The organism is Klenkia brasiliensis, from assembly GCF_900100695.1.
Classification (GTDB): Bacteria; Actinomycetota; Actinomycetes; order Mycobacteriales; family Geodermatophilaceae; genus Klenkia; species Klenkia brasiliensis.
Genome location: NZ_FNCF01000002.1, coordinates 620,323 through 676,027 on the forward strand (window position 1 = coordinate 620,323; position 55,705 = coordinate 676,027).

The 55,705-nt window shown below is 75.4% G+C and carries 57 protein-coding genes (1 of these 57 cut by a window edge); 47 read left to right on the forward strand and 10 right to left on the reverse strand.

Annotation, left to right across the window (positions count from 1 at the left end):
- Positions 1-93 precede the first annotated feature (93 nt).
- Both BLT39_RS07340 and BLT39_RS07345 read left to right on the forward strand, forming a co-directional pair.
- Complete coding sequence (locus tag BLT39_RS07340) at positions 94-1,365, forward strand: sensor histidine kinase (protein WP_091061173.1); 1,272 nt, start codon at positions 94-96, stop codon at positions 1,363-1,365.
- On the forward strand, positions 1,362-2,042 hold the full coding sequence (locus BLT39_RS07345; RefSeq protein ID WP_091061177.1) for a response regulator transcription factor: 681 nt from the start codon (positions 1,362-1,364) through the stop codon (positions 2,040-2,042). The genes BLT39_RS07340 and BLT39_RS07345 overlap by 4 nt, the downstream gene beginning before the upstream one ends.
- Before the next feature lie 25 nt (positions 2,043-2,067).
- Here the strand turns inward: BLT39_RS07345 and BLT39_RS07350 are convergent, their stop codons facing one another.
- Both BLT39_RS07350 and BLT39_RS07355 read right to left on the reverse strand, forming a co-directional pair.
- Positions 2,068-2,295 (reverse strand): DUF3072 domain-containing protein, encoded by a 228-nt coding sequence (locus tag BLT39_RS07350; protein ID WP_091061181.1) that lies wholly within the window; start codon positions 2,293-2,295, stop codon positions 2,068-2,070.
- 10 nt (positions 2,296-2,305) lie between these two features.
- The gene (locus BLT39_RS07355; protein WP_091061186.1) at positions 2,306-2,524 is read right to left on the reverse strand and encodes a hypothetical protein; all 219 of its coding nucleotides are present in this window, start codon (positions 2,522-2,524) and stop codon (positions 2,306-2,308) included.
- Positions 2,525-2,605: 81 nt separating this feature from the next.
- On the opposite strand from BLT39_RS07355, the gene BLT39_RS07360 reads away from it, so the two are divergent.
- Positions 2,606-3,667, forward strand: coding sequence for a helix-turn-helix domain-containing protein (locus BLT39_RS07360; RefSeq protein WP_242658229.1), 1,062 nt, complete (start codon positions 2,606-2,608; stop codon positions 3,665-3,667).
- Here the strand turns inward: BLT39_RS07360 and BLT39_RS07365 are convergent.
- Positions 3,569-4,366 (reverse strand): DUF3109 family protein, encoded by a 798-nt coding sequence (locus BLT39_RS07365; protein ID WP_091061190.1) that lies wholly within the window; start codon positions 4,364-4,366, stop codon positions 3,569-3,571. The genes BLT39_RS07360 and BLT39_RS07365 overlap by 99 nt on opposite strands.
- A gap of 57 nt (positions 4,367-4,423) precedes the next feature.
- Here BLT39_RS07365 and BLT39_RS07370 point away from each other — a divergent pair, with 57 nt between their 5' ends.
- From BLT39_RS07370 to BLT39_RS07400, 7 genes are all read left to right on the forward strand, one after another.
- On the forward strand, positions 4,424-5,368 hold the full coding sequence (locus BLT39_RS07370) for a Ppx/GppA family phosphatase (RefSeq protein WP_091061194.1): 945 nt from the start codon (positions 4,424-4,426) through the stop codon (positions 5,366-5,368).
- Entirely contained in the window at positions 5,365-6,135 is a 771-nt protein-coding gene (locus BLT39_RS07375; protein WP_091061199.1) for a hypothetical protein, read from the forward strand. Before BLT39_RS07370 ends, BLT39_RS07375 begins: the two co-directional genes overlap by 4 nt.
- 36 nt (positions 6,136-6,171) lie before the next feature.
- Positions 6,172-7,002 carry a pyrroline-5-carboxylate reductase gene (gene proC, locus BLT39_RS07380; RefSeq protein WP_091061203.1) on the forward strand — a complete coding sequence of 277 codons (831 nt, stop codon included), beginning with the start codon at positions 6,172-6,174 and terminating at the stop codon, positions 7,000-7,002.
- 295 nt (positions 7,003-7,297) lie between these two features.
- Positions 7,298-7,636 carry a helix-turn-helix domain-containing protein gene (locus BLT39_RS23580; protein WP_229827643.1) on the forward strand — a complete coding sequence of 113 codons (339 nt, stop codon included), beginning with the start codon at positions 7,298-7,300 and terminating at the stop codon, positions 7,634-7,636.
- Between the two features lie 182 nt (positions 7,637-7,818).
- Positions 7,819-7,917, forward strand: a complete 99-nt coding sequence (locus BLT39_RS07390; protein ID WP_012854759.1) for a 30S ribosomal protein bS22 — start codon at positions 7,819-7,821, stop codon at positions 7,915-7,917.
- A gap of 10 nt (positions 7,918-7,927) precedes the next feature.
- Positions 7,928-9,043 carry an NAD-dependent epimerase/dehydratase family protein gene (locus tag BLT39_RS07395; protein ID WP_091061207.1) on the forward strand — a complete coding sequence of 372 codons (1,116 nt, stop codon included), beginning with the start codon at positions 7,928-7,930 and terminating at the stop codon, positions 9,041-9,043.
- Positions 9,036-9,947, forward strand: coding sequence for a lysophospholipid acyltransferase family protein (locus BLT39_RS07400; RefSeq protein ID WP_091061210.1), 912 nt, complete (start codon positions 9,036-9,038; stop codon positions 9,945-9,947). Before BLT39_RS07395 ends, BLT39_RS07400 begins: the two co-directional genes overlap by 8 nt.
- Here BLT39_RS07400 and BLT39_RS07405 read toward each other — a convergent pair.
- The 3 genes from BLT39_RS07405 to BLT39_RS07415 form a co-directional block, all read right to left on the reverse strand.
- Positions 9,944-10,849 (reverse strand): HAD family hydrolase, encoded by a 906-nt coding sequence (locus tag BLT39_RS07405; protein ID WP_242658230.1) that lies wholly within the window; start codon positions 10,847-10,849, stop codon positions 9,944-9,946. The genes BLT39_RS07400 and BLT39_RS07405 overlap by 4 nt on opposite strands.
- Positions 10,850-10,973: 124 nt before the next feature.
- A complete protein-coding gene (locus BLT39_RS07410; protein ID WP_091061218.1) occupies positions 10,974-12,185 on the reverse strand; it encodes a DUF5667 domain-containing protein in 1,212 nt (403 codons plus the stop codon).
- Positions 12,186-12,300: 115 nt separating this feature from the next.
- Entirely contained in the window at positions 12,301-13,173 is an 873-nt protein-coding gene (locus BLT39_RS07415; protein ID WP_242658231.1) for a sigma-70 family RNA polymerase sigma factor, read from the reverse strand.
- A 149-nt stretch (positions 13,174-13,322) separates the two neighbouring features.
- Between BLT39_RS07415 and BLT39_RS07420 the strand changes: the two genes are divergently transcribed.
- The 15 genes from BLT39_RS07420 (at position 13,323) to BLT39_RS07490 (ending at position 27,846) form a co-directional block, all read left to right on the forward strand.
- A complete protein-coding gene (locus tag BLT39_RS07420) occupies positions 13,323-14,906 on the forward strand; it encodes an AMP-binding protein (protein WP_242658232.1) in 1,584 nt (527 codons plus the stop codon).
- Positions 14,899-15,150: a glutaredoxin family protein gene (locus tag BLT39_RS07425; RefSeq protein ID WP_091061225.1), complete on the forward strand. Its 252-nt coding sequence runs from the start codon at positions 14,899-14,901 to the stop codon at positions 15,148-15,150. The genes BLT39_RS07420 and BLT39_RS07425 overlap by 8 nt, the downstream gene beginning before the upstream one ends.
- Positions 15,151-15,325: 175 nt before the next feature.
- The gene (locus tag BLT39_RS07430) at positions 15,326-16,006 is read left to right on the forward strand and encodes a redox-sensing transcriptional repressor Rex (RefSeq protein WP_091061228.1); all 681 of its coding nucleotides are present in this window, start codon (positions 15,326-15,328) and stop codon (positions 16,004-16,006) included.
- Entirely contained in the window at positions 16,003-17,376 is a 1,374-nt protein-coding gene (locus BLT39_RS07435; RefSeq protein WP_091061231.1) for a glutamyl-tRNA reductase, read from the forward strand. Before BLT39_RS07430 ends, BLT39_RS07435 begins: the two co-directional genes overlap by 4 nt.
- Positions 17,373-18,302, forward strand: a complete 930-nt coding sequence (gene hemC / locus BLT39_RS07440) for a hydroxymethylbilane synthase (protein ID WP_091061235.1) — start codon at positions 17,373-17,375, stop codon at positions 18,300-18,302. The genes BLT39_RS07435 and hemC overlap by 4 nt, the downstream gene beginning before the upstream one ends.
- 70 nt (positions 18,303-18,372) lie before the next feature.
- On the forward strand, positions 18,373-19,917 hold the full coding sequence (locus BLT39_RS07445; RefSeq protein WP_091061238.1) for a uroporphyrinogen-III synthase: 1,545 nt from the start codon (positions 18,373-18,375) through the stop codon (positions 19,915-19,917).
- Entirely contained in the window at positions 19,914-20,906 is a 993-nt protein-coding gene (hemB, locus tag BLT39_RS07450; RefSeq protein ID WP_091061242.1) for a porphobilinogen synthase, read from the forward strand. Before BLT39_RS07445 ends, hemB begins: the two co-directional genes overlap by 4 nt.
- Positions 20,903-21,406: a hypothetical protein gene (locus BLT39_RS07455; RefSeq protein ID WP_091061246.1), complete on the forward strand. Its 504-nt coding sequence runs from the start codon at positions 20,903-20,905 to the stop codon at positions 21,404-21,406. The genes hemB and BLT39_RS07455 overlap by 4 nt, the downstream gene beginning before the upstream one ends.
- Positions 21,403-22,758 carry a glutamate-1-semialdehyde 2,1-aminomutase gene (gene hemL, locus BLT39_RS07460; RefSeq protein WP_091061250.1) on the forward strand — a complete coding sequence of 452 codons (1,356 nt, stop codon included), beginning with the start codon at positions 21,403-21,405 and terminating at the stop codon, positions 22,756-22,758. Before BLT39_RS07455 ends, hemL begins: the two co-directional genes overlap by 4 nt.
- Positions 22,755-23,396, forward strand: coding sequence for a histidine phosphatase family protein (locus BLT39_RS07465; RefSeq protein ID WP_242658233.1), 642 nt, complete (start codon positions 22,755-22,757; stop codon positions 23,394-23,396). Before hemL ends, BLT39_RS07465 begins: the two co-directional genes overlap by 4 nt.
- The gene (locus BLT39_RS07470; RefSeq protein WP_091061253.1) at positions 23,393-23,959 is read left to right on the forward strand and encodes a redoxin domain-containing protein; all 567 of its coding nucleotides are present in this window, start codon (positions 23,393-23,395) and stop codon (positions 23,957-23,959) included. Before BLT39_RS07465 ends, BLT39_RS07470 begins: the two co-directional genes overlap by 4 nt.
- Before the next feature lie 3 nt (positions 23,960-23,962).
- Positions 23,963-24,787: a cytochrome c biogenesis CcdA family protein gene (locus BLT39_RS07475; RefSeq protein WP_091061256.1), complete on the forward strand. Its 825-nt coding sequence runs from the start codon at positions 23,963-23,965 to the stop codon at positions 24,785-24,787.
- Positions 24,784-26,385 (forward strand): cytochrome c biogenesis protein ResB, encoded by a 1,602-nt coding sequence (gene resB / locus BLT39_RS07480; protein WP_091061260.1) that lies wholly within the window; start codon positions 24,784-24,786, stop codon positions 26,383-26,385. The genes BLT39_RS07475 and resB overlap by 4 nt, the downstream gene beginning before the upstream one ends.
- Entirely contained in the window at positions 26,382-27,353 is a 972-nt protein-coding gene (ccsB, locus tag BLT39_RS07485) for a c-type cytochrome biogenesis protein CcsB (protein WP_091061263.1), read from the forward strand. The genes resB and ccsB overlap by 4 nt, the downstream gene beginning before the upstream one ends.
- Before the next feature lie 115 nt (positions 27,354-27,468).
- Complete coding sequence (locus tag BLT39_RS07490; protein ID WP_131801432.1) at positions 27,469-27,846, forward strand: hypothetical protein; 378 nt, start codon at positions 27,469-27,471, stop codon at positions 27,844-27,846.
- 2 nt (positions 27,847-27,848) lie between these two features.
- Here the strand turns inward: BLT39_RS07490 and BLT39_RS07495 are convergent, their stop codons facing one another.
- Positions 27,849-28,076: a hypothetical protein gene (locus BLT39_RS07495; protein WP_091061268.1), complete on the reverse strand. Its 228-nt coding sequence runs from the start codon at positions 28,074-28,076 to the stop codon at positions 27,849-27,851.
- Positions 28,077-28,148: 72 nt separating this feature from the next.
- Between BLT39_RS07495 and BLT39_RS07500 the strand changes: the two genes are divergently transcribed.
- Together BLT39_RS07500 and BLT39_RS07505 are read left to right on the forward strand one after the other, a co-directional pair.
- Positions 28,149-28,658, forward strand: coding sequence for an Lrp/AsnC family transcriptional regulator (locus BLT39_RS07500; protein ID WP_242658234.1), 510 nt, complete (start codon positions 28,149-28,151; stop codon positions 28,656-28,658).
- Positions 28,642-28,968, forward strand: a complete 327-nt coding sequence (locus BLT39_RS07505) for a DUF4229 domain-containing protein (protein ID WP_091061271.1) — start codon at positions 28,642-28,644, stop codon at positions 28,966-28,968. The genes BLT39_RS07500 and BLT39_RS07505 overlap by 17 nt, the downstream gene beginning before the upstream one ends.
- On the opposite strand, the gene BLT39_RS07510 is transcribed toward BLT39_RS07505, so the two are convergent.
- Entirely contained in the window at positions 28,961-29,830 is an 870-nt protein-coding gene (locus BLT39_RS07510) for a 1,4-dihydroxy-2-naphthoate polyprenyltransferase (RefSeq protein WP_091061274.1), read from the reverse strand. The genes BLT39_RS07505 and BLT39_RS07510 overlap by 8 nt on opposite strands.
- Positions 29,830-30,963: an o-succinylbenzoate--CoA ligase gene (gene menE, locus BLT39_RS07515; protein ID WP_091061276.1), complete on the reverse strand. Its 1,134-nt coding sequence runs from the start codon at positions 30,961-30,963 to the stop codon at positions 29,830-29,832. The genes BLT39_RS07510 and menE overlap by 1 nt, the downstream gene beginning before the upstream one ends.
- A gap of 36 nt (positions 30,964-30,999) precedes the next feature.
- Between menE and BLT39_RS07520 the strand changes: the two genes are divergently transcribed.
- Together BLT39_RS07520 and menD are read left to right on the forward strand one after the other, a co-directional pair.
- The gene (locus BLT39_RS07520; RefSeq protein WP_091061279.1) at positions 31,000-31,947 is read left to right on the forward strand and encodes an o-succinylbenzoate synthase; all 948 of its coding nucleotides are present in this window, start codon (positions 31,000-31,002) and stop codon (positions 31,945-31,947) included.
- Complete coding sequence (gene menD, locus BLT39_RS07525; protein WP_091061281.1) at positions 31,944-33,734, forward strand: 2-succinyl-5-enolpyruvyl-6-hydroxy-3-cyclohexene-1-carboxylic-acid synthase; 1,791 nt, start codon at positions 31,944-31,946, stop codon at positions 33,732-33,734. Before BLT39_RS07520 ends, menD begins: the two co-directional genes overlap by 4 nt.
- Here menD and BLT39_RS07530 read toward each other — a convergent pair.
- A complete protein-coding gene (locus BLT39_RS07530; protein ID WP_242658235.1) occupies positions 33,731-34,984 on the reverse strand; it encodes an isochorismate synthase in 1,254 nt (417 codons plus the stop codon). The genes menD and BLT39_RS07530 overlap by 4 nt on opposite strands.
- A 40-nt stretch (positions 34,985-35,024) precedes the next feature.
- Between BLT39_RS07530 and BLT39_RS07535 the strand changes: the two genes are divergently transcribed.
- From BLT39_RS07535 to BLT39_RS07620, 18 genes are all read left to right on the forward strand, one after another.
- The gene (locus BLT39_RS07535) at positions 35,025-35,741 is read left to right on the forward strand and encodes a demethylmenaquinone methyltransferase (protein ID WP_242658236.1); all 717 of its coding nucleotides are present in this window, start codon (positions 35,025-35,027) and stop codon (positions 35,739-35,741) included.
- Positions 35,742-35,915: 174 nt separating this feature from the next.
- Positions 35,916-37,160, forward strand: coding sequence for a geranylgeranyl reductase family protein (locus BLT39_RS07540; protein WP_091061285.1), 1,245 nt, complete (start codon positions 35,916-35,918; stop codon positions 37,158-37,160).
- Between the two features lie 199 nt (positions 37,161-37,359).
- Entirely contained in the window at positions 37,360-37,722 is a 363-nt protein-coding gene (locus tag BLT39_RS07545; RefSeq protein ID WP_165640194.1) for an NADH-quinone oxidoreductase subunit A, read from the forward strand.
- Position 37,723: 1 nt separating this feature from the next.
- Positions 37,724-38,392: a NuoB/complex I 20 kDa subunit family protein gene (locus tag BLT39_RS07550; protein WP_091061289.1), complete on the forward strand. Its 669-nt coding sequence runs from the start codon at positions 37,724-37,726 to the stop codon at positions 38,390-38,392.
- Positions 38,389-39,072 carry an NADH-quinone oxidoreductase subunit C gene (locus BLT39_RS07555; RefSeq protein ID WP_091061291.1) on the forward strand — a complete coding sequence of 228 codons (684 nt, stop codon included), beginning with the start codon at positions 38,389-38,391 and terminating at the stop codon, positions 39,070-39,072. The genes BLT39_RS07550 and BLT39_RS07555 overlap by 4 nt, the downstream gene beginning before the upstream one ends.
- Complete coding sequence (locus BLT39_RS07560; protein WP_091061293.1) at positions 39,069-40,388, forward strand: NADH-quinone oxidoreductase subunit D; 1,320 nt, start codon at positions 39,069-39,071, stop codon at positions 40,386-40,388. The genes BLT39_RS07555 and BLT39_RS07560 overlap by 4 nt, the downstream gene beginning before the upstream one ends.
- A complete protein-coding gene (nuoE, locus tag BLT39_RS07565; protein WP_091061295.1) occupies positions 40,385-41,434 on the forward strand; it encodes an NADH-quinone oxidoreductase subunit NuoE in 1,050 nt (349 codons plus the stop codon). Before BLT39_RS07560 ends, nuoE begins: the two co-directional genes overlap by 4 nt.
- 3 nt (positions 41,435-41,437) lie before the next feature.
- The gene (gene nuoF / locus BLT39_RS07570) at positions 41,438-42,766 is read left to right on the forward strand and encodes an NADH-quinone oxidoreductase subunit NuoF (protein WP_091061297.1); all 1,329 of its coding nucleotides are present in this window, start codon (positions 41,438-41,440) and stop codon (positions 42,764-42,766) included.
- Positions 42,763-45,228, forward strand: a complete 2,466-nt coding sequence (locus tag BLT39_RS07575; RefSeq protein ID WP_091061299.1) for an NADH-quinone oxidoreductase subunit G — start codon at positions 42,763-42,765, stop codon at positions 45,226-45,228. Before nuoF ends, BLT39_RS07575 begins: the two co-directional genes overlap by 4 nt.
- Positions 45,225-46,691, forward strand: a complete 1,467-nt coding sequence (gene nuoH, locus BLT39_RS07580) for an NADH-quinone oxidoreductase subunit NuoH (protein WP_091061301.1) — start codon at positions 45,225-45,227, stop codon at positions 46,689-46,691. The genes BLT39_RS07575 and nuoH overlap by 4 nt, the downstream gene beginning before the upstream one ends.
- A complete protein-coding gene (nuoI, locus tag BLT39_RS07585; RefSeq protein WP_091061303.1) occupies positions 46,684-47,268 on the forward strand; it encodes an NADH-quinone oxidoreductase subunit NuoI in 585 nt (194 codons plus the stop codon). Before nuoH ends, nuoI begins: the two co-directional genes overlap by 8 nt.
- Positions 47,268-48,104: an NADH-quinone oxidoreductase subunit J gene (locus tag BLT39_RS07590; protein ID WP_091061305.1), complete on the forward strand. Its 837-nt coding sequence runs from the start codon at positions 47,268-47,270 to the stop codon at positions 48,102-48,104. The genes nuoI and BLT39_RS07590 overlap by 1 nt, the downstream gene beginning before the upstream one ends.
- Entirely contained in the window at positions 48,101-48,400 is a 300-nt protein-coding gene (gene nuoK, locus BLT39_RS07595) for an NADH-quinone oxidoreductase subunit NuoK (protein WP_091061307.1), read from the forward strand. The genes BLT39_RS07590 and nuoK overlap by 4 nt, the downstream gene beginning before the upstream one ends.
- Before the next feature lie 10 nt (positions 48,401-48,410).
- On the forward strand, positions 48,411-50,318 hold the full coding sequence (gene nuoL / locus BLT39_RS07600; RefSeq protein ID WP_091061309.1) for an NADH-quinone oxidoreductase subunit L: 1,908 nt from the start codon (positions 48,411-48,413) through the stop codon (positions 50,316-50,318).
- Positions 50,319-50,349: 31 nt separating this feature from the next.
- On the forward strand, positions 50,350-51,891 hold the full coding sequence (locus BLT39_RS07605) for an NADH-quinone oxidoreductase subunit M (protein WP_091061311.1): 1,542 nt from the start codon (positions 50,350-50,352) through the stop codon (positions 51,889-51,891).
- On the forward strand, positions 51,891-53,426 hold the full coding sequence (gene nuoN / locus BLT39_RS07610) for an NADH-quinone oxidoreductase subunit NuoN (RefSeq protein ID WP_091061313.1): 1,536 nt from the start codon (positions 51,891-51,893) through the stop codon (positions 53,424-53,426). The genes BLT39_RS07605 and nuoN overlap by 1 nt, the downstream gene beginning before the upstream one ends.
- A 45-nt stretch (positions 53,427-53,471) precedes the next feature.
- Positions 53,472-54,536: a polyprenyl synthetase family protein gene (locus BLT39_RS07615; RefSeq protein ID WP_091061315.1), complete on the forward strand. Its 1,065-nt coding sequence runs from the start codon at positions 53,472-53,474 to the stop codon at positions 54,534-54,536.
- Positions 54,537-54,562: 26 nt separating this feature from the next.
- Positions 54,563-55,705: the 5' portion of a PQQ-dependent sugar dehydrogenase gene (locus BLT39_RS07620; RefSeq protein WP_091061317.1), read on the forward strand. The gene runs 45 nt beyond the window's last position; 1,143 of the gene's 1,188 nt are visible here — the first part of the coding sequence; it begins with the start codon at positions 54,563-54,565; its stop codon lies beyond the right edge, outside the window.

Consider the following 55,705-nt stretch of genomic DNA (forward strand, 5'->3'; position numbering starts at 1 on the left):
CGGGGCACCGGGCCGTGAACACTCCCTCACCCGGGGGGTGATCCGGCCGTCGCCGGGCAGGAACGGGGCCCGGATCGGCCTAGCATCGCCATCGTGCACCCGCTGCTGTGGCTGGCGCTCGGTCTCCTCGTGGGCGGGGCGACCGTCGCCCTGATCGCCCGGGCCCGTCGTCGGGCCACCGACCCGGACACCTACGAGGACCCGCCGGACTACCTGCCCGGCAGCCCCCCGCCGGTGGACGACGAGACCGTGCTGGCCCGCCGGCTGCTGGACCTGATGGACCCGGCCGTCGTGCTGCTGGACCTCTACGACTCCGTGCTGCTGGCCAACCCCTCGGCGCGGGCGCTGGGCATCGTGCGGGGCACCCGGCTGCTGGTGCCCGGCCTGGTGGCGGTGGCCCACGAGGTGCGCCGGCACGGCAGCCGCCGCGCCGACGTGCAGCTGCCCGGTGACCTGGTGGGCTCCGGTCCCCGGTTGGTGGGCGTGCACGGCGTGCGGCTGGACAGCGGGCCGGCGCTGGAGCGCGGTCCGGTCGCGCTGGTGCTGCAGGACGTCACCGAGGCCCGCCGGGTGGAGGCGGTGCGGCGGGACTTCGTCGCCAACGTGGGCCACGAGCTGAAGACGCCGGTCGGGGCGCTGGCGCTGCTGGCCGAGGCCACCCAGGGTGCGGCCGACGACCCCGAGACCGTGCAGCGCTTCGCCGCCCGGATGACCCACGAGGCCGACCGGCTGTCCCGGCTGGTGCGCGAGCTGATCGACCTGTCCCGGCTGCAGGGCGCCGAGCCGATGCCCGAGCTGGCCCCGGTCGAGGTCAGCGCCGTGGTGGCCGAGGCGGTCGACCGCACCCGGCTGGCGGCGGTGGCCAAGGGCATCGAGCTGGCCGTGGGGGAGCAGCCCGACCTCGTCGTCCTGGGCGTGGAGGCGCAGTTGAGCACCGCGGTGACCAACCTGCTGGCCAACGCCGTCGCCTACTCCCCGGAGGGCACGCGCATCGCGGTCGGCACCCGCGCGCGGTCGGGCTTCGCCGAGATCGCCGTCACCGACTCCGGCATCGGCATCCCGCGGGCCGACCGCGCGCGGGTGTTCGAGCGCTTCTACCGGGTGGACCAGTCCCGGGCCAGCACCACCGGGGGCACCGGGCTGGGGCTGGCCATCGTCAAGCACGTGGCCACCAACCACGGCGGGTCGGTGAGCGTGTGGAGCGAGGAGGGCCTGGGGTCGACCTTCACCCTGCGCGTCCCGCTGGCCCCCGCCCCGGCCGAGCCCGCCGAGGCACCCACCGACCCCGCGGGGATCACCCGCGACCGCGTCGACGCGCTCCGCGCCGCCGTCACCGAGGTAGACATGCAGAGAGGACGGACATGACCCGAGTGCTGGTGGTGGAGGACGAGGAGTCCTTCTCCGACGCGCTGTCCTACATGCTGCGCCGCGAGGGCTACGAGGCCGTCGTCGCCGGCAACGGGATCGACGCCCTGGCCGAGTTCGACCGGGGCGGCGCGGACATCGTGCTGCTGGACCTGATGCTGCCGGGCCTGTCGGGCACCGAGGTCTGCCGGACGCTGCGCTCCCGCAGCGCGGTGCCGATCATCATGCTCACCGCGAAGGACACCGAGATCGACAAGGTCGTCGGTCTGGAGCTCGGCGCCGACGACTACGTGACCAAGCCCTACTCCGCCCGCGAGCTGCTGGCCCGCATCCGGGCCGTGCTGCGCCGCGGCACCGAGTCCGACCTGCCGCCCGACGCCACCCTGGTCGCCGGCCCCGTGCGGATGGACGTCGAGCGGCACACCGTGTCCGTCGACGGCGAGACCGTCTCGCTGCCGCTCAAGGAGTTCGACCTGCTGGAGCTGCTGCTGCGCAACGCCGGCAGGGTGCTCACCCGCGGCCAGCTGATCGACCGCGTGTGGGGCTCGGACTACGTGGGCGACACCAAGACCCTCGACGTCCACGTCAAGCGCCTGCGCGCCAAGATCGAGCCCGACCCGGCCACCCCCAAGTGGCTGGTGACCGTGCGGGGCCTGGGCTACAAGTTCGAGAGCTGAGCGGGCCGGGGGACCGGCCCCGGGGTCAGGCCCCGCGGCCGGTCTCGTCCTGCAGCTCGTCGATCTTCATCGAGGCCTCGGCCTTGGTGAGCTCGTCGGGGACCTCCTCGCCGGCCTGCTGGGCCAGCGTGGACAGGTAGCTCTTCTGCGCCCCGGTGGCCGGCTCGTCGCCGGTCACCCAGTCGTGCGGGTCCTTCTCGGCCGTGGGGTCGCCGGGCTGGCCGGAGTTGACGATGTCGTCTGCGTCGCTCATGTGTTCGAAGCTACGCGGGGACGCGCCGGTCCGCGCGTCGACCGCAGGCGACCCGGGCGCGGGCCTCCTCGATCCGCCGTCCGGTGAGGTAGACGTGGTCGCCGCCGCAGGGGCAGGCGACGGCGACCGCGACCACGCCGGGCCGGGTGCGGGGGTCGGCGACGGGACGGACGAGCCGGTCGGCGACGAGCTCGTCGGCGCCGGTGGTGGGGCAGGTGATCAGCAGCATGCGGGCAGCCTGGCGCGGGAGCGGAGCACCCACGAGTGGCAGGGATGACCACGAACACCGATTTCCTGCCATGCTGTCCCGGTGAGCGCCCCCGTCGTCGTCAGCGTCCTGGCCGGCAACGGCACCCTCGGCGCGTTCGGGCTCGGCTCGGCCAGCGAGGTGTTCGGCTACGACCACACCCGCTTCGGCCTGCCGCGCTTCGACTACGCGCTGGTCGCCGAGCAGCCGGGCCCGGTGCGCACCGACACCGGGCTGACGGTGCTGGTCGAGCACGGCCTGGACCGGCTGGCGGTCTCCGACGTCGTGGTGGTCACCGCCCAGCACGAGGCCGACCGCCGCTGCCCGCCCGCGGTGCTCGCCGCGCTGCGCGCCGCCGCCGCCCGGGGTGCCCAGCTGATCAGCCACTGCAGCGGGGCGTTCGTGCTCGCCGAGGCCGGGCTGCTGGACGGCCGCCGGGCCACCACGCACTGGCGGATGGCCGACGAGCTCGCCGCGCGCTTCCCCGCGGTGGACGTCGACCCCCGGGTGCTCTACGTCGACGAGGGCCGCATCATCACCGGCGCCGGGACCGCCGCCGGGGTCGACGCCCTGCTGCACTGGGTCCGCCGCGAGTACGGGCCCGGGCCGGCGAACGCGCTGGCCCGGGAGATGGTGGTGCCCGCCCACCGCGACGGCGGGCAGGCGCAGTACGTGGACACCCCGGTGCCGCGGTGCGAGGACGACCTGCTGGGCGTGGTGCTGGCCTGGGCACAGGAGCACCTGGCCGAGGACCTCACCGTCGACCTGCTGGCCCGCCGGGCGCTGATGAGCCCGCGCACCTTCGCCCGGCGGTTCCGCGCCACCACCGGCACCACCCCGCACGCCTGGCTGCTCGCCCGGCGGCTGGCCGCCGCGGAGACGCTGCTGGCCGACACCGACGTCCCCGTCGAGGAGGTCGCCCGGCTGGCCGGGTTCGGCACCGCGGCCGGGCTGCGCGAGCACTTCGCCCGCCGGCGCGGCATCAGCCCGCGGGCCTACCGGCAGGCCTTCGGCACCCGGCTGGGATCAGGTGGGGCGGCGGCGGTGCAGCTCGACGGGCACCGGGCTGGCCGGGTGCGGGGCCACCAGCCCCAGGTCGAGCCGGGCGTGGGCCAGCCGGCGTAGCTCGGCGTAGGCCGTGGCGCCCAGCAGCTCGGTCAGCTCCGGGGCGTAGGTGTCCACCAGCGGTTCGGCGGCCACGTGCGCGACCGGCGACCCGGTGCACCACCAGTGCAGGTCGTGCCCGCCCGGGCCCCACCCGCGCCGGTCGAACTCCCCGATGGTGCTGACCAGCACCCGGGTGTCGTCGGGCCGGTCCACCCACTCCTGCTCCCGGCGCACGGGCAGCTGCCAGCACACGTCGGGCTTGGTCTCCAGCGGGTGCCGGCCGGTGCGCAGCGCGAGCGCGTGCAGGGCGCAGCCGCCGCCCCCGGGGAAGTCCGGCCGGTTGTTGAACACGCAGACCCCGTCGACCACCCGGGTGCGCAGCGCCGCCTCGCCGTCCTCCTCGTCCAGGGCGTCGGGCTCGGTCCAGTCGGTGGCCCACTCCCCGCGGCGCTGCCAGTCGGCGTCGGTGAGCTCCTCGACCGCCGACGCCACCCGGGCCAGGTCGTCGGTGTCGGTGAAGAACGCCCCGTGGTTGCAGCAGCCGTCCTGTGCGCGACCGGCCACCACACCGGCGCACCCGCGGCCGAACACGCAGGTCCAGGCGGAGGTCAGCCAGGTCAGGTCGGCCCGCACCCGGTGCTCGGGGTCGGCCGGGTCGGTGAACTCCAGCCACTCGCGGGCGTGGTCGGGGTCGACTTCCTCCGGCGGTGGCTGCACGGGTGCCAGTCCACCACGTGCCCGCGGTCGGGGGGCGACCCGGCAGACTGTCCGACCATGCGGCTGGGAGTGCTCGACGTCGGCTCGAACACCGTTCACCTGCTCGTCGTCGACGCGCACGTCGGCGCGCACCCGACCCCGGCGCACTCGGACAAGTCGGTGCTCCGGCTGGCCGAGCACGTCGGCCCCGACGGCGAGCTGTCCAAGGCGGGGGAGAAGGCCCTGCTGGCCGCGGTCCGCCGGGCCCGCGAGGTGGCCACCGAGTCCGGTTGCGAGGAGCTGCTGGCCTTCGTCACCTCGGCCATCCGCGAGGCCACCAACGGGGCCAAGGTGCTGGAGCGGGTGGTCGAGGCCACCGGCGTGCAGCTGCAGGTGCTCAGCGGCGAGGACGAGGCCCGGCTGACGTTCCTCGCCGTCCGGCGCTGGTTCGGGTGGAGCGCCGGGCGGCTGCTCGTGCTCGACATCGGCGGCGGGTCGCTCGAGCTGGCCACCGGCGTCGACGAGGACCCCGACGTCGCCCTCTCGGTGCCGCTGGGCGCCGGCCGGATGACCCGCCGGTACCTGCCCGACGCGCAGGCCGGGCGCCGTCCCGACCTCGCCGCGCTGGGCGAGCTGGACGAGCACGCCGCCCGCCTGCTGGCGCCCGCGGCCCGCCGGCTGGCCGCCGCCGGCCAGCCCGACCTGGTCGCGGCGACGTCGAAGACCTTCCGCACGCTGGCCCGGCTCACCGGCGCCGCGCCCTACTCGGCCGGGCTCCGCGTGCCCCGGCAGCTGACCGCCGTCGGTCTGGAGCAGCTGGTCGGCTTCGTGTCGCGGATCGACTCCTCCGCGCTGGCCGAGCTGCAGGGCGTCTCGGTCGACCGGGCGCACCAGGTGCCGGCCGGCGCGGTCGTGGCGCGCGCCGCGATGCGCGCCGTCGGGGCCCCCCTCGTGGCAATCTGCCCCTGGGCGCTGCGCGAGGGCGTCATCCTGCGACGGCTGGACGGGCTGGAGGGCGCATGAGCGACGCCGACCACTCCGTCCGCTCGCTCGCGGAGATCCTGCGCGAGCACGGGCTGGAGTCCGAGGCCGGCACCCGGCCGGGCACGACCGGTCCGGTCCGGCCCAAGCGCCGCCGCACCGTCGAGGAGACCGCCGCCGCCAAGGCCGCCGGCCGGCCCGCCACGGGCGACCGGGCCGACGACACCGGGCGCGACGCGTCGCGGGCGACCACCCCGCCGCCCCCCGTCGACGCCAAGGCGCCCCCGTCCCGCGGGGACGGCGGCTCCCGCTTCGGCCGCCGGCGCGCACCCGAGCCGGCGCCGGCCACCGTCGAGCAGCCGGTCGCCGGCGAGCCGGCCCCCTCCACCGCGGCCATCCCCGGCCTGCGCACCGGCCGCACCCCGGTCGGCGGGCGGTCGGGCTCGGAGCCGGTGCCCACCACCGGGCCCATCCCCAAGGTCGTGCTGCCCAAGGACGAGCCGACCGGTGCCGAGCCGCTCAGCGCCCCCCAGGCCGCCGTCGCCTGGGCGCGGTTCGCCGGCGAGCTGGTGGTGGCCCTCGCCGTGGGCGTCGGCCTCTACTACCTGTTCACCGTGCTGTGGGAGCTGCAGCCCTACGTCGCGGTCGTCGCCGCGCCGCTGGCCATCACCGGCCTGGTGGGCGGGGCGGCGGCCTGGCGGCAGCGGCAGGGCCAGGGCCAGCTCGGCCTGTGGGTGCTGCTGGTGCTGCTGTTCGCCGGGACGCTGCTGTGCGTCGTCCCCGCGGCGGGTCTGCTCTCCGGGGGCTGACCCACCGGCGGCACGGGGCCGCTAGCGTTCCCGGGCGTGAGCAGCGCACCCACCCCGCAGCGTTCCGGGCTCGCCGTCGTCGGCGGCGGCAAGATCGGCGAGGCCCTGGTCTCCGGGCTGGTCCGCCGGCCCGGCGCCGCCGAGGGCATCGTCGTCGTCGAGCGCAGCCCCGAGCGGGCCGCCGAGCTGGTCTCCCGGCACGGCGTGCGGGCCCTGGACCTCGCCGGCGCGGCCGCGGCCTGCCGGGTGCTGCTCATCGCGGTCAAGCCGCAGGACGTCGACGCCTTGCTCGCCGACCTCGCCCCGCACGTGGACACCGGCCACCTGGTCGTCTCCGTCGCCGCCGGCGTGCCCACGTCTCGCGTCGAGGCCGCGCTGCCCGCGGGGGTCCCGGTGGTGCGGGTCATGCCGAACACCCCGGCGCTGGTGGACGAGGGCATGAGCGTGCTGTCGGCGGGGGCGCACGCGGGCGCGACCGACCTCGACGAGGCCGAGGAGCTGCTGTCGGCGGTGGGCCAGGTCCGCCGGGTGCCGGAGAAGCAGCAGGACGCCGTCACCGCGCTGTCGGGCAGCGGCCCCGCGTACTTCTTCTACCTCGTGGAGGCCATGGTCGACGCGGGCATCCTGCTCGGCCTGCCCCGGGCGCTGGCCGCCGACCTCATCGTGCAGACCGCCCTGGGGGCGGCCACCATGCTGCGCGACTCCGGGGAGCACCCCGTGCAGCTGCGCGAGGCGGTCACCAGCCCGGGCGGGACGACGATCGCGGCCATCCGCGAGCTCGAGCGGCACGGGGTCCGGGCGGCCCTGATCGCGGCCATCGAGGCCGCGCACGACCGCTCGGTGGAGCTCGGCCGCCCGGCGGAATGACATTTTTGTAGTTCCCTCACGGAGGGTGAGTGCACAACGGCGGCGCGTTTCGTTGTGCACCCTTGACGGCGACATGTCGCCGTGTCGCCGTGTCGACATGTCATAGACGCCCCGTGAACAAGCGAGCACTGTCAGTCGTGTCGACAAGTGACCAGGACGGACCGGTCCGCCTGTTCGTTTCACCCATCGCTTCTGTCCCACCAGGCCCCTAACGTTTCTCCCAGCACGCACGTGACCCGACCGACGGTGGGGAAGCCGACGGCCTCGATGCGTGCACCAGCGGAGGAGAACGACGATGACCATGCCCCAGCGCGCCTACCAGGTCCGCCCCGCCCAGCCCGGCCCCCGGCCCGTCGGCCGCCCGGTCCAGGCCGCGGCCGTCGCCCGCCCGGTCCCCGCGGCCCACCCGGCCGCCGCGCCGGTGAACCGTCAGGCCCCGGCCGCCCCGCAGCGCTCGGCCGTCACCTTCCTGACCGTCGCCGAGGTCGCCGCGATGATGCGCGTGTCCAAGATGACCGTGTACCGCCTCGTGCACGGCGGCGAGCTGTCCGCCGTCCGCGTCGGCCGGTCCTTCCGGGTGCCCGAGCGCGCCGTCCAGGACTACCTGCGCGACGCCTACACCGACATCGCCTGATCCAGCACCACCTGCGGTACCCGCTGTCGAGGGGTCGCCGCCGTCGGGTCCCGGCGGCGGCTCCCCCGGGCGGGAGCACGACCGGCTGCCCCCGGGCAGCCACCAGGTAGGCTCGACCGTCGAGCGCCCGGGCCCTGCTGGGCCGGCGCACACGCAGCTGCAACGACGTCGGGAGATCGACCATGGGTTCTGTCATCAAGAAGCGCCGCAAGCGGATGGCCAAGAAGAAGCACCGCAAGCTGCTGAAGAAGACGCGCGTCCAGCGCCGCAACAAGAAGTGAGCTGACGCTCGTGCCGCCCGCGGTCGTGCTCGTCACCGGTGTGAGCCGGTGGCTGGGCGGCGCGCTGGCGGCCGAGCTCGCCGCCGACCCGACCATCGAGCGGGTCCTGGGGGTCGACACGGTCCCCCCGCGTCCCGAGCTGCAGCGCCGGCTGGGCCGCACCGAGTTCGTCCGCGCCGACATCCGCAACCCGCTGATCGGCAAGGTCATCGCCGCGGCCGGCGTGGACACCGTGGTGCACATGAACATCAGCTCCACGCCGGGCGGCAGCGGCGGGCGCACCTCGATGAAGGAACTGAACGTCATCGGGACGATGCAGCTGCTGGCGGCCTGCCAGCGGGTGCCGTCGGTGCGCCGGCTGGTGCTGAAGTCCACCAGCGCCGTCTACGGCGCGAGCCCGCGCGACCCCGCGGTGTTCACCGAGTCCATGCAGGCCCGCCAGGTCCCCGGCGGTGGCTTCGCCAAGGACAGCCTGGACATCGAGGGCTACGTGCGGTCCTTCTCGCGCCGGCGGCCCGAGGTCGACGTCGCCGTGCTGCGGTTCACCAACTTCATCGGCCCGCGCATCGACTCCCTGCTCACCGGTTTCCTCCGGCTGCCGGTGGTCCCCACCGCGCTGGGCTACGACGCCCGCGTGCAGCTGCTGCACGAGGACGACGCGCTCGCCGTCCTCGTGCGGGCCACCACCGGCGACTTCGCCGGCACGGTCAACGTCGGGGCCGAGGGCACCGTGCTGCTCTCCCAGGCCATCCGCCGGCTGGGCCGGGTGGCGCTGCCGCTGCCCACCCAGGCGATCGGCCCGCTGGGCCGGCTCACCCGGCAGGCCCGGATCACCGACTACTCGCCCGAGCAGCTGCGCTTCCTGAACTTCGGCCGGGTGGTCGACACCGGCGTGCTGCGCGAGGAGTTCGGCTACACCCCGCGGTACACCACCGCCGAGGCGCTGGCCGACTACGGCCGCACCGTGGTCCCGGTGCTCGACCCGGCGCTGGTCGGCGCGGTCGTGGCGGGCGCCGAGGACGCCGTCGGGCGCACCGCGGCCGCCGTGGGCTCGCTGCACGCGGTGGCCGGCCGGCGCGACCCCCACCCGGCCGGCGGCGGACTGCGGGCGGTGCGCGATGCCTGAGGCCCGCGTGATCCGGCTGCACCCCGACGGCCCCGACGAGCCGGCCGACGCCGCCGCGGTGGAGCCGGGCTGGGAGGACCAGCTGGCCGGCGGCCTGGAGTTCCTGCGCCGGCGGCTGACCGGGGAGTACGAGACCGACGAGTTCGGCTTCGACCCCGACCTCGCCGACCACCTGCTGCTGCCCGTGCTGCGCCCGCTGTTCCAGAAGTGGTTCCGGGTCGAGACCCAGGGCATGGAGCACGTCCCCGACACCGGCGGCGCCCTGGTGGTGGCCAACCACTCCGGCACCATCCCGCTGGACGCGCTGATGACCACCGTGGCGCTGCACGACGACCACCCCGCGGAGCGCCGGTTCCGGCTGCTGGGCGCCGACCTGGTCTTCCAGTTCCCGTTCGTCGGCGCCCTGTCGCGCAAGTTCGGCGCGACCCTGGCCTGCAACGAGGACGCCGAGCGGCTGCTCACCGACGGCGAGCTGGTGGGGGTGTTCCCCGAGGGCTTCAAGGGCATCGGGAAGTCCTTCAGCGAGCGGTACACGCTGCAGCGGTTCGGCCGGGGCGGGTTCGTCACCGCGGCGCTGCGCACCGGGGCGCCGATCGTGCCGTGCGCCATCGTCGGGGCCGAGGAGATCTACCCGATGATCGGCAACGCCAAGACCGCGGCGCGCATCCTCGGCCTGCCCTACCTGCCGATCACCCCCACGTTCCCGCTGCTGGGCCCGCTCGGCCTGCTGCCGCTGCCGTCCAAGTGGTTCATCGCCTTCGGCGAGCCGATCGAGACCGCGTCCTACGGGCCGGGGGCCGCCGACGACCCGATGCTGGTGTTCAACCTGACCGACCAGGTGCGCGAGACCATCCAGCAGTCGCTCTACCAGCTGCTGCTGCAGCGCCGCTCGGTCTTCAGCTAGAAGGGCCAGCGGTTGCGCCGGCGCAGCGCCAGCAGACCGCTCACCGCCCCGCCGCCCACCGCCGCCGCGCCCAGCGTGGGGACGCCGATGCGGGCGGCCTTGCGGCCGGTGCGGAAGTCCTTGACCACCCAGCCGCGGGAGCGGGCCACCGCCTTCAGCTCGGTGTCGGGGTTCACCGCCACCGCGGTGCCCACCAGGGAGAGCATCGGCAGGTCGTTGGAGGAGTCGCTGTAGGCGGTGCAGCGGGTGAGGTCCAGGCCCTCGCGGTCGGCCAGTGCGCGCACCGCCTGGGCCTTGGCCTCGTGGTGCATGAGCTCGCCGACCAGGCGACCGGTGTACCGGCCGTCCACGACCTCCGACACCGTGCCCAGCGCGCCGGTGAGGCCCAGCCGGCGGGCGATGATCTCGGCCAGCTCGATCGGGGTGGCGGTGACCAGCCAGACCCGCTGCCCGGCGTCGAGGTGGCGCTGGGCCAGCACCCGGGTGCCGGCCCAGATCCGGTCGGCCATCAGCTCGTCGTAGATCTCCTCGCCGGCCTCGACGATCTCGCTGACCGGCCGGCCGGCGATGAAGGCCAGCGCGTTGTCGCGCACGGTGTGCATGTCGACGGCGGACTCCGAGCCGGCGATGCGGAACTTGGCCTGCTGCCAGACGAAGGAGGCCACGTCGCGGCCGGTGAAGTACTTGCGGGCGGCCAGTCCCCGGGCGAACCAGAACAGCGAGGCGCCCATCATCATCGTGTTGTCGCAGTCGAAGAACGCCGCGGCGGTGGGGTCGGGGTCCGCCGGGGCCGGGCCGTCGACCTCCGCGGCGGCAGCGGAGGCCGTGCCGGCGACGAGCGCGCGGGTCTCCTCGTCCTCCAGGCTCGCGGGGGTGCGCGCGCCGCGACCGCGGAACGGCACACGGACCACTGGTCGCCCCCTCCGTCGCGGCTGCGGTTCAGCCCCTGCCGACCCTAACGGCCCAGCGACCGGCCCGGTCGCTGTGCCGTCGGCCACGGTCGGGCCCGCCCCGGCCGCGGGCGCGTCAGCCGCCGACGCAGATCAGCCCACCGAGGCACACGGTCGTCGAGGGCACGGGGACCGGCACCTGCACCACCGGCGGGGTGGTGGTGGCGGCCGGGAGGCCGACCGTCGGCACCGGTGCCGACGTCGGCACCGCCGGCGGCAGGGTGGTCGTGGCGGGTGCGCCGCCGGTCGTCGGCAGCGTCCCGCCGCCGCCGCCGCTGCCGCCACCACCGCCGGTCGGCGCGGCCGTGGCGGGCGGGGCGGCGCTGGTCGGCGCCGTGCCCGTGCCCGTGCCACCACCCGGTGCCGGCTCGGCGGTGCTCCCGGTGGTGGGTGCCGCCGTCGACGGCGCGGCGGACGGGGTGGTCGCCGGCACCGCGCAGGCGCCGGCCACGGGGCCGAGGTCGTCCAGGCCGGCCGTGGTGGGGCCGTCGGGGCAGGTCAGCGCGGTCTGCCAGGACGTCGCACGGGCCGCGACCTGGTCGACCAGCACGAGGGAGGCGGCGACCGCGTCCTGCGCCCCGGCGGGCAGGTCGAGGGCGGCCAGCCCGGCGCGCTGCCCGGCGGCCCAGTCGGTCAGCGTGGCCAGGGCCCCGGGGTCGCCGCCGCCGACGACGGTGGTGGTCAGCGACGACGTGCCCTCGGTGGTCTGCTCGTCCATCGTGATCAGCAGGTCGACGACGGTGGCCGGGTCGACGCCGGCGGCGGCCACGGCCTGCCCGGAGCCGTCGGGCGCGCCGACCGCGGCCGGCAGCGCCCCGGCGTCCTCGCCGGTGAGCTCGGCGAGCTCGTCCAGGCGCGTGGTGGCGAAGCCGAGCAGGGTGAGCCCGCGGTCGGCGTCGGAGGCCAGCGCCAGCTGGGTCTGCTCGGTGCCGCGCTTGAGCCCGTAGAGCAGGTCGCCGGGCTCGGCCCCCTGCGCGAGCGCGACCAGGCCGGAGAGGGCACCCACGGTCACCGCGGCGCCGGCCATGCCCGCGGTCAGCCGGGCGCGCCAGCGGGGCCACGGCGCGTCGGCCGGACGGCCGGCCAGCGCCCGGCGCCACCGGGGGAGGGCCGGCGCGGGGCCGCGGACGGCGGCGGCACCGGCCGCTGCGGGGCGGACGGCGGCCATCGCGACCAGCCGGGCACGCTGCGCCGCGCGGACGTCCTCGCCCAGCCCGGGCTCGTCGTGGGCGAGCAGCCGCAGCCGCCCGACCAGCGCCTCCTCCAGCCCCTCGTCGTCCACCGTCATCCCTCGTCCCCGTGTGCACCGACCGGCCCGGAGGGCCGTGTCAGCGGTGTCAACGAGGCCCCCGGGGCCCCGATACGGGGTACCCGTGGGTAACTTCCGACACCACCCGGACGGGTCATCGCAGGCCCTCCGGCAGGAGCGTGGCCAGCCGCTTGACCGCCCGGTGCTGCAACGCCTTGACGGCGCCGTCCTTCTTGCCCATCGCCGCGGCGGTCTCGGCCACCGACAGGCCCTGCAGGAAGCGCAGCGCGATGCACTCCCGCTGCTCGTCGCCCAGCTGGGCGACGCAGGCCATCAGCTGCTCGTTGGTCAGGCCCTGCAGCACGGCGTCCTCGGGGCCGTCGGTGGCCCGGTCGGCGTCGCGCATGTCGGCGGTGGCCACCTCCAGCCGGAACCGGCTGCTCTTCACGTGGTCGCGGACGATGTTGCGGGCGATGGTGACCAGCCAGGCGCCCACGTCCCGGCCCTGGAAGCTCAGCGAGTCGATGCGGCGCAGCGCCCGCACGAAGGTCTCGCTGGTGAAGTCCTCGGCGGTCTGCCGGTCGGGCACCCGGTGGTAGAGGTAGCGGAAGACCATGTCGGCGTAGCGGTCGTACAGCTCGCCGAAGGCCTCCGCCTCGCCGGCCTGGGCCCGCTCCACCAGCGTCCAGACCGCGACCTGCTCGGCGCCCTCCGGCCGCGCGGGCAGCTCCTGCAGGTCGGCGGCCTCGAGCTCGGCCACCTCGAGCTCGGTGGCCTCCTCCACGACGTCGGCCTCGACCACCTCGTCGGCCTCGACGTGGCCGGCCTCGACGTCGACGACCCCGGTGGGCGCGGCCTCGACCGGCTCGGGCCGCCGGTGCGAGGTCGGGCCGGTGGTCTCCTCGCCCTGCGGCCGGCGCGGTGCGGGCGCGCCCGCCCGGGGACGCGGGGTGGGCCGGGGCCGGGCCGGGAGCAGCTCACCGGCACCCAGGCCGACGTCACCGGCGGCGCGACCGTGGGCGGACACCGGCACCCCCGTCGTCGTCGTCGGCGCGCGGGAGGACGGCGGTGCCCTGACCTGCGCAGGTCCGACCCATGGTGACAACATCGGGCCTCCGCGTCCACGTGAGGTGCGCGGTCGGCGGCCCGCCGCCCGCGTCGAGGAGGGAGACCCCGGTGGTCCCAGGAGCCCGCACGTTCCACGGACTGGTGCGCGCCGCGGCCGACGCCGACCCCGCCGCGCCCGCGCTGGTGCAGGGCGACCGGCGGCTGACCTGGGGCGAGCTGGCCGGCCAGGTGGACCGGGTGGCGGCGGGGTGGGCCGCCCGCGGGCTCGTCGCCGGCGACCGGGTGGCCGTGCAGCTGCCCAACGGGGTCGACTGGGTGCTCGCCGTGCTGGGCGCGCTGCGGGCCGGGCTGGTCGTCGTCCCGGTGAACACCGCCTACACCGACCCCGAGACCAGCTACGTGCTCACCGACTCGGGGGCGCGCGCCCACGTCGTGGCCCGGCCGCGCGCGGACGTGGCCGGCGTCCCCGCGGTGGTCGGGCCGCCGACGTCCGACGACGCGCCGCCCCCCGACCCCGACGACCCCGACGCGCTGGCCCTGCTGGCCTACACCAGCGGCACGACCGGCCACCCGCGCGGCGCGATGCTGCCGCACGCCGCGCTGCTGGCCAACCTCGGGCAGGTGCGCGCGCTGCAGCCGGCACCGGTCCGCGAGGGCGACGTGGTGCTGCTGGCGCTCCCGCTGTTCCACGTCTACGGCCTCAACGGCGGCCTGGGCCTGGTCGCGGCGACCCGCTCGTGCGGCGTGGTCGTGGAGTCCTTCGACCCCGCCGGCACGCTCGCCCTGATGGCGACCGAGGGCGTCACCGCGGTGCCGGCCGCCCCGCCGATGTACCAGGCGTGGCTGGCCGCCGCCGACGCCGCGGGTTCGGACACCGCGCTGCGCCGCGCGTTCGCCGCGGTGCACACGGCCAGCTCGGGCTCCGCCCCGCTGGCCCCCCGCGTCTGGACGGCGATGCGCGAGCGCGCCGCGGTCACCGTGTGGGAGGGCTACGGCCTCACCGAGGCCGCCCCGGTGCTGGCCACCACGCTGGCCACCGGGCGGGCCAAGCCCGGCTGCATCGGCGGACCGCTGCCCGGGGTCGAGCTGGTGCTGCGCGACACCGCCGGCGGCCCCGAGGCCGGCCCCGACCCGGGCAGTCGGGTGCGCGAGGACGTCTTCGGCGACCCGTTCGGGGACGACCCGCCCGACAGCGCCGGCGAGGTCTGCGTGCGCGGGCCCAACCTGTTCCGCGGCTACTGGCCCGACGGCGCCGACGGCCCGGACGCCGAGGGCTGGCTGCCCACCGGCGACATCGCCTACCGCGACGCCGAGGGCGACCTGCACCTGGTCGACCGGCGCCGGGACCTGGTGCTGGTCAGCGGGTTCAACGTCTACCCGCTGGAGGTCGAGCGGGTGCTGGAGACCCACCCGGAGGTCGTCGAGGCCGCGGTCGTCGGCCAGCCCGACGAGCGCACGGGGGAGTCCGTGCGCGCGGTGGTCGTGCGCGCGGAGGGGTCGGACCTGGACGCCGAGGCGCTGCGCGCGTTCGCCGCCCGCTCGCTGGCCCGGTTCAAGGTGCCGGCGGGGGTCGTGTTCGTGCCGCAGCTGCCGCACTCGCTCACCGGCAAGGTCAGCCGGGCGCGGCTGCGCGAGCTCGGCCTGGACCGGGTGGCCGCCGAGACCGAGCACGCGGAGGGCGTCGATGCCTGAGGGCACGCCGGTGCTGCAGCTGCTGACCCGCGAGGGCTGCCACCTGTGCGCGGTGGCCGCCGAGACGCTGGACCGGGTGGCGGCCGAGCACGGCCTGGCGGTCACCGCCGTCGACGTCGACGGCGACCCCGAGCTGCAGGCCGAGTTCGGCGACCGGGTGCCGGTCGTGCTGCTCGACGGCCGGGAGCACAGCTACTTCACCGTCGACGTCGAGCGGCTGCGCCGGGACCTCGCCGACCGCTGAGACGGGTGGTGTCGGCCACACCTGTGCGCCGTGACCTGCGGGAACGCCCTCGCGGACTTTGTTCCTGCGTTCACAAGCGGTTACCGTGGCGTTGCCGGCCCGAGACGGGGCCGGCGGACATCCCCCGATGCCGGCTCCGCCGCCGGGGTGCCCGCACGGGCGGACGAGGAGGGCCATGAGCGAGTCGCGCGAGCCGCGGGCCCGGGTCATCCCCGAGGCCACCGTCGCCCGCCTGGCCGTCTACCTGCGCGTGCTCACCGGGCTGGCCGACGCCGGCCGGGCCTCGGTGTCCAGCGGCGAGCTCGCCTCGGCCGCCGGGGTCAACCCGGCCGGCCTGCGCAAGGACCTGTCCTACCTCGGCCCCTGCGGCGTGCGCGGCGTCGGGTACGCCGTCCCCGCGCTGCGGGAGCGGCTGGCCCGGGCCCTGGGCGTCGAGCAGTCCCGCTCCTGCGTGCTGGTCGGCATGGGCAACCTGGGCTCGGCGCTGGCCGGGTACGCCGGGTTCGGCACCCGTGGCTTCTCCTTCGTCGGGCTCCTGGACGCCGACCCCGCGCGGGTCGGCGACGTGGTCGGCGGCACCGCGGTGCGCCCGGTCGACGACCTCGAGCAGGTCGTCGCCGAGCACGGCGTGACCATCGCGGTGGTCACCACGCCGGCGCCGGTGGCGCAGTCGGTGTGCGACCGGCTGGTGGACGCCGGCGTGCGCAGCATCGTGAACTTCGCGCCGGTGGCGCTGCAGGTCCCCGCGGGGGTCGACGTCCGGCAGGTGGACCTGTCCGTCGAGCTGCAGGTGCTGGCGTTCCTGGACCAGCAGAAGGGTGTGCAGGTGGTCGGCGAGCAGGTGGTCCTCCCGTGAGCCTCCTGGCCGTCGGCATCAGCCACCAGACCGCGCCGGTCACCCTGCTCGAGCAGGTCGCGATGAGCGGCGACGACACCGTGAAGACCCTGCACGAGCTGCTGGAGTGCGAGCACGTCTCCGAGGCGCTGGTGCTGGCCACCTGCAACCGGGTCGAGATCTTCGCCGAGGTCGACCGCTTCCACGGCGGGGTCACCGACGTCAGCCGGGTGCTCGCCCGGCACGCCGGCACCGGGGTCGAGGACCTCTCGCCCTACGTCACCGTGCACTACGAGGACCAGGCCGCCCGGCACCTGTGCACCGTCGCCGCCGGCCTGGACTCGATGGTCGTCGGCGAGACCCAGGTGCTGGGCCAGCTGCGCTCGGCCTACGCCCTGGCCCAGGCCGAGGGCACCATCGGCCGCGAGCTGCACCCGGTCACCCAGCGCGCGCTGCGGGTGGGCAAGCGGGTGCACGCCGAGACCGGCATCGACAAGGCCGGCGCCTCCCTGGTCTCGGTCGCCCTCGACCGGGTGACCGACCGCATCGGCGACCTCGCCGGCCGGCCGGTGCTGGTCGTCGGGGCGGGCTCGATGGGTGCGCTGGCCGCCACCACGCTGGCCCGCCGGGGTGCCGAGGTCACCGTCACCAGCCGGACGCCGGCCACCGCGGCCCGGCTGGCCGAGTCCGTCGGCGGTCGCGCCGCCGCGCTGGGGTCGCTCACCGCCGAGCTCGCCGCCGCCGACGTCCTGGTCACCTGCACCGGGGCCACCGGCACCGTCATCGGCACCGACGTCGTCCTCGCGGCCACCGCCGGCCGGACCACCCCGCTGGTCGTGGTGGACCTGGCGCTGCCCCGCGACGTCGACCCGGCCGTGGCCACCCTGCCCGGCGTGCACGTGGTCGACCTCGCCACCCTGCAGGGCGAGCGCAGCGCCCACCCGGGACGGCCGGTCGCCGGGTCCGTCGCCGCCGACGACGTGGCCGCCGCGCACGCGCTGGTCGAGCTGGAGACCTCCCTGCTGCGCGCCGAGCGCCAGGCCGCCGCCGTCGCGCCCACCGTCTCGGCGCTGCGCAGCCAGGCCGCCGAGGTCGTCGACGCGGAGCTGCTGCGGCTGTCCACCCGGCTGCCCGACCTCGACGCCCGGGCCCGCGCCGAGATCGCCCGCACGGTGCGCCGGGTGGTGGACAAGCTGCTGCACGAGCCCACCGTCCGGGTGAAGGAGCTGGCCAGCGTCCCCGGCGACACCGACTACGCCGGTGCGCTGCGCGCGCTGTTCGGCCTCGGCCTGGCCGGCGACGCCACCGACGTGCTGGCCGACGCGGTGTCGGTCGACCCCTCGGCCACCACCACGCTGGACCAGCTGCCGGCCGACCGGGAGCTGTCGTGACCGCCCCGCTGCGGCTGGGCACCCGGCGCAGCCAGCTGGCGCTCACCCAGTCCCAGCACGTCGCCGACGCCATCACCGCGGCCAGCGGGCGCGCGGTCGAGCTGGTGCACATCACCACCGAGGGCGACCGGTCCTCGGCCGCGATCACCCAGCTCGGCGGCACCGGCGTGTTCGTCAGCGCCCTGCGCGACGCGCTGCGCGCCGGCACCGTCGACCTGGCCGTGCACAGCTACAAGGACCTGCCCACCGCCGAGGAGCCCGGCCTGGTCATCGCCGCGGTCCCGCCGCGCGAGGACCCCCGCGACGCCCTCGTCGCCCGCGACGGGCTGACCCTCGGGGAGCTGCCGGCGGGGGCCACCGTGGGCACCGGCGCCCCCCGCCGGGTGGCCCAGCTGCGGGCCCTGGGCCTCGGCCTCGAGGTGGTCCCGATCCGGGGCAACGTCGACACCCGGATGGGCAAGGTGACCTCGGGCGAACTGGACGCGGTGGTCCTCGCCCGGGCAGGATTGGCCCGCCTCGGCCGGCTCGACGCCGTCACCGAGGTGCTCGACCCGCTCCAGGTGCTCCCCGCCCCCGCGCAGGGAGCCCTGGCCGTGGAGTGCCGGAGCGACGACGACGTCACCCGGTCGCTGCTGGCGGCACTCGACGACGCCGGCGCCCGCGCCTGCGTCGTCGCCGAGCGCACCGTGCTGGCCGCCCTGGAGGCCGGCTGCAGTGCACCCGTCGCCGCGCACGCCGAGGTCGCCGAGGCCGAGGACGGCGGCGACGAGCTGTACCTGCGGGCCTCGGTCACCGCGATCGACGGCAGCGACGCCGTCCGCGGCTCGGCCTCCGGGCCCGCGACGGAGGCGGCCCGGCTGGGCCGCGAGCTCGCCGCCGAGCTGATCGACCGCGGTGCCGCCGCCCTCGTGGCGGCCAGCCGGTGAGCACGACCCCCCATACCCCCAGCCCGACCGCAAGCGACCCCACCCCGGGGTCGGAGATGGAGAGCACGCGATGACGCGCTCACGCAAGCAGACCGGCCGAGTCGTCTTCGTCGGCGCCGGCCCCGGCGACCCCGGGCTGCTGACCGCCCGCGCCACCGAGGCACTGGCCGCCGCCGACCTGGTGCTGCACGACGCCGACGTCCCGGCCCCGCTGGCCGACGCCGTCCGCGAGGCCCACCCCGAGCTCGAGCTCGCGGTCGCCGCCGGTGAGCCCGCCGAGGCCGCCAAGGCCGCCGTCGCCGCCGCCAAGAACGGCGCGGTCGTCGTCCGGCTCGTCGCCGGCGACCCGTTCACCACCGACGCGGTGGTCAAGGAGACCCTCGCGGTCACCCGCACCAGCGTGCCCTTCGACGTCGTCCCCGGCGTGGCCGTCGGCACCGCCGTGCCGGCCTACGCCGGCGTCGCCATCGGCGCGGGCTCGGTGCAGGCCGACCTGCGCGGCGAGGACCCGGCCGACCCGGCCGCGCTCGCCGCCGCGGCCACCGGCACCGGCAGCCCGCTGGTGCTGCAGGTCGCCGCCGACCAGCTGGCCGGCGTCGCCGCCGGGCTGGTCGAGGGCGGGCTGGCCGGCTCGACCCCGGTCCTGGTCACCGTCGAGGGCACCGGCACCGCGCAGCGCAGCGTCGCGGCGAAGCTGGCCCAGGTCGCGGAGAAGGACGCCGGCGTGGAGTCGCTGTCGGGCTCGGTCGTCGTCACCGTCGGCTCGGTCGTGGACAAGCGGGCCAAGCTCGGCTGGTGGGAGTCCCGCCCGCTGTTCGGCTGGCGCGTGCTGGTGCCCCGCACCAAGGAGCAGGCCGGCGACATGAGCGAGCGGCTGCGCGCCTACGGCGCCGTGCCGGTCGAGGTGCCCACCATCGCCGTGGAGCCCCCGCGCAGCCCGGCGCAGATGGACCGCGCCGTCAAGGGCCTGGTCACCGGCCGCTACGGCTGGATCGTGTTCACCTCCACCAACGCGGTGCGCGCGGTGCGGGAGAAGTTCACCGAGCTCGGCCTGGACGCCCGCGCCTTCGCCGGCGTCAAGGTCGCCTGCGTCGGCGAGCAGACCGCCCAGGCGGTCCGCGAGTTCGGCATCGTCCCCGAGCTGGTGCCCTCGGGCGACCAGTCCTCCGAGGGCCTGCTGGTCGACTTCCCGCCCTACGACGACGTGTTCGACCCGATCGACCGGGTGCTGCTGCCCCGCGCCGACATCGCCACCGAGACCCTGACCGCGGGCCTGAAGGACCGCGGCTGGGAGGTCGACGACGTCACCGCCTACCGCACCGTCCGCGCCGCCCCGCCGGCCGCCGCCGTGCGCGAGGCGATCAAGGGCGGCGGCTTCGACGCCGTCTGCTTCACCTCGTCCTCGACCGTGCGCAACCTGGTCGGCATCGCCGGCAAGCCGCACGCCCGCACCGTCGTCTCGGTCATCGGCCCGGCCACCTCGGCCAGCGCCACCGAGTTCGGCCTGCGGGTCGACGTCCAGCCCGAGACCGCCGCGGTCGGCCCGCTGGTGGACGCGCTCGCCGCGTTCGCCGAAGCCCGCCGCGCCGAGGCCGAGGGCGGGGCCGCCGAGTGAGCGCGGCGGGGGCCAGCCCGGGCTTCGCGCGGGGACGGCGGCTGCGCTCGACGCCGGCCATGCGCCGGCTGACCGCGCAGACCCGGCTGGCCCCCGCCGACCTCGTGCTGCCGGTCTTCGTCAAGCAGGGCATCACCGAGCCGCAGCCGATCGGCTCGATGCCCGGCGTGGTGCAGCACTCCCAGGAGTCGCTGCGGAAGGCCGCGGCCGAGGCGGCCGACGCCGGCATCGGCGGGCTGATGCTGTTCGGCATCCCGGCCGACAAGGACCCCGTGGGGTCGCAGGCCGACGCCGCCGACGGCGTGGTCAACGTGGCGCTGCAGCAGCTGCGGGCCGACCTCGGCGACGAGCTCGTGCTCATGGCCGACCTGTGCCTGTGCGAGTACACCGACCACGGCCACTGCGGCGTCGTCACCCCGGCCGGCGTCGTGGACAACGACCCCACGCTGGACCGCTACGCCGCGGTCGCGGTCGCCCAGGCGCAGGCCGGGGCGCACCTGGTGGCCCCCAGCGGCATGATGGACGGCCAGGTCGCCGCCATCCGGGCCGGGCTGGACGCGGCCGCCTTCACCGAGGTGCCGATCCTGGCCTACGCCGCCAAGTACGCCTCGGGCTTCTACGGGCCGTTCCGGGAGGCCGCCGAGGGCGCCCCGCAGTTCGGTGACCGCTCGACCTACCAGATGGACCCGCCGAACGCGGCCGAGGCGCTGCGGGAGGTGCGGCAGGACCTCGCCGAGGGCGCCGACGCGGTCATGGTCAAGCCCGCGCTGCCCTACCTGGACATCGTCCGCCAGGTCGCCGACGCCGTCGACGTCCCGGTGAGCGCCTACCAGGTCAGCGGTGAGTACGCGATGGTCGAGGCGGCCGCCGAGCGCGGCATGGTCGACCGCCGCCGGGCGATCCTGGAGACGCTCACGTCCATCCGCCGCGCGGGTGCGGGCACCGTGCTGACCTACTGGGCGGTCGAGGCAGCGCACTGGGTCCGATGACCGGTCCCTCGGCACCGACCTACACCGAACCCGGCGGCTCCTGGCGCGGGTTCTGGACGACGGTCGCGGTGTTCGTCGTCCTCGCCGTGCTGGACGCGGTGCTGCCCGGCCAGGACGTGCCGCTGCTGGTGTGGGTGGTCGCCGTCGTCGCGGTGCTCGGCATCGTCGCCGCCGGCGTGGTCTCGGCCAACCGGGTCTGGACGGTGTCGCTGGCCGGCCGCGGCCCCGACGCGGCGCTGGTCGTCGGCCGCGACCGGCTGCCGCTGGCCGAGGTGGACCCGACCGCGCTGGACGGCGGCACCGGCGTGGACGTCGGCGCCCCCGTGCTGGGCGGGGGAGCGGCGCTGCCCAAGGGCCGGGTGGGCCTGCCGCTGCGGCGCACCGACGGCACGACGGTGCTGGTGCCCACCCGCCGGCCCGCACAGCTCACCGCTGCCCTGCGCACAGCCCTGACGGGGGCCGACGGCGGCGATGTGCAGCCTGGGACAGTGGAGCCGTGAGCTACCCGTACGACGCCCCGGCCTCGGCCGACCTGTTCGAGCGCGCCCGCGCGGTGACCCCCGGCGGGGTCAACTCCCCGGTGCGCGCCTTCCGCGCCGTCGGCGGCACACCGCGGTTCATGGCGTCGGGCTCGGGCCCGTGGATCACCGACGTCGACGGCCGCCGCTACGTCGACCTGGTCAGCTCGTGGGGGCCGATGATCCTCGGCCACGCCCACCCCGCCGTCGTCGCCGCGGTCACCGACGCCGCCTCCCGCGGGTTCTCCTTCGGCACCCCCACCGGTGGCGAGGTCGAGCTGGCCGCCGAGATCGTCGACCGCACCGGCGTCGAGCAGGTCCGGCTGGTCAACTCCGGCACCGAGGCCGTGCTCTCGGCCATCCGCCTGGCGCGCGGTGCCACCGGTCGCTCCGTGGTGGTCAAGTTCGCCGGCTGCTACCACGGCCACGTCGACGCGCTGCTGGCCGCCGCCGGCTCGGGCGTGGCCACCCTCGGCCTGCCCGACACCCCCGGCGTCACCACCGGCGCCGCCGCCGACACCGTGGTGCTGCCCTACAACGACGTCGCCGCGCTCGAGGCCGTGTTCGCCGAGCGGGGCAGCGAGATCGCGGTCGTGGCGACCGAGGCCGCCGCCGGCAACATGGGCGTCGTCCCCCCGCTGGACGGCTTCAACGCGCAGCTGCGCCGGATCACCGCCGCGCACGGCGCGCTGCTGCTGGTCGACGAGGTCATGACCGGCTTCCGGGTCAGCCGGTCGGGCTGGCGCGGCCACGAGCACTACGACGCCGACCTGGTCACCTTCGGCAAGGTCATGGGCGGCGGGCTGCCGGCCGCGGCCTTCGGCGGCCGCGCCGAGCTGATGGGCCAGCTGGCCCCGCTGGGGCCGGTCTACCAGGCGGGCACGCTGGCCGGGAACCCGGTCGCGGTCGCCGCCGGCCTCACCACGCTGCGGCACTGCACCGACGAGGTCTACGCCCGCTGCGACGCCGTCGCCGACACCCTGCGCGGCGCGGTCACCGAGGCGCTCACCGCCGCCGGGGTGGCGCACACCCTGCAGTCGGCCGGGTCGATGTTCTCGGTCTTCTTCGTCCCCGACGGCCGCGTGGTGCGCGACTACGACGACGCCCGCACCCAGGAGACCGCGCAGCACACCGCGTTCTTCCACTCCATGCTGGCCGACGGGGTCTACCTGCCGCCGTCGGCCTTCGAGTCCTGGTTCGTCAACGCCGCGATGGACGACGAGGCCGTGCAGCACGTGCTCGACGCGCTGCCCGCCGCCGCCCGCGCGGCCGCCGCGGCCACCCCGGGGACCGCCCCCGCCGTCTCGCACGACGCCCAGGCGCTGCAGCCGTGACCGCCGAGACGACCACCGTGCACGTGATGCGGCACGGCGAGGTGCACAACCCCACCGGCGTGCTCTACGGCCGGCTGCCCGGCTTCCACCTGTCCGAGGCCGGGCACGGCATGGCCGCCACCGCCGCGCAGTGGTTCGGCTCCCACCGGCCGATCACCCACCTGGTCGCCTCCCCGCTGCAGCGCGCGCAGGAGACCGCCGCCCCCATCGCCGAGACCCTGGGCCTGGAGATCGCCACCGACGACCGGCTGATCGAGGCCGGCAACCAGTTCGAGGGCCAGACGTTCGGCGTGGGCGACGGCGCGCTCAAGCACCCGGCCAACTGGTGGCGGCTGCGCAACCCGTTCCGGCCGTCCTGGGGCGAGCCCTACCGCGAGATCGCCGAGCGCATGCTGGGTGCGGTGCACACCGCCCGCGACGCCGCCCGCGGCTCGGCGGCGGTCTGCGTCAGCCACCAGCTGCCCATCTGGGTGCTCCGGCTGACCGTCGAGGGCCGCAGCTACGTGCACGACCCCCGCCGCCGGCAGTGCGGCCTGGCCAGCGTCACCTCGCTGACGTGGTCCGGCGACGAGCTGGTCCGGGTCGACTACGCCGAGCCCGCCGGCCCGGCCGGCACGGGCACGGTGGGTGGGGCATGAGGAGGCTGCTCGCCGGGCTGGTCGCCGTCCTCGCGCTCGCCGGGTGCTCCACCGGCTCGGACCAGGTCGACGTGAACAACGGCGGCGAGTTCCGCTTCGTCGCGGCCACCCCGGCCGGCGAGGTCATCCCCGCCGGCGAGCGGTCCAGCGCCCCGGAGTTCTCCGGCACGCTGCTGGACGGTCGGTCCTGGAGCTCGCAGGACCTCTCCGGGGACGTCGCCGTGATCAACTTCTGGGGGTCCTGGTGCGCGCCGTGCCGGGTGGAGAGCCCGGAGTTCCAGGACGTCTACGCCGACGTCGCCGAGCAGGGCGTGCAGTTCCTCGGCGTCAACGTCAAGGACCAGCAGCAGCTCGCGCAGGCCTTCGTGGAGAACAAGGGGCTGACCTACCCGTCCCTGTTCGACCCGGCCAGCGAGGTCGCGCTCGCCTTCCGCGACTTCCCGGCGGCCGCGATCCCGTCCACGATCGTGCTGGACCGGTCCGGCGACGTCGCCGCGGTGTACACCGGCGCGGTCACCCAGACCGACCTGCAGACCACCATCGACCAGTTGCTGGAGGACTGAGCCGTGGGGGAGACCTTCGCCGGGCTGGTCACCGACGGGCCGCTGCTGGTGGCCGCCGGCGTCGCGGCCCTGGTCGGGCTGATCAGTTTCGCCTCGCCCTGCGTGCTGCCCCTGGTCCCCGGCTACCTGTCCTACGTCACCGGCCTGGTCGGCACCGGCGCCCGCGCCGCCGCGCCGGCCGGCGGGGCCACCGCAGGGGACGGGGCGGTCGCGACCGCGGTGCGCACCGACGAGCGGCCGCCGCGCGGGCGGATGGTGGTTGGCGCGCTGCTGTTCGTGCTCGGCTTCACGGTCGTCTTCGTCGCCTTCGGCGCGCTGTTCGGCGGGCTGGGGCGCTGGCTGCTGGTCTACAACGACGAGATCACCCGGGTGATGGGCGCGGTCACCGTCGTCGTCGGCCTGGGGTTCCTGGGCTGGCTGCCGTTCCTGCAGCGCACGAAGAAGCTGTCGGTCCGCCCGGCGACCGGCCTGGCCGGTGCCCCGCTGCTGGGCGTGGTGTTCGGCCTGGGCTGGACGCCGTGCCTGGGCCCGACGCTGGCCGCGGTCAACTCGCTCGCCTTCGCCGAGGCCACCGCCGCGCGCGGCTCGCTGCTGGGCGTGGCCTACTGCCTGGGCCTCGGCGTCCCGTTCGTGCTGGTCGCCCTCGGTGCCCGCTGGGCCGTCGGGGCCACCGGGTTCCTGCGCCGGCACGCCGCCGCGGTCAGCCGCTTCGGCGGCGCCGTGCTCGTCGTCGTCGGCCTGCTGCTGCTCACCGGGCTGTGGGGCGAGGGCATGATCTGGTTCCGCTCCTGGCTCGCCTCCACCGGCTTCGGGGAGTTCTTCCTGTGACCACCACGACGGAGCGGCCGGCCGCGGCCCCCGTGCCCCCGTCCCGGCCCTCGCCCCGCCGCGCCGTCACCGCCACCCTGCTGCGCTGGTGGCGGTCGCTGACGGCCATGCGGACGGCGCTGGTGCTGCTGTTCCTGCTCGCCGTCGCCGCCGTCCCGGGCTCGCTGCTGCCGCAGCGGTCGCTGTCGCAGAGCCAGGTGACCCGGTACTTCTCCGACCACCCCGACCTCGCGCCGGTGCTCGACCGGTTCTACCTGTTCGACGTCTTCTCCTCGCCGTGGTTCGCCGCGATCTACCTGCTGCTGTTCATCTCGCTCATCGGCTGCGTGGTGCCGCGGGCGATCGAGCACGCGCGTGCGGTGTTCGCCGCCCCGCCGCCGGCGCCGCGGCACCTGCACCGCCTGCCCGACCACCGCAGCCTGGACTCTGGTCTGGACGGCGCGGCGACGCTGGACGTCGTCGAGGAGGAGCTGCGGGTCCGCCGGTTCCGGGTGGTGCGCCGCGAGGGCCGGTACGGCCCGGAGCTGTCGGCGGAGAAGGGCTTCCTCAAGGAGACCGGCAACGTCGTGTTCCACCTGGCCCTGCTGGCGTTGCTGCTCGGCCTGGCCGGCGGCAAGCTGTGGGGCTACGAGGGCAGCATCCTGGTCACCGAGGGCGACCGGTTCTGCAACACCTTCCAGCAGTACGACAACTACAGCGCAGGCGCCCTGGTCGACGCCGGGGACATGTCGCCGCTGTGCGTGACCCTCGACGACTTCAAGGCCGAGTACGAGGAGAACCTCACCGCGGCCTCGTTCACCGCCGACATCGGCTACGGCCTGGCCGGGTCGGCCAGCCGGAACACCACCATCGGCGTGAACAGCCCACTCCGCTTCGACGGCGACCGGGTCTACGTGACCGGCCACGGGTTCTCGCCGGTGTTCAGCGTGACCTTCCCGAACGGGGACTCCTTCACCGACATCTCCGCGCCGTTCCTGCCCGCCGAGACCCAGACGATGTCCAGCGAGGGCGCCCTCAAGCTGCCCGACGTCCCCGGCTCGGACGAGCAGCTGGCCCTGCAGGGGCTGTTCGCCCCGACCGGGTCGGTGCAGGGCGGCGTGCTGACCTCGGTGGACCCCCGGCCCCTGGACCCGCAGGTCGCGGTGTTCGTCTACGAGGGCTACCTCGGCCTGGACTCCGGCCTGCCGCAGAACGTCTACTCGATCGACCAGACCCAGATCGACCGCGGGAACCTGACCCGGATCGGCGAGGCCAACCTCAAGGTCGGGGAGTCCACGACGCTGGCCGACGGCACGGTCATCACCTTCTCCGGCGTCAAGCAGTTCGCCGCCATGCAGGTCTCCCACGACCCCGGCCAGCTGTGGGTGCTCGGGTCGGCCATCGCCATCCTGGTCGGCCTGCTCGGGATGCTGCTGCTGCGCCGGGAACGGGTGTTCGCCCGCACGACCGCCGGCCCCGGCGGCGCGGGTACCGTCCTGGACGTCGGTGCGCTCACCCGCGGCAGCGCCGACACCGCACCCCGCTTCACCGCGCTCACCGACGACGTCGCGGCGGCCCTCGCCCGCCGCGCCCGCACCGAGGAGAACCCCCGCACGTGATCAACGAATCCCTCGCCGCGACGTCGGACACCCTGTTCTCGGTCGCGGTGGGGCTGTACTCCCTGGCCGTCGTCGCGTTCTGCGCCGAGCTGGCCTTCGGCGGCCGCACGGCCCCGGCCCGCGAGCTGGTCGCCGCCGGCGGCGGCACGGTCCAGCGGCCCGTCCCGGCCGCCGCGGGCGGTGCCGACGACGAGCCGGCCCGCGCCCGCCGCTGGGGCATGGTCGCCATGGCGCTGACCGCGCTGGGGGCCCTCGTGCAGGCGGGGGTGCTGCTCACCCGCGGCCTGGCCACCGGCCGGCTGCCGTGGGGCAACATGTACGAGTTCGGCACCGCCGTCGTGCTGGTCGCCGTCGTGGTCTACCTGGTGCTGGCCGTGCGCACCCCGGCCCTGCGGCACATCGGCATCTTCGTGCTCGCCCCGGTCGTGCTCTCCATGGTCGGCATCGGGCTGTTCCTCTACGCCTCCGCCGGCCCGCTGGTCGCCGCGCTGCGCTCGGCCTGGCTGGCCGTGCACGTCACCACCGCGATCCTCGGCTTCGGCATCTTCTTCGTCTCGGGCATCGCCAGCGTGATGTACCTGGTGCGCTCCCGGTACGAGGCCAAGGTCGCCGCCGGGGAGCAGCCGATGTCGCGCATCGTGCACCGGCTGCCCGGTGCCGCGGCGCTGGACCGCACCGCGCACCGCACCGCCGTCTTCGGCTTCCCGATCTGGACGTTCGCGGTCATCGCCGGCGCGATCTGGGCCGAGAGCGCCTGGGGCCGGTTCTGGGGCTGGGACCCCAAGGAGACCTGGGCCTTCATCGCCTGGGTGGTCTACGCGGCCTACCTGCACGCCCGCACCACCGCCGGCTGGCGGGGCCGGCCCTCGGCCTGGATCAACGTCGTGGGCCTGGGCGTGATGGTGTTCAACCTGCTCTACGTGAACATGGTGTCCACCGGCCTGCACTCCTACGGCGGGCTCAACTGACACCGTTGTAACTCTCCGTCACCCCCACTACTGGGGGACGGACGGGCCCGAACACGTGCTGAACCGGCTGGTCCGTGGCACGCTGCACCCATGCGCGCGCAGTCAGGCCACCACCGTGGGTAAGCACTCGGCCCTCGACGGGTCCACCGTGCACCCGTTGGTGGCCGACGCGCTGCAGCGCCGCCAGCACGCCGCGGCCCCGGGCCGCGCCCCGAACGTGGTGCAGCACCAGGCGGCCGACACCCGACCGACGGCGGTCGGCTGGCCCGACGGGCCCCGCCGCGGCGACGGCCTGGGCTGGCCCGGCGGCGAGCCCGCGGAGGCGGCCGACCGGCTCCCCGTGCACCCGGACGACGACGGCTCGGTGCTGGCGGTGCTGGACGCGGCCGCCGAGCAGGACGCCGAGGTGCCCGCGCCGCCGGTGCGGCGCACCGGCTGGCGGCGGTTCTTCGGTGGCGGCCACTCCACGAGCCGGCCCACCACCGCGGCCTGACCTCAGGCGGGGGCGGACCCGTCGTCGCGGCGGGTGCGGCGGTCGAGCTCGCGGAGGAAGTCCGGGTCGTCGTCGGGCGCCACGAAGCGCTGCGGGGGCCGGGGACCGCGCGGCGGCCGGGGCCGGCGCGCACCGCCACCGCCCCCGCCGTTGCCGCCCTGGGTGGCGGCCGCCCGCATGACGAGCACGACCACCGCGATGGCGATCACCAGCATGACCAAGAAGACCACCGGTCCACCTCTCCCCGCAGTCGTGCACGACCCACCGGACCCCCAATGTAGGCGCCCCGGCGATACTCGGGGGTGCCCACCGCGGGGCACCGCGCAAACCGACCGCGCGGACCCACCGGCGACCAGGAGGACGACATCGACGCCGTCGACGAGCAGCTCCTCGCGCTGCTGCAGGCCAACGGCCGGGCCAGCTACGCCGAGCTGGCCCGGCAGGTCGGCCTGTCCGCCCCCGCGGTGCACGAGCGGGTCGGCAAGCTCGAGACCGCCGGGGTGATCACCGGCTACACCGCGGTCGTCGACCCGGCCGCCGTGGGGCTGGGGGTGACCGCGCTCATCGGCGTCATCGACAGCGACGAGGTCGACGACGTGGGCATCCTGGAGGCGATGTCCGCGCTGCCGCACGTCGAGGACTGCTGGCGGACGGCGGGCACCGAGGGCTACGTGCTCAAGGTCCGGGTGACCGACATCCCGGCACTCGAGGACACCATCAACGCGTTGAACCGGATCCGGGGCGTCGCACGCACCCGGACGACCGTCGTGCTGTCGACCAAGTGGGAGGGCCGCCATGGCCGCGCAGAGTGAGCAGGACCGGCCGGTGAGCCCGACCGGGGGCCCGGCCCAGGCACCGTCGGTGTGGCCGCTGCTGGCCCTCTACACCCTCGGCCGGCTGCTGCTGGCCGCCGCGCTCGTCGCCCTGCTCTGGGTGCTGGGCCTGGGCAGCTTCCCCGGCCTGCTGTTCGGGCTGCTGCTGTCGATGCCGCTGTCGTTCGTGCTGCTGCGCCCGCTGCGCGACAGGCTCACCGAGGCCATGGCCGCCCGCTCGGTCACCCGCCGGGCCAGCAAGGCCGACCTGCGCGCCCGGCTCAAGGGCACCGACGACCCGGTCAGCTGAGCGCGAGCCCCAGCGCGAACACCACGCCGGTCACCAGGGTGGCCCGGCCGGTCCCGCCCAGCGCGGCGATCAGCGCCGGCCCCCGGGCGCCGGAGAGCACGGTGCGCACCGGGGGGACGGCGACGGGTGCGGCCAGCAGCCCCAGCAGCGCCCACGGGCGGTCCAGGCCGACCAGCGCCACCACCACGAAGGCCGCGACCACCAGGCCGGTGAAGAACCAGCGGGTGGGCTGCTCGCCGAGCAGCACCGCGAGCGTCCGCTTGCCCACCGCGGCGTCGCCGTGCACGTCGCGCAGGTTGTTCACCACCAGGATCGCGGTGATGAGCAGGCCCACCGGCACCGCGGCGGCGAAGGCCAGCCCCTCGACGGTGCGGGTCTGGCCGAACGTCGTCCCCACGGTGGCGACCAGGCCGAAGAACACGAAGACGAACACCTCGCCCAGCGCCCGGTAGCCGTAGGGGATCGGGCCGCCGGTGTAGGTCCAGGCGGCCAGGATGCTCACCGCGCCGACCGCGACCAGCCACCAGCTCGACAGCGCCGCCATGGCCAGCCCGGCCAGCCCGGCCACGGCGAAGGACAGCACGGCGGCCACCAGCACCGCCCGTTCGCTCGCCGCACCCGACCCGACCAGCCGCATCGGGCCGACCCGGTCGGCGTCGGTGCCGCGGCGGCCGTCGGAGAAGTCGTTGGCGTAGTTGACCCCCACCTGCAGGGCGAGCGCCACCACCAGGGCCAGCAGCGCCGGCAGCGGCCGGAAGGCCTCCAGCGCCACCGCGACGCCGGTGCCCACCAGCACCGGGGCGACCGCGGCGGGCAGGGTGCGGGGCCGGGCTCCGGCCAGCCACTGGGCGGGGGTGGCCATCAGGCTCCTTCGATCAGGCGGGCGACGGCCCGGCGGTCGGGCTTGCCGGTGTGCAGCAGGGGGACGGCGTCCACCAGCAGCAGCTCCTTGGGGGCGGCGGGGGCGCCCAGGCGGTCGGCCACCCAGGGGCGCAGGGCGGCCAGCTGCGGGTCGGCGCCGGGGGCGGGCACCACGGCGGCGACCACCCGCTGGCCCCACTCCGGGTCCGGCCGGCCGGCGACCACGGCGTCGGCGACGTCGGGGTGCTCGCGCAGCGCGGCCTCGACCGCCTGCGGGGCGACGTTGACCCCGCCGGAGACGAGCACGTCGTCCAGCCGGCCGTGCACCTGCAGCCGGCCGTCCACCAGCGACCCCGCGTCGCGGGTGCGGAACCAGCCGTCCACGAACGCCTCGGCCGTGGCCGCCGGGTCCAGCCGGTAGCCCAGCGCCAGCTGCGGGCCGGCCAGCTCGACGCCGCGGTCGGCCACCCGCACCCCGACGCCGTCCAGCGGGACGCCGTCGTAGACGCAGCCGCCCGCGGTCTCGCTCATGCCGTAGGTGGTCACGACGGCCACGCCCTCGGCGCGGGCCCGCTCCAGCAGGGCCGGGTCGGTGGCGGCACCGCCGACCAGCACGGCGTCCAGGGCGCGCAGCGCGTCGGGCTCGGTGTCGAGGTGGCGGCGCAGCTGCGTGGGCACCAGCGCGGTGTACCGCCGTCCGCCGGGCACCCGGGGCAGCGCGTCGGCCAGCCGCTCGCCGGGGCCCAGCACCGCCGGCGGCGCGCCGGCGAGCGCGGAGCGCACCAGCACCTGCAGCCCGGCGACGGCGCTCACCGGCAGCGCCAGCAACCAGCCGCCGGCGCCGCCGAGGCGGTCCAGGGTCGCGGTGGCCGAGGCGCGCAGCGCCGCGGCGGGCAGCAGCACGCCGCGGCCGTCGCCGGTGGACCCCGAGGTGAGGACGACGAGGTCGGCGCCGTCCTCCAGCGGGAGGTCGGGCCGCAGCACCGCGCGGGCGCGGCCGGCCGGGCCGGGGTCGGCGGGGACCACGGCCAGCGGTGCGCGCCCGTCGAGGGCGGCCAGCACGTGCGGCCACACGTCGGTCAGCACCGCGGGGCCCAGGGCCGGCGCGGGCACCAGGGTCAGCCGCCGCTCCACGGGCAGCCAGCCTACGGACGTCCTTACGATCACCGGGTGGACCCGCAGCTGACCGACCTCCGGGTCTACCGCACCCCGCTGCGCACCCGGTTCCGCGGCATCGACGTCCGTGACGGCGTGCTGGTGCGCGGCCCGGCCGGCTGGGGCGAGTTCTCCCCGTTCTGGGACTACGCCGACGCCGAGGTCACCCGCTGGTGGGCCGCGGCCGTCGAGGCGGCCGTCGTGGGCTGGCCGGCGCCGGTGCGCGACGCCGTCCCGGTCAACTGCACGGTGCCCGCGGTCGACCCGGAACGGGCGCACGCCGTGGTCACCGCCTCGGGCTGCCGCACGGCCAAGGTCAAGGTCGCCGAGCCCGGCCAGACCGACGCCGACGACGAGGCCCGCGTGGAGGCCGTCCGCGACGCGCTCGGCCCGGGCGGGGCGGTGCGGGTGGACGCCAACGCCGCCTGGTCGGTCGACCGCGCCGTGGAGCGCATCCGCACGCTGGACCGCTACGACCTGGAGTACGTGGAGCAGCCCTGCGCCACCGTCGAGGAGCTGGTCGCGCTGCGCCGCCGGGTCGAGGTCCGGGTGGCCGCCGACGAGGTGGTCCGCCGCTCGGCCGACCCGGCCGGGGTGGACCTGCGGGAGGCGTGCGACGTCGTCGTCCTCAAGGTGCAGCCCCTCGGCGGCGTGCGGGCCGCGCTGGCCGTCGCGCAGGCGCACGGGCTGCCCTGCGTGGTGTCCTCGGCGCTGGAGTCCTCGGTGGGCATCGCCGCGGGGGTCGCGCTGGCCGCCGCGCTGCCCGAGCTGCCCTTCGCCTGCGGGCTGGCCACCGTCGCGCTGTTCACCGACGACGTCACCGCGGAGCCGCTGCTGCCGGTGGACGGCGCGCTGCCGGTGCGCGCGGTGGTGCCCGACCGGGTGCCGGCCGCCGACCCCGCGACCGAGCAGCGCTGGCGGGACCGGCTGGACCGGGTGACCGCGGTGGGGACCCCGGCGTGAACCCGGCCACCGCCTTCGCCCGCGTGCTGGTCGACGAGCTCGTCCGCGGCGGGGTCACCGACGCCGTCGTCTGCCCGGGCTCGCGCTCGGCCCCGGTCGCCCTGGCGCTGCACCAGGCCGAGCTCTCGGGCCGGCTGCGGCTGCACGTGCGCATCGACGAGCGCACCGGCTCCTTCCTGGCCCTGGGCCTGGCCAAGGCCACCGGCCGGCCGGTGCCGGTGCTCACGACGTCGGGGACGGCGACCGCCCACCTGCTCGCCGCCGCGCTGGAGGCCGACCAGTCCGGCATCCCGCTGCTGCTGCTCACCGCCGACCGGCCCCCCGAGCTGCGCGGCACCGGCGCGAACCAGACGGTGGACCAGCCGGGCATCTACGGCGGCACGGTGCGCTGGGCCGCCGACCTCGGCGTGCCCGAGGAGGGCCGGGAGGCCGCGCAGAACCGGTACTGGCGCTCCACCGCGGCGCGGGCGCTGCTGGTGGCGGCCGGCGCGCTGTCCGGTGACCCGGGACCGGTGCACCTGAACCTGGCGCTGCGCGACCCGCTGCTGCCCGACGAGCACGACCCGCGCCCGGCACCGCCCTCGGGGGTGTGGGCCGGCCGGCCCGACGGCGCCCCCTGGACGTCGGTCGCCCCCGGCACCGGCCCCGGGACCGGGCCGGGCGCGATGGTGACCACCCCGCCGGCGCCGGGCGCCGCCGGCCCGGTGCGCGCCCGCCGCACCCTGGTCGTCGCCGGGGACGCGCCGGTCGCGCTGGGCCGCAGCACCGCCGTGGTGGCCGGCCAGCGCGGCTGGCCGGTGCTGGGCGAGCCCAGCAGCGGCACCTGGGGCGGCAGCACCTCCGTGCGCGGCACCGCGTTGCTGCTGGGCACCGACTGGGCCGCCGCGCACCGGCCCGACCGGGTCCTGGTCGTCGGCCGCCCGACGCTGAGCCGGCCGGTCTCGGCGCTGCTGGCGCACCCCGACGTCGTGGTCGACACCGTCTCCCCGCACCCCCGCTGGCCCGACGCCGGCCGGGGCTCCACCCGGGTCGGCGGGGTGCTGCCCGACCCGGGCGCGGTGCTCGGCGAGCTGGACATCTCCGGGCACGTGGTCCCCGACGGCTGGGCGCAGGAGTGGACCGACGCCGCCGCCCGCGTGGGCGCCGCGGTCGACCGGGTGCTGGACGCCACCCCCCGGCTCACCGCCCCCCGCCTGGCCCGCGACCTGGTCGCCGGGCTGCCCGCCGGCGCGCTGCTGGTGCTCGGCTCGTCCAACCCGGTGCGCGACGTCGACCGGTACGCGGTGCCGCGCGCGGGGCTCACGGTGCTGGCCAACCGCGGGGTGGCCGGCATCGACGGCACCGTCTCCACCGCGGTCGGCGCGGCCCTGGCCCACCAGGGCGCCGGCGGCGGCCCGGCCTTCGCCCTGCTGGGCGACCTGACGTTCCTGCACGACCTGCAGGGCCTGCTGCTCGGCGACGGCGAGACCGTGCCCGACCTGACCCTGGTGGTGCCCGACAACGACGGCGGGGGCATCTTCGCCCAGCTCGAGCCCGGCCGGCCCGAGCACGCCGCGGGGTACCGCCGGGTCTTCGGCACCCCGCACGGCCGGGACCTGGTCGGGGTGGCCCGGGCGCTGGGGTGGGCGGCGACGTCGGTGCACGACCCCGACGGCCTGCGCGGCGCCCTGGCACTCGGCGGGCCGCGGGTGGTCGTGGTCCGGGGCGACCAGCGCGCGGAGGCCGAGCTGGCCCGCACGCTGCGGGAGGCCGCCGGCGCCGCGCTGGACCAGTCGCAGCGTTCCTAGTCCTGGAGCGCCGCCTGGACGGCGGCGAGCTTGGCCTGGGTCTCGGCGAGCTCGGCCATCGGGTCGGAGTCCCCGACGATGCCGCAGCCGGCGAACAGCCGGGCCTCCGCGCCGCCCGCGCCCCCGGTCAGCTGGGCGCAGCGCAGCGCCAGCCCGAACTCGCCGTCCCCCCGGGCGTCCAGCCAGCCCACCGGGCCGGCGTACCGGTCGCGGTCCATGCCCTCGATCTCCCGGATCAGCTCCAGCGCGGCCCCGCGGGGGGTGCCGCCGACCGCCGCGGTGGGGTGCACCGCCGCCAGCAGCTCGAGCAGGCCGGGGGCACCGGGCGCCAGGTGGCCGCGGACGTCGGTGGACAGGTGCCGCACGTTGGGCAGCGTGAGCACCGAGGGCCGGGACGGGACGGCGAGGTCGGTGCACCACGGCCGCAGCGCCGCGGCGAGGCTGTCGACGGCGTACCGGTGCTCGGCGTGGTCCTTGGCGCTGCCGGCCAGCCCCGCCCCCAACGCGGTGTCGGCGGCGGCGTCGGAGCTGCGCGGCGCGGTGCCGGCCAGCACCCGGGAGGACACCTCGTCGCCGGTGCGGCGCAGCAGCAGCTCGGGGGTCGCGCCGAGCAGGCCCTCGACGGCGAAGGTCCAGCAGGAGGGGAAGCGCGCGGCCAGCCGCAGCAGCAGCCGGCGGGGGTCCAGCGGGTGGTCGGCGCGGACCAGGACGTCGCGGGCCAGCACCACCTTGTCCAGGTCGCCGGCGGCGATCCGCCGCACCGCCTCGCCGACCCGGCCGCACCAGGTCACCGGGTCCAGCTCGCCGTCGGCGTAGCTGAGCCGCCCGATGGAGGAGTCGGCGGCCTGCGCGGGGAACTCGGTGACCTCGGGGTGGTCGTCCCCGGCCACGGTCACCCACGTCTGCCCGTCCCGGCGGCCCAGCACCACGGCGGGGACGACGAACACCGACCGGCCGCGCTCGGGGTCGAAGGCGACCGAGCCGAACAGCACCGCACCGGAGCCGGGCACGCCCAGCGGGTCGACCACCTCGGTGGCCGCGCACCGCTGCGCCCACCAGTCGGCGGCCCGCTCGAGCGCGCCGGGGCCGGTGACCTCGAACCGGTCGACCTCGCCCCAGCCCACCAGGCCCTCGCCGTCGCGGACCCAGGCCAGCGCGCCCCGCGCGGGCAGCTTGGTCAGCAGGTCACTGCGCCGCCGGCCCAGGGGGGTGGTGACCACCCGCTGGGTGGTCGTCGCCGTACCGGTCACACCGATCACGATAGGCAGCGCGCCCGTATCGTGATCGGGCGTGAGCGCAGGAGATCGGACACAGGCCGGCTACCGGGCGACGCTGGAGAAGCGCCCCGCCGAGGTCGCCGCGATGTTCGACCGCGTCGCCGGCCGCTACGACGTCACCAACACCGTGCTCTCCGGCGGGCTGGACGCCGGCTGGCGGCGGGCCACCCGCGAGGCGCTGGGCGCCCGCGCCGGGCAGACGGTGCTCGACGTCGCCGCAGGCACCGGGGTGTCCACCGTGGAGCTGGCCTCGGGCGGGGTCACCGCGATCGCCTGCGACTTCTCCCAGGGCATGCTGCGCGCGGGCGCCCACCGGCCGGTGCCGATGGTGGCCGGCGACGCGATGGCGCTGCCGCTGGCCGACGAGAGCGTCGACGGCGTGGTCATCAGCTTCGGCCTGCGCAACGTCGCCGACCCCGACGCCGCGCTGCGCGAGTTCGCCCGGGTGACCCGCCCCGGCGGCACCCTGGTGGTCTGCGAGTTCTCCACCCCGACCTGGGCGCCGTGGCGCACGGTCTACCTGGAGTACCTGATGCGGGCGCTGCCGTCGATCGCCCGGGCGGTGAGCAGCAACCCCGAGGCCTACGTCTACCTGGCCGAGTCGATCCGGGCCTGGCCGCCGCAGCAGCCGATGGCCGCCAAGCTGCAGGCCGCCGGCTGGTCCGACGTGGCCTGGCGCAACCTCACCGGCGGGATCGTCGCGCTGCACCGGGGCACCAAGCGGGGTTGACCCGGCGTGACCCCGGGCACACGGGTGCCATGACGTTCCCGCCCACGCCCGACCCCGGTCCCGTCGACCCGCCGCCCACCCCGGTGGACCCGGTGCCCTCGGAGCCCGCGCCGCCGTCCCCGGTGCCCAGCCCGACCGACCCGGTCGCGCCACCGCCTTCCTAGACTCGCCCCCGTGGCGACGCAGCAGCACGACGTGGTGGTCGCCGGGGCCGGACCGGCCGGGTCGTCCGCGGCCTACTGGCTGGCCCGGGCCGGCCTCGACGTGCTGGTGCTGGAGAAGTCGCACTTCCCCCGCGAGAAGGTGTGCGGCGACGGGCTGACCCCGCGCGGGGTGGCCGCGCTCGCCGCGATGGGCATCGACACCGACGACGACGGCTGGGTGCGCCACCGCGGCCTGCGGGTCCACGGCGGCGGCCAGGTCGTCGAGGTCGACTGGCCGCGGCTGGCCCGCTGGCCCGCGGGCGGGCTCATCCGCACCCGCGCCGACCTCGACGCCCAGCTCGCCCGGCACGCCGTCGCGGCCGGCGCGGAGATCCGGTTCGGCGTCACCGTCGCCGAGCCGCTGCTCGACGACGCCGGCCGGGTGTGCGGGGTGCGCACCGCCGACGGGGAGGAGCACCGGGCGACGCTGGTGGTCTCCGCCGAGGGCCTGTCGGGCCGGCTGGCCAAGGCGATCGGCCTGACCCGCCGCACCGACGTCCCGCTGGGCGTCGCCGTCCGGCAGTACCTGCCGACCGCGCGCACGCACGACCCCTACCTGGACATCTCCTTCGACCTGACCGCGCAGGGCCCGGACGCCGAGTCCATGCCCGGCTACGGCTGGTTCTTCCCGATGGGCGACGGCACGGCCAACGTCGGGTTCGGCCTGCTGGACACCCGGTACGCCGGGGACGACGACACCCGCACGGTCTACCGCCGCTGGATCGCGTCGCTGCCCGCGTCGTGGGGCATCGACCCCGAGGCGCCCGGCACCCCGCTGCGCGGCGCCGGCCTGCCGACCTCGCTGTCCCGCCGGCCGGCCTACACCCGCGGGCTGCTGCTGGTCGGCGACTCCGCCGGCACGGTCAACCCGTTCAACGGCGAGGGCATCAGCTACGCCATGGAGACCGCCCGCACCGCGAGCGAGGTGGTGCTCGCCGCGCTGGCCGCCCCCGCCGGCCCCGCGCGCGAGGCGGTGCTGCGCCGCTACCCCGAGCGGCTGCGCGCGGAGTTCGGCGCCCACCACCGGCTGGGTGCGCTGTTCCTCAAGGGCCTGGCCCGCCCGGAGCTGGTCCGGTTCGCCACCGCGCACGGCCTCAAGCGCCCGGCCGCGGTCGCCGTCGCGCTGCGGCTGATGGGCAACCTCTCCGACGGTCGGGACGGCGACGCCGTCGACCGCACCCTCGACGTGCTGCACCGCCTCACCCCCTCCCGCTGACCCCCCCGGCGCCCAGCCGGTCACCGCGGAGGTGACCGGCTGCCGGTGCCCCGACCTGCGCGGATGCCGGTGAGGGTGCCCTGGGTCGCGACTCGCCGGGCGGGGGACCCTTCCGGGGAGTGTGACCTGGGGCATAGGGTTCTGACGTGTCGACTTGTGAACGAATTCACAAGCGGACCGGGAACCGGGGGAGGCGCTGATGCTCGCGACCTACGCGCCGCTGGTCGGGTTGTTCGTGCTCGCGGCCGGGTTCGCGCTGTTCTCGGTGACCGCGGCGCCCTTCATCGGCCCGCGCCGGTACAACTCCGCCAAGCTCGAGGCCTACGAGTGCGGCATCGAACCGGTCGACCAGCCGCTGTCGGGCGGTCGTTTCCCGATTAAGTACTACCTGACCGCGATGCTCTTCATCGTCTTCGACATCGAGATCGTCTTCCTCTACCCGTGGGCGGTCGCCAACGACCAGCTCGGGGTCTTCGGTCTGGTCGAGATGGTCGTCTTCATCGCCACGGTCTTCATCGCCTACGCCTACGTCTGGCGCCGCGGCGGATTGGAGTGGGACTGAGATGGGCCTCGAGGAGAAGATCCCCAGCGGCGTCCTGCTGACCAGTGTGGAGAAGCTGGTCAACTGGACCCGCAAGTCCTCCCTGTGGCCGGCCACCTTCGGGCTGGCCTGCTGCGCGATCGAGATGATGGCGTCGGGCGCCGGCCGCTACGACCTGGCCCGGTTCGGCATGGAAGTCTTCCGGGCCAGCCCCCGCCAGGCCGACCTGATGATCGTGGCCGGGCGGGTCAGCCAGAAGATGGCCCCGGTCCTGCGGCAGATCTACGACCAGATGCCCGAGCCGCGCTGGGTGCTGGCCATGGGTGTCTGCTCGAGCTCGGGCGGCATGTTCAACAACTACGCGATCGTGCAGGGCGTCGACCACATCGTGCCGGTGGACATGTACCTGCCCGGCTGCCCGCCGCGGCCGGAGATGCTCATGGACGCCATCCTCAAGCTGCACCACAAGATCCAGCACGAGCCGCTGGGCCCGAAGCGCGCCGCCGCCCTCGCCGCGGCGCAGGCGAACGGGACGGCGCCGGACCTGCACGTCGAGATGCCCTCCACCGTGCGGGCCGACAAGCGGGCGCGCCGGGCCTACGAGGAGGCCGCCGCCGCGGGTCGCACCGGCCAGTTCGCCATCGAGCAGCGCGGCGGCAACGCCGTCCTGCTGCCCGGGGAGCGGCCGTGACGGCGTCGGGCGGTGGCGCCTTCCGGACCGGTGCCTTCGGGGTCACCGGCAGCGGTGACACCTCCGGCTTCGGCGGCCTGGTCCGGGTCGAGCCCGGTGGGGCGGTCGCGCTGCACTCCACCGACCGGCCCTACGGCGGCTGGTTCGACGAGGTCGCCGACGCCCTGGCGGACGCGGTCGGGCAGGCCACCTACGACGCCGCCGTCCGGCGGGTGCTGGTCGACCGGGGCGAGATCACCTGGTTCGTGCACCGCGAGCACCTGCTCACCCTGCTGCAGGCGCTGCGCGACGACGACGCCCTGCGCTTCGAGCTGTGCAGCAGCCTGTCCGGCGTCGACTACCACGACGCCGGCGGCCCGATCGGCGAGCGGCTGCACGTGGTCTACCACCTGACCTCGATGACCTACCGCCGCCGCATCCGCCTGGAGGTGGCGGTCACCGACGCCGACCCGCACGTGCCCAGCGCCACCCGCGTCTACCCGACGACGGACTGGCACGAGCGCGAGTGCTTCGACATGTTCGGCGTCGTCTTCGACGGCCACCCGGCGCTGACCCGGATCCTCATGCCCGACGACTGGGACGGCCACCCCCAGCGCAAGGACTACCCGCTCGGCGGGGTCCCCGTGGAGTACCACGACGCGACCATCCCGCCCCCGGACGAGAGGCGGTCCTACCGGTGACCACCACCGACCCCTACGCCGGCTCGCGCGAGACCACCGAGGGCCGCGTCTACACCGTCACCGGCGGCGACTGGGACCAGACCTTCGGGTCCGACCCGCTCGCGGAGGAGCGGCTCGTGGTCAACATGGGCCCGCAGCACCCCTCCACCCACGGGGTGCTGCGGCTGGTGCTCGACCTCGAGGGCGAGACGGTCACCAAGGCCCGCGTGGTCATCGGCTACCTGCACACCGGCATCGAGAAGAACGTCGAGTACCGCACCTGGACCCAGGGCACGACCTTCGTGACCCGGATGGACTACCTGGCGCCGCTGTTCAACGAGACCGGCTACTGCCTGGCGGTGGAGAAGCTGCTGGGCATCGAGGTGCCCGAGCGCGCCACCACCATCCGGGTGCTGGTCATGGAGCTCAACCGGATCGCCTCGCACCTGGTGGGGCTGGCCACCTTCGGCATGGAGATGGGCGCGCTCACCGGCATGACCAACGGGTTCCGCGAGCGCGAGCTCGTGCTGGACCTGCTGGAGGAGATCACCGGGCTCCGGATGAACCACGCCTACGTCCGCCCCGGCGGCGTCGCGCAGGACCTGCCCGAGGGCATCGAGGCCAGGATCCGCGAGTGGTTGGCGATCATGCCCGAGCGGGTGGCGGGGTTCCACCGGCTGCTGACCGGCCAGCCCATCTGGCAGCGCCGGCTGCGCGACGTCGGCTACCTCGACGTCACCGGCTGCCTGGCCCTCGGCGTCACCGGCCCGATCCTGCGCAGCGCGGGCCTGCCCTGGGACCTGCGCAAGGTCGAGCCCTACTGCGGCTACGAGACCTACGACTTCGAGGTGCCCACCGCCGACACCGCCGACGCCTGGGGCCGCTACCTGGTCCGGATGGCCGAGGTCAACGAGTCCATGAAGATCATCGAGCAGGCGCTGGACCGGTTGCGGCCGGGCCCGGTGATGGTCGAGGACAAGAAGATCGCCTGGCCCGCGCAGCTCTCCCTCGGCGCCGACGGCATGGGCAACTCCCTGGACCACGTCAAGCACATCATGGGCCAGTCGATGGAGGCCCTGATCCACCACTTCAAGCTGGTCACCGAGGGTTTCCGGGTCCCGGCCGGCCAGGTCTACACCGCGATCGAGAGCCCCCGCGGCGAGCTCGGCTTCCACGTGGTCAGCGACGGCGGCACCCGGCCCTTCCGGGTGCACGTGCGCGACCCCAGCTTCACCAACCTGCAGGCGACCGCGGCGATGAGCGAGGGCGGCATGATCGCCGACGTCATCGCGGCGATCGCCTCCATCGACCCGGTCATGGGGGGAGTCGACCGATGAGCGCGCTGCCAGGGTCCGCCGAGGGGACGGCGGTCACGGGTCTCGATTCGTCCGCGGTCACCGGCTCCGCGGAGGACCTGCCGCCGCTGACGGAGACCACCCGGCTCGAGTGCCGCGAGATCATGGCCCGCTACCCGGTGCCGCGCTCGGCGCTGCTGCCGATGCTGCACCTGGTGCAGAGCGTGCAGGGCTACGTCACCCCCGAGGGCGTGGCGCTGTGCGCGCAGGAGCTGGGCCTGACCAAGGCCGAGGTCGGCGCGGTCGCGACCTTCTACACGATGTTCAAGCGCCGCCCCACCGGCCGGCACCTGGTCAGCGTCTGCACCAACACGCTGTGCGCCGTCCTCGGCGGGCAGCGGATCTTCGACGCGGTGGCCGGCGAGCTCGGCGTGCACCACGACGAGACCACCGCCGACGGCTCGATCACCCTCGAGCACGCCGAGTGCCTGGCGGCCTGCGACTACGCCCCGGTCGTCACCGTGGACTACGAGTTCTACGACCAGCAGGACGTCGGCTCCGCCCTCGAGCTGGTCGCGGCGCTGCGCCGCGGCGAGAAGCCCGACCCCACCCGCGGGGCCCCGCTGACCGACTTCCGCGGCATCTCCCGCCAGCTCGCCGGGTTCAGCCAGCACGCCGACGACGCCGCCGCGCGCGCCGCCGTCGACGGGCCCAGCGCCGGCGTCCCCACCCTGCGCGGGGTCCGGCTGGCCGCCGAGCGCGGCGAGACCGCCCCGCCGATGCCCGGCGCCCCGTCCGCCGGGGCAGGGGAGCCCGCACCCCACGCGCCCGCCGGATTCGTGGGGGAGGGGCTCCCACGCCCCGGCGGGGACGGCGACGCCGACGGCGGCCGCACGCCGGGCGCCGCCGCCGCGGACGCGCAGGTGGCCGCCGCGGACAACCCCGCCGAGCGCTCCGGCGCCGAGCAGAACCACCCCGACCGCGCCGAGCCGGCCGGCCGCGACGCCGCCGACCGCGACGCACCCGCCCCCGACGCCGACGGCCAGGCCCAGTCCGGGTCCGGCACGTCGGTCCCGCGAGAGGTCTGAACCATGCCGCTCACCCCTGTGCTGACCAGCCGCTTCGCCGAGCCGCGCAGCTGGACCATCGAGACCTACGAGCGCACCGAGGGCTACTCGGCCTGGCGGACCGCGCTGGGCATGACGCCCGACGAGCTGGTCACCCTGGTCAAGGACTCCGGCCTGCGCGGCCGCGGCGGCGCCGGCTTCCCGACCGGGATGAAGTGGAGCTTCATCCCGCAGCCCAAGCCGGGGGAGACCCCGACCGGCCCGGCCGCCAAGCCCAAGTACCTGGTGGTCAACGCCGACGAGGGCGAGCCCGGCACCTGCAAGGACGTGCCGCTGATGATGGCCGACCCGCACTCCCTGGTGGAGGGAGTGGCCATCGCCTCCTACGCGATCCGCTGCTCCTTCGCCGTCATCTACGTGCGCGGCGAGGCGGTGCACGCCCACCGGAGGCTGCAGGCCGCCGTCGCCGAGGCCTACGCCGCGGGCCACCTGGGCCGCGACGTCCACGGCTCCGGGGTCGACCTCGACGTCGTCGTGCACGCCGGTGCGGGTGCTTACATCTGCGGCGAGGAGACCGCGCTGCTGGACTCCCTGGAGGGCCGCCGCGGCCAGCCCCGGCTCAAGCCCCCGTTCCCCGCCGTCGCCGGGCTCTACGGCGCCCCGACCGTGGTCAACAACGTGGAGACGCTGGCCAGCGTGCCGTTCGTGGTGCGCGGCGGGTCGGCCTGGTTCAAGGAGTTCGGCCCGGAGAAGTCGCCCGGGCCCAAGATCTACTCGATCTCCGGACGGGTGGTGCACCCCGGCCAGTACGAGGCCCCCATGGGGACGACGATGCGCGAGCTGCTGGCCATGGCCGGCGGCGTGCGGCCGGGCCACGAGCTGAAGTTCTGGACGCCGGGCGGCTCCTCGACGCCGTACTTCACGCCCGAGCACCTCGACGTCCCGCTGGACTTCGACTCCGTGGCCGCGGCCGGCTCGATGCTCGGCACCACCGCGCTGATGGTCTTCGACGAGACCGACTCGGTCGTGGAGGCCACCCTGCGGTTCACCGAGTTCTACGCGCACGAGAGCTGCGGCAAGTGCACCCCGTGCCGGGAGGGCACCTACTGGCTGGTCCAGATCCTGGAGCGGCTGGTCGCCGGACACGGCACCGCGCGCGACCTGGACCTGCTCACCGACACCTGCGACAACATCCTGGGCCGGTCCTTCTGCGCCCTCGGCGACGGCGCCACCAGCTGCATCGCGTCCTCGCTGAAGTACTTCCGCGACGACTACGTCACCCTGCTGCCGCCCGACGAGCAGGGCCGGCTGGGCCGCACGCTGAAGCTCGAGCCGGTCGGGGCGATGGCATGACCACCCCCGAGCCCGCGCCCGCCCGGGTCCCCGCCGTCCCGGGGCCGCACACGCCCGAGGACCACGTGCGGCTGACCATCGACGGGTTCGACGTCGCGGTGCCGAAGGGCACCCTGATCATCCGGGCCGCCGAGCAGATCGGCGTGCAGATCCCGCGGTTCTGCGACCACCCGCTGCTGGAGCCGGTCGGTGCCTGCCGGCAGTGCCTGGTCGAGGTCGAGGGCCAGCGCAAGCCGGTCGCCTCCTGCACCGTGCCGGTCGCCCCCGACATGGTGGTGCGGACCCAGCTCACCAGCGAGGTCGCCGAGGGCGCGCAGGCCGGCACGCTGGAGCTGCTGCTGGTCAACCACCCGCTGGACTGCCCGGTCTGCGACAAGGGCGGGGAGTGCCCGCTGCAGAACCAGGCGATGAGCAACGGGCACACCGAGAGCCGCTTCGAGGGCACCAAGCGCACCTACCCCAAGCCGCTGCCGATCAGCTCGCAGGTGCTGCTGGACCGCGAGCGCTGCGTGCTGTGCGCCCGCTGCACCCGCTTCTCCCAGCAGGTGGCCGGCGACCCCTTCATCGAGCTGTTCGACCGCGGCGCGCTGCAGCAGGTCAGCATCTACGCCGACGAGCCCTTCGAGTCCTACTTCTCCGGCAACACCGTGCAGATCTGCCCGGTCGGCGCGCTGACCAGCGCGGCCTACCGGTTCCGGTCGCGGCCCTTCGACCTGCGCAGCGAGCCCAGCATCTGCGAGCACTGCGCCTCGGGCTGCGCCCAGCGCACCGACTACCGCCGCGGCACCGTGCTGCGCCGGCTGGCCGGCGACGACCCGGCGGTCAACACCGAGTGGAACTGCGACAAGGGCCGGTTCGCCTTCCGCTACGCCGCGGCCAACGAGCGGCTGACCACGCCGCTGGTCCGCCGGGACGGCGAGCTGGTGCCGGCGTCCTGGCCCGAGGCCTGGGCCGCCGCGGCCGCGGGCCTGACCGCGGCCCGCGCGGACGGCGGGGTGGGGGTGCTCCCCGGCGGCCGGCTCACCGTCGAGGACGCCTACGCCTACGCGAAGTTCGCCCGCGTCGCCCTGGGCACCCACGACGTCGACGCCCGGGCCCGCGCGCACTCCGCCGAGGAGCTGTCCTTCCTCGCCGCGCACGTCGCCGGCACCGCCCCGGGCGCCGGCGCGGTCACCTACGACGAGCTGGCCGCCGCCCCCGCGGTGCTGGTGGTCGGGTTCGAGCCGGAGGAGGAGTCGCCCATCGTCTTCCTGCGGCTGCGCCGGGCCGTGCGCGAGCGTGCGCTGCCGGTCTTCGACGTCGCACCCTTCGCCACGCCGGCCGACGAGAAGCTGTCCGCCGTCCTGCTGGCCACGCCGCCGGGGCTGGAGGCCGCCGTGCTGCGCGCGCTGGCCACCGAGTCCGCGGGCGGCGTCGGCGCGCAGGCCGCCGCCGCGCTGCGCGCCGAGGGCGCGGTCGTGCTCGCCGGCGAGCGGCTGGCCGAGGTGCCCGGCGCGCTGTCCGCGCTCTCGGCGCTGGCCGCCGCGTCCGGTGCCCGCATCGCCTGGGTGCCGCGCCGGGCGGGGGAGCGGGGCGCGGTCGAGGTCGGTGCCCTGCCGAACCTGCTGCCCGGCGGGCGCGGCGTCACCGACGCCGCGGACCGGGCCGACGTGGAGGCCGCGTGGGGCGTCGAGCTGCCGCGGAAGGACGGCCGGGACCTCACCGGCATCCTGCAGGCCACCCGCGACGGGGACCTGGGCGGCCTGCTGGTCGGCGGTGTCGACCCCGCCGACCTGCCCGACCCGGCGCTGGCCGAGGCTGCGCTGGCCGCCGCGGGCTTCGTGGTCAGCCTCGAGCTGTTCGGCACCGCGGTCACCGCGCACGCCGACGTCGTGCTGCCGGTCGCCGCGGCCCCGGAGAAGGCCGGCAGCTACCTGGACTGGGAGGGCCGGGTGCGGCCCTTCGACGCCACCCTGCACGGCAGCGGCCAGCTCACCGACGCCCGCGTGCTCACCGGCCTGGCCGACGCGATGGGGGTGGCCCTCGGGCTCACCACCGTGGGCGCCGCCCGCCGCGAGCTGGTCGCGCTCGGCGGCGCCGGGCGCAGCCGGGAGGTCCGCGGGCTGGACGTCGCACCCGCCGGCAGCCCCCGGCTGGGCCCCGACCAGGCCGTGCTGGCGAGCTGGCGGCAGCTGCTCGACGACGGCACCCTGCAGCGCGACGAGCCCGCCCTGGCCGGCACCGCCCGCCCGCCGGTGGCGCGGCTGGCGAAGGACGCCGCGCTCCGGCTCGGCGTCGGCGACGGGGACCGGGTCACCGTCACCGGGCCCACCGGCTCGATCACCCTGCCCGCGCGGATCACCGAGATGCCCGACCGGGTGGTCTGGCTGCCGATGCGCTCGCCGGGCAGCCACGTCCGTACCGGGCTCGGCGCCGCTCCGGGCGCCGTCGTCACCGTCAGCGCCGCAGGGGGCCCGGCATGAACGACTCCCCGACCCTGGCCGACTTCGGCCAGGACGTCTGGTGGCTCGTGCTGATCAAGATCGTCGGGGTCTTCGCGCTGCTGGTCGTGATGACGCTGTTCGCGATCGTGTTCGAGCGCAAGGTCGTCGCCCGCATGCAGCAGCGCTCCGGCCCGAACCGGGTCGGCCCGCGCGGCTACCTGCAGAGCCTGGCCGACGGCCTCAAGCTCGCGTTCAAGGAGGACATCATGCCGGCGCTGGCCGACCGGCCGGTGTACTTCCTGGCCCCGGTCATCGCCACCATCCCGGCGTTCCTGGCGTTCTCGGTCATCCCGCTGGGCCCCGAGGTGTCGATCCTCGGCCAGCGCACGCCGCTGCAGCTCATCGACGCCCCCATCGGGGTGCTCGTGGTGCTGGCCTGCTCGGCGATGGGCGTCTACGGGATCGTGCTCGGCGGCTGGGCGTCGGGCTCCACCTACCCGCTCCTGGGCAGCCTGCGCAGCGCCGCGCAGATGGTCAGCTACGAGATCGCGATGGGCCTGTCGATCGTCGCGGTGTTCCTCTACGCCGGGACGATGAGCACCTCGGGCATCGTCGCCGCCCAGGCCGGGGACAACCGGCTGGACTTCTTCGGCCTGCAGTTCGACGGCCCCAGCTGGTACGCCGTGCTGCTGCCGGTCAGCTTCATCATCTACGTCATCGCGGTGGTCGGGGAGACCAACCGGGCGCCCTTCGACCTGCCCGAGGCCGAGTCCGAGCTGGTCGGCGGGTTCCACACCGAGTACTCGTCGCTGAAGTTCGCCCTCTTCTTCCTCGCCGAGTACGTCAACATGGTCACCGTCTCCGCGCTGGCCGCGACGCTGTTCCTCGGCGGCTGGCGGGCGCCGTGGCCGATCTCGATCTGGGACGGCGCGAACTCGGGCTGGTGGCCGCTGCTGTGGTTCCTGCTCAAGGTCGTGGCCGCGCTGTTCGTGTTCATCTGGCTGCGCGGCACGCTGCCCCGGCTGCGCTACGACCAGTTCATGCGCTTCGGCTGGAAGGTGCTGGTCCCGACCGCGCTGGTCTGGATCCTCGCCGTCGCCACCATGCGCACCGTCTCCCGCGAGGCCGACCTGTCCAGCGGCGAGGTGGCGGTCTACGTGGGCCTGCCGATCGCCGCCGTCGTCCTGGCGGTGCTGCTGGTGGCCTCCCGCAAGAGCAACGAGCCGACCCGGATCGCCGCGGTGGCGGCCGCGGCCGGGTCGACCAACCCCACCGAGCCCGAGGTGCTGCCCCCGGTCCGCACCGGTGGCGCACGGCACCGGCCGGCCCAGCGCAGCGGCCCGGCCCGCGCCGAGGGCGGGTTCCCCGTCCCGCCGATGGACCTCGTCGTCCCGCCCTCGCCCCGGCTGGCCAGCAAGGAGCCGGTCGCCGCCGGCGCCCCCGTGGCGTCGGGCCGCCGCCGCCCCAGCCCCACCCCCCGGAAGGACTCCGACGATGCCTGAGACCAGCCCGGAGAAGCGGCACGGCGGGGAGGTGGAGCAGGCCGGCGGCACCCGCTCCGCGCCGGCCCCGCGCACCAGCCGGCTGCCCGGCCCCGCGCAGGGCTTCGGCGTGACCTTCTCGACGATGTTCAAGAAGGTCACCACCGAGCAGTACCCGGACGAGCCCAAGGTGACCAAGCCGCGCTACCACGGCCGGCACGTGCTCAACCGGCACCCCGACGGGCTGGAGAAGTGCGTCGGCTGCGAGCTGTGCGCCTGGGCCTGCCCGGCCGACGCCATCTACGTCGAGGGCGGCACCAACACCGAGGAGCAGCGGTTCTCCCCGGGCGAGCGGTACGGGCGGGTCTACCAGATCAACTACCTGCGGTGCATCTTCTGCGGTCTGTGCATCGAGGCCTGCCCGACCCGCTCGCTGACCATGAGCAACGACTTCGAGCTGGCCGACGACTCCCGCGGCGACCTGGTCTACACCAAGGAGCAGCTGATGGCCCCGCTGCTGCCGGGCATGGAGCAGCCCCCGCACCCGATGCGGCTGGGGGACGACGAGCGCGACTACTACCTGCGGGCGGGTTCGTGATGGGGGGCATCGAGATCGGGACGGCGGAGACCGTCGTCTTCTGGGTCCTGGGTCCCATCGCGCTGGCCGGCGCGCTGGGCATGGTGCTCGCCCGCAACGCGGTGCACTCGGCGCTGTTCCTGGTCAACACGATGCTGGCGCTGGGCGTGTTCTACGTCGTGCAGGAGGCGCCGTTCCTGGGCGCGGTGCAGATCATCGTCTACACCGGCGCGATCATGATCCTGTTCCTGTTCGTGCTGATGCTGGTCGGCCGCGACTCGTCGGACTCGGTCGTGGAGACCCTGCGCGGGCAGCGGGTGGCGGCCACGGTGCTCGGCATCGGCTTCGCCGGCCTGGTCGGCGCCGGGATCGCCCGGGCCACCGAGGGCATGGTCGTCACCGGCCTGGAGGGTGTGCAGGGCGGCGAGGGGGGCGCCGCCGACGGCAACATCGAGGCCATCGCCGGGCTGCTGTTCACCCGCTACCTGCTGGCCTTCGAGGTCACCAGCGCGCTGCTGATCACCGCCGCGGTCGGCGCGATGGTGCTGGCGCACATCGAGCGCGAGCCCGGCAGCCGGCTGACCCAGAAGGAGCGGTCGCGGGCCCGGTTCCTCACCAGCGACCACCCGCAGACCCTGCCCGGGCCCGGCGTCTACGCGCGGGCCAACTCCATCGCCGCGCCCGGCCGGCTGCCCGACGGCAGCCCCGCCGAGGCCAGCTACGCCACCGGCGTCGAGCCCCAGGTGGTGGAGGAGCTGCCCCCGGGCGACCCCGCCGGCGACGGGCGGGATCCGGGCGCAGGGCGGGGCCACGGCCCGGACGCCGCGCTCGGCACGACCCGAGGGGTGACCCGGTGAGCCTGACCAACTACCTGGTGCTGGCCGCGATCCTGTTCACCGTCGGCGCCGTCGGCGTGCTGGTGCGCCGGAACGCGATCGTGGTGTTCATGTGCATCGAGCTGATGCTCAACTCGGTGAACCTGACGCTGGTCACCTTCGCCCGGTCAACCGGCACCCTCGACGGCCAGGTCATCGCGTTCTTCGTGATGGTGGTCGCGGCGGCCGAGGTCGTGGTCGGGCTGGCGATCATCATGTCGATCTACCGGACCCGCAGGTCGGCGTCGGTCGACGACGCCAACCTGCTGAAGTACTGAGGCCGCCGACATGGACACCGTGCCCGCGACCGGGCTCCTGGCCAGCTCCTGGCTGCTCATCGCGCTGCCCCTGGCCGGGGCCGCCGTCCTGCTGCTGGGCGGCAGGCGCACCGACCGGTGGGGCCACCTGCTGGCCATCGGCACCGTCACCGCCGCGTTCGTGCTGGCCGTGCTGTCCACGGTCGAGCTCGCCGGCCTGGACGAGCGCAGCGTCGGGGTGGACCTGTTCACCTTCATCTCCACCGGCCGGCTCGACGTCGGCGCTGGCCTGCTGGTCGACCCGCTGTCGATGACCTTCGCGCTGCTGATCACCGGCGTCGGCGCGCTCATCCACGTCTACTCGGTCGGCTACATGGCCCACGACCCGGGCCGCCGGCGGTTCTTCGCCTACCTCAACCTCTTCGTCGCGGCGATGCTGCTGCTGGTGCTGGGCGACAGCTTCGTGGCCCTCTACGTGGGCTGGGAGGGCGTCGGCCTGGCGTCCTACCTGCTCATCGCGTTCTGGTACACCCGCCCGGCCGCGGCCACCGCCGCGAAGAAGGCGTTCGTGATGAACCGGGTCGGCGACGTCGGCCTGGCGCTGGCGATCTTCCTGATGTTCACCCAGCTGGGCACCACCTCCTACGAGGGCGTGTTCGGCTCGGTCGGCCTGCTCGCCGGGGGCACGGTCACCGGCATCGGCCTGCTCCTGCTGCTGGGCGCGTGCGGCAAGTCCGGCCAGTTCCCGCTGCAGGCCTGGCTGCCCGACGCCATGGAGGGCCCGACCCCGGTGTCGGCGCTCATCCACGCCGCGACCATGGTCACCGCCGGGGTCTACCTGATCGCCCGTTCGGCGCCGCTGTTCGACGCCGCCCCGGTCGCGCAGACCGTCGTGGTGGTCATCGGCGCGGTCACGATCATGATCGGCGCGGTCGCCGGCTGCGCCTACGACGACATCAAGAAGGTGCTGGCCTGGTCCACGGTCAGCCAGATCGGCTACATGTTCCTGGCCGTCGGCCTGGGCCCGGTCGGCTACGCCGCGGGCATCGCGCACCTGCTCACCCACGGGTTCTTCAAGGCCGGGCTGTTCCTCGGTGCCGGGTCGGTCATGCACGGCATGGGCGACCGCACCGACATGCGCCGCTTCGGCGGCCTGGCCACGAGGATGCGGACCACCTTCGTGACCTTCGGGCTGGGCTACCTGGCGCTCATCGGGTTCCCGTTCCTGTCCGGGTACTGGACCAAGGACGCGATCATCGAGGCCGCCTTCGACCGCGGCGGCACCTCGGGCTGGGTCCTGGGCGGCGTCGCCGTCCTCGGTGCCGGGCTCACCGCGTTCTACATGACCCGCCTGGTGCTGCTGACCTTCTTCGGCGAGCCCCGCTGGGAGGACGGCGTGCACCCGCACGAGTCCCCGGCGGTGATGACGCTGCCGATGGTGGTGCTCGCCGTGGGGTCGGTGGGCGCGGGTTTCCTGCTGGTGGAGGCGTTCCCGCTGGCCGACTGGCTGGCACCGGTGTTCGGCGAGCCCGAGGAGGCCACCGCGCACGCCATCCCGCCGCTGGCGGTCAGCGTGCTGGTCACCGTGGTGGTGGCGCTGGGCGTGCTGACCGCGTGGCTGCTGGTCGGCCGCCGGGAGGTGCCGACCACGGCACCGGCCCGCGTCTCGGCACCGGTGCGCGCCGCGCGGGCGGGCCTCTACGCCGACGCGGTCAACGAGGCCGTGTTCATGCGCCCGGGCATCCGGCTGGTCCGTGCCCTGCGGGTCGTCGACGACAAGGGCGTGGACGGCGTCGTCAACGGCATCGGCGCGGGCCTGGGCGGGTCCTCGGCCCGGCTGGGCCGCGCGCAGACCGGCTTCGTCCGGTCCTACGCCCTCGGCATGCTCGGCGGCGCCGTGCTGGTCGCGGGTGCCCTGCTGGCGGTGACGGCGGGATGACCACCCCCCTCTGGACGAAGGAGTCCCGGTCGTGAGCGAGTTCCCCTGGCTGCTCACGATGATCGTGGTGCCCGCGGTCGGCGGTGCCGCGGTGGCCGCGCTGCCGAAGGGCCGCGACGCGCTGGCCAAGCAGGCGGCGCTGGCCGTCAGCCTGCTGGTGCTCGTGCTCGCGGTGCTGGCCACGGTCGCGTTCGACACCGGCGGCGAGCGGTTCCAGCTGACCACGTCGGTCTCCTGGATCCCCAGCTTCGGCGTCGACTTCGCCCTGGGCGTCGACGGCATCGCGCTGGTGATGCTGCTGCTCATCGGCGTCCTGGTGCCGGTCGTCGTCGTCGCGTCCTGGCGCGACACCGGGCCCGGCGGCCGGTCGATGAAGGCCTACTTCGCCTGGCTGCTGGTGCTCGAGGCGATGATGGTCGGCGTCTTCGCGGCCACCGACGTCTTCCTGTTCTACGTCTTCTTCGAGGCCATGCTCGTGCCGATGTACTTCATCATCGGCAGCTTCGGCGGGCCGCGCCGGCAGTACGCCGCGGTGAAGTTCTTCCTCTACAGCCTGCTCGGCGGGCTGGTCATGCTGGCCTCGGTCATCGGCCTGTACGTGGTCAGCACCTCCCAGATCGGCGAGGGCACCTTCGCCTTCGACGCGCTGCGCTCCCTCGACATCGACCCCGGCGTGCAGAAGCTGCTGTTCCTCGGCTTCTTCGTCGCGTTCGCCATCAAGGCCCCGCTGGTGCCCTTCCACACCTGGCTGCCCGACTCCGGTGCCGAGGCCCCGGTCGGCGGAGCGGTGCTGCTGGTCGGCGTGCTGGACAAGGTCGGCACGTTCGGGTTCATCCGGTACTGCCTGCCGCTGTTCCCCGACGCCTCCCGCACCTTCGCGCCCTGGATCCTCGGGCTGGCGGTGGCCGGCATCCTCTACGGCGCGCTGCTGGCGATGGGCCAGTCGGACATGAAGCGGCTGGTCACCTACACCTCGATCGCCCACTTCGGCTTCATCGCGCTGGGCATCTTCGCCTTCACCGCCGAGGGCGGGTCCGGGGCGGTGCTCTACATGGTCAACCACGGCATCTCGACCGGGATCCTGTTCCTGGTCGTCGGCATGGTCATCACCCGCGGGGGCTCGCGCAGCATCGCCGACTACGGCGGCATCGGGAAGAAGGCGCCGGTGCTGGCCGGGGTGTTCCTGGTCGCCGGCCTGTCCAGCCTGGCGCTGCCGGGCACCAACAGCTTCGTGTCGGAGTTCCTGGTGCTGCTGGGGTCCTTCCCCACCCGCCCGGTGTTCACCATCGTGGCGACGGTCGGCATCGTGCTGGCCGCCCTCTACGTGCTGCTGCTCATCCAGCGCGCGGTGCACGGCCCGGCCCGCGGCCTGGTCACCGAGCAGCCCTTCCCCGACCTCCGCCGGCGCGAGCTCGTGGTCGTCGCCCCGCTGTTGGCCCTGGTCATCGGCCTGGGCGTCTACCCGCAGCCGCTGCTGGACCTCATCAACCCGGCCGTCGCCGCCACGATGGGCGACATCGGCTCCGACCCCGCGGGGACCCAGCCCGCCACCGCCGAGCAGGGGGCCAACTGATGATCGAGGCACCGGACCTCTCGCTGTCGGCGCTGAGCCCGTTCCTGTTCGTCTTCGGGGCCGCGCTGGTCGGCGTCCTGGTGGAGTCCTTCGCCCCCCGGCACGTCCGCCAGCCCACCCAGGTCGCCCTCGCCCTGGTCGGCACCGTCGGCGGGTTCGCCTGCACCCTGCTGCTGGCCGGGCGCGGGGAGGTCACCGCCGCCGGCGCGCTGGCCGTGGACGGCGCCGGGCTGTTCCTGCAGGCCACCATCGCCGGGCTGGGCGCGCTGTCGGTGCTGCTGTTCGCCGAGCGGGCGCTGGACCCGGCGAGGTCGGCGTTCGTCGCCTCGGCCGCCGTCCCCGCCGGCAGCCCGCGCGACCGGGAGCTGCTCACCGACGAGCGGGTGCAGACCGAGGTCTACCCGCTGGCCACCTTCGCCGTCGGCGGCATGATGCTGTTCGTCGCGGCCAACGACCTGCTGGTCATGTTCATCGCCCTCGAGGTGCTGAGCCTGCCGCTGTACCTGATCTGCGGGCTGTCCCGCCGCCGCCGGCTGCTCTCCCAGGAGGCCGCGGTGAAGTACTTCCTGCTCGGCGCCTTCGCCTCGGCGTTCTTCCTCTACGGCCTGGCCCTGGTCTACGGCGCCACCGGCACGGTGCAGCTGGCCGGGATCCGGCAGTCGGTCACCGACGACGGCACCGGCACCCTGCTCGTGCTGGGCCTGGGCCTGCTCGTCGTCGGCCTGATGTTCAAGGCCTCGGTCGCGCCGTTCCACACCTGGACGCCGGACGTCTACCAGGGCGCCCCGACCCCGGTCACCGCGTTCATGGCCGCCTGCACCAAGGTCGCCGCGTTCGGGGCGATCCTGCGGCTGCTCTACGTCGCCTTCGGCACGGCGGACTGGACCTGGCGGCCGCTGGTCTACGGCATCGCGATCGTGTCCATGGTGGTCGGCGCCGTCCTCGGCCTGACCCAGACCGACGTCAAGCGGATGCTCGCCTACTCCTCCATCGCGCACGCCGGGTTCCTGCTCACCGGCGTCATCGGCCTGGACGCCGGCACCGGCTCGGGCCTGGCGGCGACGCTGTTCTACCTGCTCGCCTACGGGCTGACCACGGTGGGCGCGTTCGCGGTGGTCACCCTGGTCCGCGACGGGGACGGCGAGGCCACCGCGCTGGCGCAGTGGGCGGGGCTGGCCCGGCGGTCCCCGCTCACCGCCGCGATCATGACCTTCCTGCTCCTGGCGCTGGCCGGCATCCCGCTCACCAGCGGCTTCACGGGCAAGTTCGCCGTCTTCCGCGCCGCGATCGAGGTGGGCGCCTGGCCGCTGGCCGTCGTCGCGCTGGTCACCAGCGCGGTCGCGGGGTTCTTCTACCTGCGCCTGGTCGTGCTCATGTACTTCTCCGAGCCGGCCGAGGACGGCCCGTCGGTCGGCGTCCCCGGCCTGCCCACGACCATCGTGCTGGCCGTGACCGTCGCCGCCACGCTGGTGCTCGGCGTCGTCCCCGGGTCGGTGCTGGACCTCGCCGACGGCGCCGCCCGGCTGGTCGGCTAGGCCAGCCGTCGGCGCCTGCACCTGCGGCGACTAGATTCAGCGACGATGAGCGGAGCCAGCGCCCTCACCGCCACCGGTGACGGCAGCCAGACGCAGGCGTGGAACAAGCCGGGCCGACCGGCGTCCACGGTGGGTTCGTGGCTGCCCGACGGGCCGCTGGGTGAGTCGCTGTCGGCAGGCCTGTCCCGGGTCGAGGACGCCCTGCACGCCTCGGCGGTCAGCGACTCCCCGTTCGTGGCCGAGGCCGCCGCGCACCTGATGACCGCCGGCGGCAAGCGGTTCCGCCCGGTGCTGGCGCTGCTGGCCGCCCAGCTCGGCGACGCCGACTCCGAGGAGGTGGTCTCCGCGGCGGTGGTCTGCGAGCTCACCCACCTGGCCACGCTGTACCACGACGACGTCATGGACGAGGCCGCCGTGCGGCGCGGCGCCCCCAGCGCCAACAGCCGGTGGTCCAACAGCATCGCCATCCTCACCGGTGACTTCCTCTTCGCCCGCGCCTCGGACCTGCTGGCCGACCTCGGCCCGGAGGCGGTGCGCATCCAGGCCCGCACCTTCGAGCGGCTGGTCACCGGCCAGATCCGGGAGACCGTCGGCCCGGTCGAGGGCGAGGACCCGATCGAGCACCACCTGTCGGTGCTGGCCGACAAGACCGGCTCGCTGGTGGCCACCTCGGCCCGCTTCGGCGCCACCTTCGCCGGCGTCGACCCGGCCGTGGTCGAGGACCTCACCTCCTACGCGGAGGAGATCGGGGTCGCCTTCCAGCTCGCCGACGACCTGATCGACATCGTCAGCGAGGCCGGGACGTCGGGGAAGTCGCCCGGCACCGACCTGCGCGAGGGCATCGCCACCCTGCCGGTGCTGCTCGCCCGCGCCGGCGACGACCCGGCCGAGGCCCGGCTGCGCGAGTTGGTCGCGGGGCCGATCACCGACGACGCCGAGCACGCCGAGGCGCTGGCCCTGCTGCGCGGGTCGGCCTCGCTGGCCCGCGCCACCGAGGTGCTGCACTCCTACGCCGACCGTGCCCGGGCGCGGCTGGGCCGGGTACCCGAGGGCGAGGTCCGCGAGGCGCTGTCGGCCCTGTGCGACTACGTGGTGACCCGCAGCGCGTAGCCGCGCCACCAGGGAGACTGGACGGGGTGACCCCCCGACCCGCCGCCCTGCTCACCGGACTCGTCCTGCTCGCCGGCTGCTCGTCGGGCACCGCGTCGTCCGACGCCGACGGCGCGGCGACGTCCGCCCCGGCCGACGCCCCCGCGCTCGACGTGGAGGTCGTGCTCGACGGCCTGGACCACCCGTGGGACGTCGCGCAGGCCCCCGACGGCACGCTGCTGGTCGACCAGCGCGGCGGCGGCTTCACCGCCGTCCTGCCCGACGGGTCGACCCAGGAGGTGGCCGCGGACCTCGGGGACCTGTGGGCCGAGGGGGAGACCGGCCTCATGGGCCTGGTCCTGGACCCCGGCTTCGCGCAGGACCGCCGGTTCTACACCTGCATGGGGGTCGCCGACGGCGGGGTGGACGGCGGCCCGGGCATCGAGGTCACCGCCTGGACCGTCGACGACGGCTGGACCTCGGCCACCCGCGTGGCCGACCCGCTGGTCGGCGGCATCCCGGTCAACGCCGACTCCGGCCGGCACGGCGGCTGCCGGCTGCGTTTCGACCCGCAGGGGCAGCTGCTGATCGGCACCGGCGACAACGCGGTGGGCACCAACCCGCAGGACCTCTCCACCCTGGCCGGCAAGCTGCTGCGGGTCGACCCGCGCACCGGGCAGCCGTCGGCCGGCAACCCCTTCCTCGAGCTCACCGACCCCACCTCGCACGCGGTCGTGGGCTACGGCCACCGCAACGTGCAGGGCATCGCCGTCCAGCCGGGCACGGGGGCGGTCTACACGGCCGAGCAGGGCAGCCAGGTCGACGACGAGGTCAACCTCGCCACCGACGGCGGCAACTACGGCTGGGACCCGGTCGGGGAGGGCGAGTACGACGAGAGCGTGCCGATGACCGACCCGGAGATCCCCGGCGCGATCGAGGCCGTGTGGTCCTCCGGCGACCCCACCATCGCCGTCTCGGGCATCACCTTCCTCGACGGCGAGCAGTGGGGCGCCTACGACGGCCTGCTGCTGCTCGGCGTGCAGAAGGACACCGGCGTCCTCGCGCTGCGGCTGGCCGACGACGGCTCGCTCGTCGAGCAGTTCCGCATCCCCGAGCTCGAGGGCACCTACGGCCGGGTGCGCACCCCGCAGCTGGGCGGCGACGGCGCGCTGTACCTGACCACCGACAAC

Coding starts and splice junctions, on each gene's coding strand:
- BLT39_RS07345 (WP_091061177.1), top strand. CDS start 1,362: ATGACCCGAGTGCTGGTGGTGGAGGACGAGGAGTCCTTCTCCGACGCG.
- BLT39_RS07350 (WP_091061181.1), bottom strand. CDS start 2,295: ATGAGCGACGCAGACGACATCGTCAACTCCGGCCAGCCCGGCGACCCC.
- BLT39_RS07355 (WP_091061186.1), bottom strand. CDS start 2,524: ATGCTGCTGATCACCTGCCCCACCACCGGCGCCGACGAGCTCGTCGCC.
- BLT39_RS07370 (WP_091061194.1), top strand. CDS start 4,424: ATGCGGCTGGGAGTGCTCGACGTCGGCTCGAACACCGTTCACCTGCTC.
- BLT39_RS07375 (WP_091061199.1), top strand. CDS start 5,365: ATGAGCGACGCCGACCACTCCGTCCGCTCGCTCGCGGAGATCCTGCGC.
- BLT39_RS23580 (WP_229827643.1), top strand. CDS start 7,298: ATGACCATGCCCCAGCGCGCCTACCAGGTCCGCCCCGCCCAGCCCGGC.
- BLT39_RS07390 (WP_012854759.1), top strand. CDS start 7,819: ATGGGTTCTGTCATCAAGAAGCGCCGCAAGCGGATGGCCAAGAAGAAG.
- BLT39_RS07400 (WP_091061210.1), top strand. CDS start 9,036: ATGCCTGAGGCCCGCGTGATCCGGCTGCACCCCGACGGCCCCGACGAG.
- BLT39_RS07410 (WP_091061218.1), bottom strand. CDS start 12,185: ATGACGGTGGACGACGAGGGGCTGGAGGAGGCGCTGGTCGGGCGGCTG.
- BLT39_RS07425 (WP_091061225.1), top strand. CDS start 14,899: ATGCCTGAGGGCACGCCGGTGCTGCAGCTGCTGACCCGCGAGGGCTGC.
- BLT39_RS07430 (WP_091061228.1), top strand. CDS start 15,326: ATGAGCGAGTCGCGCGAGCCGCGGGCCCGGGTCATCCCCGAGGCCACC.
- BLT39_RS07445 (WP_091061238.1), top strand. CDS start 18,373: ATGACGCGCTCACGCAAGCAGACCGGCCGAGTCGTCTTCGTCGGCGCC.
- BLT39_RS07455 (WP_091061246.1), top strand. CDS start 20,903: ATGACCGGTCCCTCGGCACCGACCTACACCGAACCCGGCGGCTCCTGG.
- BLT39_RS07470 (WP_091061253.1), top strand. CDS start 23,393: ATGAGGAGGCTGCTCGCCGGGCTGGTCGCCGTCCTCGCGCTCGCCGGG.
- BLT39_RS07505 (WP_091061271.1), top strand. CDS start 28,642: ATGGCCGCGCAGAGTGAGCAGGACCGGCCGGTGAGCCCGACCGGGGGC.
- BLT39_RS07510 (WP_091061274.1), bottom strand. CDS start 29,830: ATGGCCACCCCCGCCCAGTGGCTGGCCGGAGCCCGGCCCCGCACCCTG.
- BLT39_RS07545 (WP_165640194.1), top strand. CDS start 37,360: ATGCTCGCGACCTACGCGCCGCTGGTCGGGTTGTTCGTGCTCGCGGCC.
- BLT39_RS07550 (WP_091061289.1), top strand. CDS start 37,724: ATGGGCCTCGAGGAGAAGATCCCCAGCGGCGTCCTGCTGACCAGTGTG.
- nuoE (WP_091061295.1), top strand. CDS start 40,385: ATGAGCGCGCTGCCAGGGTCCGCCGAGGGGACGGCGGTCACGGGTCTC.
- nuoF (WP_091061297.1), top strand. CDS start 41,438: ATGCCGCTCACCCCTGTGCTGACCAGCCGCTTCGCCGAGCCGCGCAGC.
- BLT39_RS07575 (WP_091061299.1), top strand. CDS start 42,763: ATGACCACCCCCGAGCCCGCGCCCGCCCGGGTCCCCGCCGTCCCGGGG.
- nuoH (WP_091061301.1), top strand. CDS start 45,225: ATGAACGACTCCCCGACCCTGGCCGACTTCGGCCAGGACGTCTGGTGG.
- nuoI (WP_091061303.1), top strand. CDS start 46,684: ATGCCTGAGACCAGCCCGGAGAAGCGGCACGGCGGGGAGGTGGAGCAG.
- BLT39_RS07590 (WP_091061305.1), top strand. CDS start 47,268: ATGGGGGGCATCGAGATCGGGACGGCGGAGACCGTCGTCTTCTGGGTC.
- nuoL (WP_091061309.1), top strand. CDS start 48,411: ATGGACACCGTGCCCGCGACCGGGCTCCTGGCCAGCTCCTGGCTGCTC.
- nuoN (WP_091061313.1), top strand. CDS start 51,891: ATGATCGAGGCACCGGACCTCTCGCTGTCGGCGCTGAGCCCGTTCCTG.
- BLT39_RS07615 (WP_091061315.1), top strand. CDS start 53,472: ATGAGCGGAGCCAGCGCCCTCACCGCCACCGGTGACGGCAGCCAGACG.